The organism is Microbacterium sp. HM-570 (assembly GCF_054165885.1).
In genome coordinates this window covers 3,249,576-3,305,172 of sequence record NZ_CM135111.1, presented here as the reverse complement: position 1 = coordinate 3,305,172, position 55,597 = coordinate 3,249,576, and the positions used below count along the sequence as shown (strand labels likewise).

The following is a 55,597-nucleotide window of genomic DNA, read 5'->3' as shown; positions in this document are numbered from 1 at the left end:
ATCCGTCTATCGCCCGCTCGTTCCCGGTACCGGCGGTCAGCTCGGTTCGGGATACACCCCGCCACCCCTTGGCGTGTGGCGCTCCCCCGCAGACACGCGGCCGCTCGTACGCGGCATGGGCGATGCCATCCGCGTCGTCTTCACGCGCTATGCGATGTTCGAGGGCCGAGCCACGCGCGCCGAGTTCTGGTACTTCACCCTCTTCTCCGTGCTGATCACGATCGGCCTGATGTTCCTCAGCGTCGTGCCGATCCTCGGCTACCTCTCGGGTCTCGGGTTTCTCGCCTGGGGACTCGGCATCCTGATCCCGACCCTCGCGCTCTCGGTGCGGCGCCTCCGCGACGCCGGCTTGCACTGGGCGTGGATCCTTCTGTCCCTGGTGCCCTTCGGCGGCATCGCGCTCATCGTGCTGTGGTGCCAGCCCTCGAAGTACCCCTGAGCAAGCCGCGCCCTCCGACAAACCGTTCTGCCGAGCTCAGGTCCGCTCGGTATCCCGCGGCAGCGCCAAGGCGATCTGCTCGGGCAACGTGAGCGGCGCCTTCGTGACGATGTCGTGCACGAACGCGAGCTTGTGGCGCACGGGCCCGACCAGTTCGAACGGGTACAGGTCCGCCGAACCCATCGAGCGGTTGATGCGGTTGAACGCCTGACTCATCCAGTCCCAGTCGGTCAATAGGCGCTGGATCGGTTCGTCCCGGTAGCTTTCCAAGGGTTCGACATCGGTGTCGCGGTTCGTCACGCCCGCGTCGAGGTTGATGCCGATCGCCGCCGCCGTCTGCAAGGTGCCGGTGATGTGGAGGTAGTGGGCGAACGTCTCCGCGAAGTCCTCCCACGGATGCATCGTGGCGTACTCCGAGATGAACGACGCGCTCCACCCCTCGGGCGCGCCGCGCGAGTAGTGGCGAGCGATCGCGTCCTGGTAGCTGGCGCGCTCGTCTCCGAACAGTGCCCGGCATCGATCCCAGGCCGCGTCGTCCGACAACAGAACGTTCTGGAAGTAGTGGCCGACCTCGTGCCGCAGGTGACCGAGCATCGTGCGGTACGGCTCGCCGAGCCGCACGCGCAAGGCTTCGCGTCGGTCATCAAGGCTCTCGGCCAAGTCGATCGTGATGATGCCGTTGGCGTGTCCGATCACGACTCGCTCGCCGGACGACAGACTCGAGACGAGATCGAACCCGAGGCCGCCCTTATTCACATCCCACGGCACGATCGGCAGCCCGAGCTCACCCAGCTGCAGAATCAGGCGCCGCTTGGCCTCCTCGGTCTTCCCGAGCTTTTCGAGGGCGATGGTGTCGTTGCTGTCCGGCTGGCGACGGGTGAGGCGACACGAGAAGCACGTGCCCGCTGGAGCATCCTCTCGCACCAGCCAATTGCAGCCCCAGCCGCGATTCGAGCAGGTGTACCAGGTCACGCCCTCGATCACGGCGCGACCCTGACGGATGCCGTAGAACGAGCGGTCGAGCAAGTTGAAGCCCAGTTCACCCTCGCAGTTGGGGCACGTCAACGTGCCGAGAAAGACGAAGTGGCGACAGTGCGGACAGCGCGGGGCAGAGCTCACGTGTTCACCGTAGCGCCCGCGCCAGGCCGCGAAACGGCGATCGTTAAAACGACGAGCATTGAGGCGCCAAGCATTCAAACCCGAAGGTCGCGAACGCCACGATCAGGGCGCGTACCGGACGATCCCGCCGGGAACCTGTCCGTCGAAGAGCTTCGACAGGGTCACCAGGCTGAACCCGCGATCGAGCAGGCCATCGAGCACCCCGGGCATGACCCGGCTCGTCGCACCCTGAATATCGTGCATCAGCATGATCGTGCCGACGCGTGGAGCACTCACCGCGTACGAGAGCAGGTCGACATCGGATGGCCCGGCCCAATCCCGGGTGTCGACGCTCCACAGGATCGCTGGCATGCCCGCCACACCCAGCACGCGATCATTCAGCGCGCCGTACGGCGGGCGGAATGTCGAGACGGCCTGACCCGAAAGCGAGCGCAGCAGGTCGCCGGTGGACTGCAGCTCGGCCGCGATCCGCTCGTCCGCGAGAGTCGTCAGATCCGGATGATTCCAGGTGTGGTTACCGATCTCGTGCCCCTCGGCCGAAACCCGCCGCACGGTGTCGGGTCTGTTCTGGGCATTGCGTCCGAGCATGAAGAACGTCGCCGACGAGTGCCGATCACGGAGAGCGTCGAGGATGCCGTCGGTCAGCCCACTCGGACCGTCATCCAAGGTGAGGGCCATGCACGGGACGAGATCACAGGGCGTTCGGTCAAACGCCGCACCCGCCGTCGCCGGCCCGAAAAAAGGTCCCTGGGCGTCTGCGATGACGCGTCCGAAGTCTGTGAGCGCCGGATCGTAGGACTCCCGCGGCAGCGACACCCAGACCGGATGCTCCGCATCGGGCGTCTGCCAACCCGCGAGCCCCTCGAGTTCAGGCGCCGTGAAACCCACCGGCAGCGGCACGATCAGTTCGCCACCCACGAATGAGACGTCCTGCAGCGCACGCGCGAGCGATGCGCGTTGCTCCGCCGACGGCTGCCCGACAGCGATCAGGCTCAGTCCCCCCGCGGCGCGCCGAGCGACCGACACGACGTCCTCCCAGAGCACATCGGTCTCACCGATCAGCGCCGCTCCGTCGTCCACGGCGCCGGTCGCAACATCCGTGTACACCGTCGTGATCTGGTCCATCTCGAGGGCCGTGGCGGAGCCGCGCACGACTCGGAGGCGCTGGCCGAAGGTCGACCCGGCCGCGTGCACGATCTCGCACACCACGACCGTGTGCGAGTCGGTCGAGGCGCCGAGCAACTCGGCAGCGGGAAGCGCCGTGACACCGGCCACACACCCGCGCTCACGGAGCGCAGCCTCGACGCCGAACACCTGCGGTTCGTATGCGACACCGACCGCCGCGGACTGCTCGCCGATCGCGGTCCGCACCGCCGCTTCGATTCTCTCGTTCAACGGCTGCGCGCCGGGAAGGTACGCCCAACGCGCCTCCACCCGCACCGCGTCGTTACGGATCCGCTGCGACGCGAGCGCGATGCCCGCGGGATCCACCGGTGGCGGTGGAGCCGTCAGCATCCGTCCCACAATCGGCCACTGGGCGGGTGTCCACGACGGATCGGTGTCGGGTGCACACGCCGACAGGCCGATGACTCCCGCGGCGACGAGCACCGAGGTTAGGAGCTTCCGACGGGTCACCCCGTCACCCGCCGCTCCGCCACGTCGATCTCAGCGAGGAGTTCGGCGAGTTCGGCGTCATACCCTTGGCGCGGACCCGACACGAAAGTCAGCAGGGCGTCGCCCGACACCACGACGCCGACGATGAGCTCGCCGTCCGTTGTGTTCGCGTGCAGCAGTTCCCGGCCGGCGACCGTCCGCTCGCGGCTGAGGGTATCGAGCGGTCGTGGGGAGATGTCCCCGAGAGCCACCACGGGGTCGCCGTCATCACGGACCGCCAGATCGACCTGCATCCGACCGTCGGGGCTCGTGAGTGTCACCCGGGACTCATCGGCGAACGTGGGCCGCATCGCCCAGCCGGCGGGCACGGGCACGGATGCCTCGACGCTCTCACCCCGAATCGTCGTCGTGGTGTCTTCTCCCGCGACGAGCGTCGTGGCCGCGACCCAGATCGGCGGCAGAAGAGCAACGACGGCGACACCGAGCATCGCCGTAACGACAGCCGTCAACACGACGACGCCGAGCGCGCGTTGTACGGAGCCTGTCGCCACGTCGAAATCCTCTCGAACCGCCGGACCGTTGGCGGGTAAGCGCGCCGGACACGCGTCGAGAGTTCGGGTGTTGTGCCAAGCCGCCGCGCCTCCCCGTTTCCGGCGATTGTCCGACCTAGACTCCGGATCGGGGAGCATCAACCGGCGAAATCCGGTCGATCAGGGGCAAGAAAAGGTCACGAGGAGGGGAATCGTGTTCCAGCAGACGAAGGACAGGCGCCTAGCGCAGACGTCCCCGTCCACGCGCCCGCACGATCACGAAAACGGTCGTGAACGGCGCCGCGCACGGGGCCGTCGACTCGTCGCGCTGCTCACCGCCGTAGCCGTCGTGTGCACGCTCGTGGCGTTCGGGATCGGAGTGACGGCTCAGACGAGGGCGGAAGCACGTCTGATCGAGCTCGATGAGCGCATCACCCTGCTGCAGCTGCGCCTCCAAGATCACCTCGACCAGGTCGACAAACTCACCGCTCGCGCGGCCGATCGCCAGGCGCAGAACGACGACGCGCGGGCCGCACTGGGATCCACGGAAGGGTTCCTCGAGTGAGGGCATCGTCATGGACGCTGGTCGTGGTGTCAGGCATCGCGGTCTTCACCATCACGCTCGGCACGATCAAAGTCGCCGAGCTGAACGGCGTGGCCGATATTCGCGAGTCACGGATGCTCGCTCTCGAAACACAGATCACCGATGCCGCGGCGTCCCTGACCGCGCTCCGCACCACGATCGATGAAGAGAACACCGAAGCATCCGCCCTGTCCGAAGCGGCGGCCGCGCGGGTCGCCTTCGTCGACGCGATCGCCGCGCTGCGCACGGCCCTCGACACGGCCGCGAACAAGGTCGACGTCGAATCACAGCGCCAGGCCGCGCTCGATGCGCAGGCGACCGTGACTGCGGCGCCCGCCGAGGCCAGCACCTATGCAGAACCGACCGCGGCCGTCCAGCGCGCCACGAGCGAGGTGGACGCGAAGGTCAAGGCGTACGAGGCTGAGCAGCGCCGTAAGGCCGCGGAGGCGGCAGCGCGGTCGTATTCGGCTGCCGTGACGCGTGGCACGGGTTCGTCACCCTCGACGGGTGGTGGTAGCGCCGGATGGTTCGCCGAGATGCGCGCGATTCTGAACAACGTCGGCGGTGGTGGGTACGCGCTCGTCGAATACGACGGGAACTGCGGCGGGGTGACGGCTCCTGCGTGTGCCAGCAGCAGCGGCACGATCATGGTGTCGTCCGCGGTCGCGAACTGGCCCTACGTGACAAAGGTCTGGGGCATGACGCACGAACTCGCGCACCAGTACCAGTTCCGCGTGTGGAAGCAGATGACGGCGTCGCCGTCGTACCAGACCCTGTTCAACAAGAACCCCGAGTTGCTGGCGAACTGCATGGCCGCCGCCCGCGGGGCGACGCAGGCTTCGGGTGGGTGCGGACCGGCGCAGCTCGGCTGGGCCGCGGGTATCTGGCAGGGCATCGTCGCCGGTTGAGCCGGGTCGAACGAGCGCCGCAACGCAACGCCCGCCGCCGACCGTTGAGAAAGCGAGTCGAAACGCACCGAACGGACGCAACACGCCGCTCCACATACGGCCGGAACGGCGTGTCGCGTCCGCTCGTGAGCGCGGTCCTCAGAGTCAGCCCGCGGCGCCACCCTCGATGGCGACGATGCGGTGGTCGGCGTCGTGGGTCAGCTCAGTCCGCAAAAACAGGTCGTCGATGGGCAGATGCAGGTCGAGCCGCGCGAACGCCGCGATGCGCAACTCACCCGCACCGACCGTGACATCCAGCACATGACCGCCGTCCATCCGGTCCTCAGCCAAGAAGTGCAGGTGCAGACCCGCAACGGCGATGCCCTGGTAGATCCGCGGCGCCCAGAACCCGACCAGGGTCCCCGTCCGCTCGGCCAACACCGTCTCGACCTGCTCACGGGTGACCTCCGTCAGCGGCGGAAGCGGATGGTGCTGCCGCGGCGTCACCCGCACGCGCACCGAGGTCACGACGCCGTCGAACCGCACCGTGTGAAACAGGTTCCGACTCAGGAGCTTTCCCTCGACGTGCGAGGTCAACCCCGCAAGATCGAGATTGTCGATCTGCGTCGCAGCCACATCCGGAAACGGCGCGACATCGACGAACGGCAGGATGTCGGTCTCCGCCATCTGCGTCGGCGCACCATCCACGGTGCACTCGTACGCCCGCCCATCGACGATCACCACCTCGCCGCCGAGCCGGTCGCAGCATCCGATCCCGAAGTCACCCGCGCGTAGCGCATCGGCCACCGGCATCCCCGTCTCGTAGGCACCCGCCAACAGTGCGTCGAGTACGGCGAACTGCGTCACGGCATCGTGCGAGAGGAGGGTCACAGCACCGACGCTATCGCGGGCACCATCAGCAGACTCGCCCGCGCCACCCCACAGGGCGTCAGCTCTTCAGCTTCCGCAGAGCGGAGCGTTTGTGCGCGGCCTGTTTTCCGCTCTTCTCAGATTCGACGATGTACGCCGGCTCGTCGGATGTCGCAGTGAAATGTTGCCCGGCGAACTGGAAGTCGCTCGTCTTTGGTTCCACGACAGTTCCGCGGGTGCGTCCCTGCGGCGTGTCCCAGCTCACGCGGTCACCTACCGACAATTCCTCCGCCACGTTTGCCCCTCGCTCCCGGTCGCCTGTGCTTCATCGTCCCAAAGCGAAGCTGAACCAGGCCGGGGCCTGACGGGACATCCACACGTATGTCGGTGAAACAACAAACGCCCCGCGAAGGGGCGCTTGCCGAAATTCTGTGGACCTGAGGGGACTCGAACCCCTGACCCCCTGCATGCCATGCAGGTGCGCTACCAGCTGCGCCACAGGCCCAAACACTGCCCCGAACGAGCCGAGGCAACCCCGCCAGATTACTACATCCGCGGCGCCCACTCGAATCGAGACGGATGCCGCGAACGACCAGCGACCAAGAGGCCTATTCGGCCGCTGCGGCGGCCGGGGTGGGGAGCTCGATCGGAATGACCGGGCAGTCCTTCCACAGACGCTCGAGCCCGTAGTACACACGCTCCTGCTCGTGGAAGACGTGCACGACGAGGTCACCGAAGTCGAGCAGAACCCAGCGCCCCTCCTGGCGGCCCTCCCGACGCAGGCGCTTCACGCCCGCCTCATGAAGTGCGTCTTCGATCTCGTCGGCGATCGCGCCGACGTTCCGCTCGTTGCGCCCCGTGACGATCAGGAAGGCATCGACGAGCGGAAGCGGGCCCGAGACATCCAGAGCGACCAGATCCTCGCCACCCTTGGCATCGGCGACGGCCGACGCGATCTGCACGAGTTCACGTGCGCGGTCAGTTGCGGGCATTAGAGAGCACCATTCACGAAAGCGAGGATGAGGACGCCCACGAGTGCGAGCGCCAGAACGCCCGCCGTGATCGCCAGGGAGAAGAGGAGTCGGCCGCCCTTTTCGGGCGCCGGCGGACGGATGATCTCGCCCGTGCCGCGCACGGTACTGATCGCGGCGCTCGCGGCGATAGGGGTCGGCGATGACGAAGCGGGCAGCTCACCATCGATGAGAACCGAATCGATGTCCTTACCGTCCGTTGAACGCGGGTCGCCACCGGCGGACCCGAGCCCGTCGGGCAGATGGAACGTGCCCGTGATGAGCACCTCACCGGTCGCATTCACGGGGCCGGACAGCAGGGGCATGTTGGGCGTCTGCGACAGGATCAACGCGCTCGACGCACCGATTGCACCCGTCGACGACGAGTTCCGCACGATGAGCTCGTCGAACGAAGCAGGCAGCTTCGTCGAGATCTCCTCATCCTTCAGCAAGTGCGCACCGAACTGCGGGTCGACCGTCGCGGCGGGCGCGGCATCGATACCGCGAGCGTGGTCGCCGTCGCGCGAGGTGCCTTCGCGGGAAGAATCGGACGCCTCGGCATCCAGGGCCTTCGCCGCCTCCGCCTTCTTCGCGGCCGCTCTCTTGCCACCGGACTTCTTGTCATCCGACTTCTTGTCGTCGGCCTTGCCGCCCTGCACCGCGGGCTCGGCAACCACAGCTCCGGAGGCGACGGGTGCCGAGAACGGCGTGTACCGCGCCGCGGCGGGCTCGCCGAGCGCCGACACAGGCATCTGTGCGGCGATGACGTCGGGCGTGATGACCGGGACGGACGCCGTGCGGATGCGCTCCTGTTCGCGCGCCTGGCGGCGGGTCAGAGGCGAGACGCCCAGATCGACGTGGGCGTCGGGCATCGGCGCCGGCGGGGTGAAGGCGGGGGTTGCCGCACGCGCGAGCGGGGCGGCGGGTGGCGGAGTGGCCGCGACGTACGTGTCTTCTTCGATCTCTTCGTCCGCGCTCGACGCCTCGTTCTGAACGGGAAGTGACCCGGTCGCGTGCAGTTCGCGGAGCTTCTTCCGCGTCAGCGGCTGCTCGGGTGTGCTCATGCGTTGCTCCGATAGAGATGATGCTTGCTGATGTACTGGACGACCCCGTCAGGAACGAGATACCACACCGGGTCACCCCGGTGGACTCGCTCGCGACAGTCCGTCGACGAAATCGCGAGTGCCGGAATCTCGAGTTGACTCACGACCTCACTCGGAAGTCCCCCGGTGTCCAGGACGTGTCCGGGGCGACTCACGGCGACGAAGTGCGCGAGGTTCCACAGCTCATCATGGTCCCTCCAACTGAGAATCTGCGCTACCGCGTCCGCGCCTGAGATGAAAAAAAGGTCGGCATCGGGGCGCAGCTTCCGAAGATCCCGCAATGTGTCGATCGTGTAGGTCGGACCACCGCGATCGATATCGACGCGGCTGACCGTGAATCCCGGGTTCGAAGCCGTCGCGATAACGGTCATCAGGTAACGATGTTCGCTATCGCTGACCTTCTGCTTCTGCCAGGGCGTTCCCGTCGGCACGAAGATGACCTCGTCGAGGTCGAGGTGACTGGCGACCTCGCTGGCGGCGACCAGGTGACCGTGGTGGATGGGGTCGAACGTGCCGCCCATCACCCCGATCCGGGGCCGCTCCCCTGCGTCCGTCGTCATGCCCGACCTAGTGGCCGCTCGCCGTCCCGTGCTCGACTGCCGCGTTTTCCGTCGGCGTGCCGTGGCTCTGGGCGAACGCCTGGGCCTTGCCTGCGTGGCGGTTGGCCACGTCGCGATAAGAGAAGACCACGAGAGCGAGCGCTGCGAACACGACCAGCGCGATGACGAAGAAACCCACCGTCTCCAGCGCGACGTTGCCTTGTTGACCCTCTTCGGCCGCGGCCAAGATCGTCGTGACAAGCGTCATTCTCATGCTCCGTTCGGGTGTGGGCGTGAGTCCCCAGTCTAGAGAACTATCGGCGGGTCTGCCCGGCGCCGCGCGCGAGCCATTTGGTGCTGGTCAGCTCGGGCAGGCCCATCGGGCCCCGCGCGTGCAACTTCTGGGTCGAGATGCCGACCTCGGCACCGAACCCGAACTCCCCGCCGTCGGTGAAACGCGTGGATGCGTTGGCCATCACAACCGCAGCGTCCACCTCGGCCAGGAACCGCTCGGCGTGAGCCTCGTCGTCCGTGATGATCGACTCGGTGTGTCCGGTCGAGTGCTCACGGATGTGGGCGAGCGCGTCGTCCAGGTGGTCGACAACACGGATCGAGACATCGAGAGTGCCGTACTCGGTCGACCAGTCCTCGTCGGTCGCCGGGACGACATCCGAAATCAGGGAAGCAGTTCGCTCGTCGCCGTGCACCGTCACACCCTGCTCCTGGAGCGCCAGAGCCACGGTGGGCAACACGCGCTCAGCGGCCGACCCCACGACCAGCACGGTCTCGACGGCGTTGCAGACGCTCGGGCGCTGCACCTTGGCGTTCACGACGATGTCGCGGGCCCACTCGAGCCGTGCCGACTCGTCGAGCACGATGTGCACCACGCCGGCACCGGTCTCGATGACGGGAACGGATGACTCGGTCACCACGGTCTCGATCAGCTGGGCGCTGCCCCGAGGCACCAGGACATCCACGAGCCCGCGCGCCTGCATGAGCTCACGAGCACCCTCACGTCCGAAGTCGTCGACGGTCTGGATGGCTTCCGCATCGATGCCCCGGTCGGCGAGGGCCGTGCGCATGATGTCGACGAGCGCGGCGTTGGACTTCTCGGCAGCCGACCCGCCGCGCAGCACGACGGCGTTGCCGGAGCGGAGCGCCAGCGCCGCAATGTCGACCGTGACGTTGGGCCGAGCCTCGTAGATCGACCCGACGACACCGAACGGCACACTGACCTTCTGTAACACGACACCGTTCGGCAGCACCCGCTCATCGAGCAGGCGACCGACGGGGTCTGGCAGTTCGGCCACGGCGCGCACGGCCTCGGCGAGGGCGGCTACGCGCGGAGCATCCAATCGCAGTCGATCCTGCAGCGACTCCGACAGGCCCGTCGCGCGCCCGCGCGCCAGGTCCTCGTCGTTCGCAGCGATGATGCGATCGGATGCCTCGTCGATGGCGTGCGCGATCGCGCGAAGCATGCCCGCTTTGTCCCCATCGCCGAGGAGCCCAATACTGCGGGAGGCCGACTTCGCCAGACGCATCCGATCGCGGGCTGTCGTTTCGCCCCACGTATCCGCAGAAGACTCATCGCCAGGGATGCTCGACGTAGCGCTGGGGGCGGTGCTGGTCATCAGCCCAGTGTATCGGCGGGCTCGCCGCTGCCGGCGGGGGCATCAGCGGCCGCAGCGGGGAGGTTTGCGCTCGTCGACGCTGTGCGAACGGGCCCGGTCGGGGTGACGGGGGTCGCCCGCGGGTCGGGTTCGAACCAGGTTCCGATGGGGGCCCCGCCGAGCGCATCCGCGACGCGTGCGGCGCTCGTCACCAGCACCCCGACGCCGGCTGCTGTGGCGAGACGTGCCGCCGAGACCTTCGTGGCCGCTCCGCCGGTGCCGACACTGTTGACGACGACGGATCCGAACTCGTAGCCGCTCATGTCGTCGCCGAACGTCACGCGCTCGATCGGACGTGCGCCGGGTTGGCCGGGCGGCCGCGTGTAGAGGTTCTCGATATCGCTGAGCAGGACGAGCGCGTCAGCGCCGATCAGTTCGGCGACGAGGGCCGCGAGGCGGTCGTTGTCGCCGAATCGGATCTCGTGGGTGGCGACGGTGTCGTTCTCGTTCACGATCGGCAGGATGCGTAGGCCCAGGAGTCTCTCCATCGCCCGGCGCGCGTTCGAGCGCGGCGTGGAGTTTTCGAGGTCACCGGCGGTCAAGAGAACCTGGCCCGCCAGCACACCGAAGCGGTCGAGGCTCGTCTGGTAGCGCCACATGAGGACGTTCTGCCCGACGGCGGCCGCTGCCTGCTGCGTCGCGAGATCCGTGGGCCGGCCCTCGAGGTTCAAGAGCGGCAATGCGGTCGCGATGGCACCGGACGAGACCAGCACGACCTCGGTACCTCGAGCGTGAACATCGGCGAGGGCCGAGACGATGGCATCGATCGTCGCGGCCTGATCGCCGCTGATCGACGACGAACCGACCTTGACGACGATCCGCCTAGCGGCGGCGATATCGGCGCGGTGCAGGGTGCTCACGCGTCCCCCTCGACCTCGCCACGTTCCACGGCGGCGAGCCGCTGCACCTCGAACTCGGCACGGGCGTCTGCCTTGGCATCCATCCGCTCGTGGTAGCGCTCGCGGCGCTGCGACGTGGTGCGACGCGTGTTCATGTCGAGACGCGGGTCCATGCCGCGCGGGGCGGTCATGAGTTCGGCCGCGGAGCTCAGCGTCGGCTGCCAGTCGAAGACGACACCGTCACCCTCGCCGATGACGACGGTCGAGCCCGGCTCGGCCCCAGCACGGACAAGGCCGTCTTCGACGCCCAGCTTGGCCAAGCGATCGGCCAGGTAGCCCACGGCCTCTTCGTTCTGGAAGTCCGTCTGCTGAACCCAGCGCACGGGCTTATCGCCCAGCACGCGATAGAGGTTGCCGTAGGTGCCACCCTCGACACGGATCGTGTAGTCCTTCTCTTTGTCCGCGCGCGGCCGCAGGACGATGCGCTCGGGCGCCGGCTTCGCGGCCAGCTCGGCGCGATGTTCGGCGACGACCTCGCCCAGGGCGAAGGTCATTTCACGCAGACCCTCGTGCGCGACGGTGGAGATCTCGAACACGCGGTAGCCGCGCGACTCGAGCTCGGGCCGCACGAACTCGGCCAGCTCGCGACCCTCGGGCACGTCGATCTTGTTGAGCGCGATCAACTGCGGACGCTCGAGGAGGGGCAGCTGGTCTTCGGGCACGGGATACGCGCCCAGTTCCGCGAGAATCACGTCGAGGTCTGACAGCGGGTCGCGGCCCGGCTCGAGCGTCGCGCAGTCGAGCACGTGTACGAGCGCGGTGCAGCGCTCGACGTGACGGAGGAATTCGAGACCGAGACCGCGGCCTTCGCTGGCGCCTTCGATCAGACCGGGCACGTCGGCCACGGTGAAGCGCACCTCGCCCGCCTGAACGACACCGAGATTCGGATGCAGCGTCGTGAACGGGTAGTCGGCGATCTTGGGCCGTGCGGCAGAAATTGCGGCGATCAGGCTGGACTTGCCCGCCGACGGAAAACCGACGAGCGCCACGTCGGCGACGACCTTGAGCTCGAGAAGGACATCGCCCTCCCACCCGGGGGTGCCGAGCAGCGCAAAACCGGGCGCCTTGCGCTTGGGCGAGGCGAGGGCCGCGTTTCCGAGACCACCGATACCACCGGGCGCCACGACGAATCGCGTGCCGGGCTCGACCATGTCGATGAGGAGCTGGCCCGCGGCATCCTTCACCACGGTTCCGACGGGAACCGGAAGTTCGACGTCTTCGCCCGCGGCGCCCTGGCGCAGATCGCCGGCCCCGAACGCACCGTTGTTCGACGTGCGGTGCGGCGAGTGGTGGTACGACAGCAGCGTCGTGACCTGCGGGTCGGCGACGAGGACGATGTCGCCACCGTTGCCGCCGCTCGCGCCATCCGGTCCCGCGAGAGGCTTGAACTTCTCGCGACGAACCGAGACACAGCCGTTTCCGCCCTTGCCGGCACGCAGGTGGAGCGTCACCCGGTCAACGAATGAGACCATCGTGCACTCCTTTCACAAAATGGTCAGGGGGCGAGCCGAAGCCCGCCCCCTGACCGAAAACCACATTGCGGTTGTCGCGCTGTTACTCCGCTGCGACGACGATGTTGACGACCTTGCGGCCGCCCTTCTTGCCGAACTCGACCGAACCGGCCTGCAACGCGAACAGCGTGTCGTCGCCACCGCGACCCACGCCGGCGCCCGGGTGGAAGTGCGTTCCACGCTGGCGGACGATGATCTCGCCGGCGCTGACGACCTGGCCGCCGAAGCGCTTGACGCCCAGCCGCTGGGAGTTGGAGTCGCGACCGTTACGGGTGGAGCTTGCGCCCTTTTTGTGTGCCATCTCGAATCTCCCGCGCTTACTTGATGCCGGTTACCTTGACGCGCGTGAGGTCCTGACGGTGCCCCTGGCGCTTCTTGTAACCGGTCTTGTTCTTGAACTTCTGGATGATGATCTTGGGGCCGCGCAGCTCACCGAGAACCTCGGCGGTGACGGTCACCTGAGCCAGCTTGTCGGCGTCGGTGGTGACGTTGTCTCCGTCGACCAGGAGCACCGCGGGCAGCTCGATCTTGTCGCCGAGCTTGGCCTTCTGGCGATCGAGCACGACGATCGTGCCGACCTCGACCTTCTCCTGGCGGCCACCGGCGCGCACTACTGCGTAAACCACTTCACACCTGTTTCTCTGGGGAACCTTGTAGTTCCAAATGTCACGGAAGTCTTTGCTCCGCGGGGCACGGTATCCCGTGAGATTCCGTACTACCCGTGGTGCGGTGCGGAAGCTTCGCTCTGATCGTGCCGCGCGCAAAGCGGCAGCACGTGACGCACCAAGGGTCGAGTCTACCCGACGGAACCGGATGCGGCAAAAGCATCCACCCCGCGCGTCGCGGCATAAGATCTGCGAATGGCCATCCTGATCGACACGGCGCGATGGCCGGCCCACGGAAGACTGTGGGCGCACCTCATCAGCGACGACAACCTCGACGAGCTGCATGCCTTCGCCGCCGCCCAGAACATCCCCCGCCGCGGGTTCGATCTCGACCACTACGACGTTCCCGAAGAAGCTGTCGAACGACTCATCGCCGCCGGTGCACGCCAGGTAACGGCGCGCGAGCTCGTCTACGCGCTCCGTAACTCCGGGCTGCGCGTCACGGCGCGCGAGCGGCGCTCGCCCGGGCATTGAGCGAGCGGAAGCGGAACACGCTGAGGTGCGTTTCGTCTCGCTAGCGCTCGCTCAACGAACGGTGTCGGTCATTGAGCGAGCGGCAGCGAGTTCGGATGCCTACTCGTCAGCGCTCGGCATGGTGACGGGCGTGCCCGTCACGATCCCGGTCGACACACGACGACGCTGACGTCCCTGACCCGGAGCCTTCGGCTCGGGCAGAGCCTGCAGCACAGAGTCGAGCAGCTGGTCCTTCTCGGATTTCGGCGCGGCCGAACGCTGTTCGGACCGTTGGTCGCCTCGCTCGCCCCCGCGCTCAGCGCGGTCGCCGCGCTGTTCCGGACGCTTGCGGCGCTTCTTCCGCTCGCCGTCGCCGACCGGAGCGACAGGGCCCTCGGGCAGGACGATCTCGAGCGACTCGAGAGTCTCGATGGTCTCGCGCACTTCCTCGACCGTTGCGACGGCGGTGGCCGGCGCATCCGTCGACTCTGCTTCGGGTGCGGCGCCCAAGGTCGACGCGGCGATCTGGGCGAGGGCCGACTTGACGCCCTCGGTGATCACGTGGGTTCCACCGTTGCCGCCGTTGCCGTTGCCGCCGTTGTTGGACCCGTTGTTGCCACCGCGCGGACGACGGTTCGACCCGCCGTTGCTGGACGGCGCGGACGACGACGAGCGGTGCTTGACGACGGGGTCATGGTGCACGATCACACCGCGGCCCGCACAGACCTCGCAGTTCTCGCTGAACGTCTCGAGCAGGCCGAGCCCCAGCTTCTTACGGGTCATCTGCACGAGGCCGAGCGAGGTGACCTCGGCGACCTGGTGCTTCGTGCGGTCACGGCTCAGGCACTCCACGAGGCGTCGCAGCACGAGGTCGCGGTTGGACTCGAGCACCATGTCGATGAAGTCGACGACGATGATGCCGCCGATGTCGCGCAGCCGCAGCTGGCGAACGATCTCTTCGGCAGCCTCGAGGTTGTTCTTCGTGACGGTCTCTTCGAGGTTTCCCCCCGAGCCGACGAACTTGCCGGTGTTGACGTCGACGACCGTCATCGCTTCGGTGCGGTCGATCACGAGCGAACCGCCCGAGGGCAGCCAGACCTTGCGGTCCAGGGCCTTCTCGATCTGCTCCGTCACCCGGAACTCATCGAACGGATCGCGGTCGCCCTCGTACGGCTGAATGCGCTCCAGCAGGTCCGGGGCGACGGATTCGAGGTAACCCTCGATGGTCCGCTGCGCCTCTTCGCCCTGGATGAGCATCTTCGTGAAGTCTTCATTGAAGACATCCCGCACGATCTTGACCAAGAGGTCGGGCTCCGAGTGCAGCAGAGCAGGCGCCTGCACGTTCTCGAGCTGCGACGAGATGTGCTCCCACTGGCTCGTGAGGCGCTGCACGTCGCGCGTGAGCTGGTCTTCCGTCGCGCCCTCGGCCGCAGTGCGGACGATGACACCGGATGACTCGGGCAGGACTTCCTTGAGGATGCGCTTGAGGCGCGCCCGCTCGGTGTCGGGGAGCTTCCGCGAGATGCCGTTCATCGACCCCGCCGGCACGTACACGAGGTAGCGGCCCGGCAGCGAAATCTGGCTCGTCAGACGGGCGCCCTTGTGGCCGACCGGATCCTTCGTGACCTGGACGAGAACGCGATCGCCGGACTTCAGAGCGAGCTCGATACGACGCGGCTGGTTGCCCGTCTCGACGGCATCCCAGTCGACCTCGCCGGAGTACAGCACGGCGTTGCGTCCGCGACCGATGTCGACGAACGCGGCCTCCATGCTGGGCAGCACGTTCTGCACGCGACCGAGGTAGACGTTGCCGATAAGCGACGCGTCCTGGTTACGGGCGACGTAGTGCTCGACGAGAACCTTGTCCTCGAGCACGGCGATCTGGATGCGCCCGTTCTTGGAACGCACGATCATGTCTCGGTCGACGGCCTCACGGCGGGCGAGGAATTCGGCCTCGGTGACGACGGTACGACGCCGACCGGCCTCGCGGCCGTCGCGCCGACGCTGCTTCTTGGCCTCGAGGCGCGTCGAGCCTTTGATGCGCTGCGGCTCGGTGATGACCTCGACGGCGCGGGGCTGACGCACCCGGACGACCGTGGATGCATCCTGCGGCTCGTTGGTCTCTTCGCCCGCACGGCGGCGGTTGCGCCGACGCGACGAGCCCTGGGACTCGCGGGGGTTGCGCTCGTCAGGCTCGTCCCGCTCGGGGCGCTCGTCCCGCTCGGGGCGCTCGTCCCGACCTGTCGGGGCCGCGGGAAGCGGCACGATCTCGGGCGCATAGAACTTGAGCTGGGTCGAGACCTGCGACACGAAGACCTCGGGGAGCAGTCCCAGCGCTACCGCAGTGGGAATAGTCGGCTGGGGCGCGGACTCCGGCTCGGGCGCGGACTCAGGCTGCGCTCGAGCCTCGGATGCTTCCGCCGCGGGAGCTTCGGACTCAGGCGCCGACGCCTCGGGCTCTGCGGGCTCAGCCTCGGGCTCAGCGGGCTCAGCCTGGGGCGCCGCGGGCTCAGCCGCAGACGACTCTGGCTCGACAGAAGGCTCCTCGGTCTGCGGGGCGGCCTCTTCGGTCGCGGGCGCTGCTTCGTCGAGCGACGGAGCAGCCTCGGGCTCAGAAGAGGCACCCTCGGGCTCAGAAGAGGCACCCTCGGGCTCAGAAGAGGCACCTTCGGGCTCAGAAGGGGCACCCTCGCTCTGCGGGGCGTCCTCCACGCGCGTCAACGGCGGTTCGGCCGGTGACGCTTCCTGAAGGTCGTTGCGGTCATTGTCATTGTTGTCATCAGCCATCGCTGGCGCACTCCCTGCCGGGCGACATCCGCGCGTCACCTGGCGAAATCTCGTGCAGCACCGCACCTGCGGTGCCGCGAACTCACTCGGTCTGCAGCAGGCCCGTGGCTCGTGCTGCGAAGGGCGATCATCGCCCGAAGTCTTCGTCGATACCCGTCCGGCGCGGCCGGCGAGGCATCTAGATCTCATTATCGCATCATCCGGGGGCGAATGTCCGCCCCGCGCCGCGCGCGACGCCCTCGTGTCACGATTCACGCGTCCTTCTGTCCGGCTGTGCCCACGCCGTTCCCGCAGACTCCGGTGTCATAATCCGATGCATGGCAACGCCCTCCCAGACGCACACCCGACCCGTCGCCCTCGCGGTCTGGCTCATCATTGCGGGCGTAATCGGCTGGTGGGCCGCGTTTCAACTGACGCTCGAACGCATCCATCTGCTCGCCGACCCGAACGCGTCGCTGTCGTGCGACTTCAGCGTCCTCGTGCAGTGCCGCGCCAACCTCGAGTCATGGCAGGGCATGGTGTTTGGGTTCCCGAACCCGCTGATCGGACTCGGCGCATGGGTTGCGCCCATCGTCGTCGGCGTCGCCATCCTCGCCCGCGCACGCTTCGCGCGCTGGTTCTGGTGGTTGTTCGAGGTCGGGATGATTTTCGCGATCGGCTTCGTCATCTGGCTGATCGGCCAGAGCATCTACGTTCTCGGCACGCTCTGCCCGTGGTGCATGGTGACCTGGCTCGTGACGATCCCGACGTTCTTCGCCGTGACGCTGCACATCTTCCGGTCCGGGATCGTGCCCGTGCCGTCCGGGGTACGCAAGGCTGCCGACACGTTGATGGGATGGGTGCCGCTGATGGCAGTCGTCAGCTACGCGATCGTCGCGATCCTGGCGCAGCTGCGCCTCGACGTGCTGAACAACCTGTTCTGAGCGCAGTATCCGCGTTTCGACTCGCCGACGCTCGCTCAACAGCCGGACTCGGTCACTGAGCTTGTCGAAGTGACCCGCTGGGCCGGGTCACTGAGCTTGTCGAAGTGACCCGCTGGGCCGGGTCACTGAGCTTGTCGAAGTGACCCGCTGGACTCCTCGAAGTCAGTTCAGGCGAACCAGATACCGAGCTCGCGTGCGGCCGACTCGGGGCTGTCCGAGCCGTGCACGAGGTTCTGCTGTACGGCCAGGCCCCAGTCGCGGCCGAAGTCGCCGCGGATGGTTCCGGGCGCCGCGCCGGTGGGGTCGGTCGTGCCGGCGAGCGAGCGGAACCCCTCGATCACACGGTTGCCGGCGAGGCGGATCGCGACGGACGGGCCCGACATCATGAACTCGAGCAGCGGCTCGTAGAAGTGCTTGCCGGCGTGCTCGGCGTAGTGCGCCTCGAGCAGATCGCGGTCGGGCTCGACGAGCTTGATGTCGACGAGCGCATATCCCTTGCGTTCGATACGCGCCAGGATGTCTCCGGTCAGGCCTCGTGCGACACCGTCGGGCTTGACGAGAACGAGCGTCTCTTCCGTGATCATTGTGTTTCTCCTTCCGGCGCCGCAGCGCGCGTTCGTGCTTCGATTCTCGGTCCTTGGATGGTGGCGTACGCCCACATGCCACCGAAGATGAGGGCGATCAGTAGCATGGCGGGAACGAGGATCGCCGACAGCGCGACGATCACCTGCAGCACCCAGCCGGTGGCGATCCCGCGCGGTTTATCGACGAATCCGGTCGTCGCGATCATCACGACAGCGACGACGGCCCCCGCCACGATGCCGAACCAGTCGGGAATGCCTGCCGGAAGCACCTTGAGGCCGAAGATCACGAGCCCACCCAGAAAGACGATGATCGCCTCGAACCCCAGAACGACCGACGCGAGCTGAGCGGTCAGACTCCGCTTCGGGCGCGGGCGACGCTGTCGAGGTTGCCGGGCGGCGCTCACGACGCTGCCCCGCTCTTCCAGCCCTCGCTCGCAGCGAGCGACACGGCCTCACCCGCGAGCACGACCGATCCGGCGACGATCACGGCGCGACGAGCGGATTCTGCGGCCCAGGCACGCGCGGACTCCGCCGCGTCGTCGAGGTTCGGGTGCACGCTCGCGTGCAGCCCCGCGTCCTCGACGATGTCGGCGAGCGCGTCGGGGCTGTCGGCCCGGTCGGAATCGGGCGCGGTCACGAAGACCTCGGTCGCGATGGGCGTGAGAGCCGCGACGATGCCCGCGGCATCCTTGTCCCCGAGGACACCGAGGACGACGCCCCACTCGTCGAAGTCGAACGAGGCGCGCAGGGCCTCCGCCAGGGCGCGCGCACCGTGCGGGTTGTGCGCGGCGTCGACCAGCACGGTCGGGTTCGTGCCGACCAGTTGCAGGCGCCCGGGCGACGTCACGGCACCGAGGCCGTCCGCCAGGATGTCTCCCGCGATCGGCTGTGTCGCGCCCCCGATGAGGGACTCGACGGCCGCAATCGCGAGGGCCGCATTCGCGCCCTGGTGGGCGCCATAGAGGGGCAGATACTCATCGTCGTAGGTGCCGACGAGTCCGCGGACCGAGATCAGCTGCCCCCCGACCGCGAGGCGATCAGAGGTCAACGCGAAGTCTTCTCCCTCGAACGCGATCGTCGCGCCCCGGGCGGCGGCCGCTGCGCGCAGCACCGCGGCGGCCTCGGCCGGTTGGCGGGCCGAGACAACAGCCGCTCCGTCCTTGATGATTCCGGACTTGACCTCGGCGATCTTCGCGATCGTGTCGCCGAGTCGGTCGGCGTGGTCGAGGTCGATCGGGGCGAACACCGCGACATCCCCGTCCGCGGTGTTCGTCGAGTCCCACGACCCGCCCATGCCAACTTCGAGCACCAGGACGTCGATCGGAGCGTCCGCGAACGCGACGAAGGCCAGCGCGGTCAGCAGCTCGAAGAACGTCAGCGGCTCTTCGCCGGCCTCGACGAGCTCGGCGTCGACGAGTGCGACGAACGGCGTCATTTCGTCCCACGCGTCCGACACCGCGGCGTCGAGCACGGGGAACCCATCGATCATGATCCGCTCGGTGAACCGCTCGAGGTGCGGGCTCGTGAACAGTCCCGTCCGCAGCCCGTGGGCGCGCAGCAGGCTCTCGATAATGCGGCTCGTGCTCGTCTTGCCGTTCGTGCCGGTCACGTGCACGACGCGATACGTGCGCTGCGGATCGCCGAGGTAATCGAGCAGGCGCGCGGTGCGCTCCTTGCGCGGCTGTACCCACCGCTCCCCGGCGCGCGCGAGCAGCGCCGCGTAGACGGCATCCGCTCGAGCGGCGTCTTCCGGGGTGCTCTCTTCGGGCAGGTTGTCGGTCATGCGCGGCCTTCCGCTCGGGTCACGGCCACGGTGAATGCTCCGGTGTTCGCAAAGGCTCCCGCGGCGAAGGATGCCTGGTGCTCCGCTTTTGCTTTATCGCCCGCGAAGCTGCGCGACGACCCGCGCAGCGTGTCGTCCTTCGTTCCGAGCAGGTATTCAACCGCGAGGGTCTCGCCCGCGACATCCGCCAACTCGAAGCCCTCAGAAACGGCCTGTGCATCCGCATCGTTCTCGAACGTGATGCCGAGGTGGATGCGGTCGCTGACGTCGAATCCGGCCGCCTTTCGGGTGTCTTGCACCGCGCGGATCATGTCGCGCGCCAGGCCTTCGGCCTCGAGCTCGGGCGTCGTGGTCGTGTCGAGGACGACGAAACCATCGGTCGCGACGAGCAACCCGATGGCCTCTCCCTCGGGCCTTATCGAAGTGTCGCTGTCGAGCGACCCCTCGCCGTGCTGCAGCACGACGTCGCCGTCAGCGGTCTTCACGACGATTCCGCGATCGTCCTCGACCCAGGCCCCCGCCTTCGCGGCCTGGATGACTTGCTGCACGCGCTTGCCGAGCCTCGGCCCTGCGACCCGCGCGTTCACCACCAGTCGCAGGCCGAGTCCGTACTCGTCGTACGACTCCGGGCGCAGCTCCGCCAGCTGCACGGACTTCACATTGAGTTCTTCCAGCAAAATCGCTTCGAACTGCGCGAGAGATGCCGCGTCGGGCACGACAACGGTTAGTCGAGGGAGGGGCAGCCGTACGCGCCTGCCCTCCTTCTTGCGCAGGGCGTTCGCGACGCTCGAGACGTCACGGACGGCATCCATGGCCTTTCGGATGTCGGGGGCCGCGGGGAATGCGTCGGCATCCGGCCAATCCTGCAGATGGACGCTCCGCCCACCCGTCAGCCCCTGCCACACCCGCTCGCTGACGAGCGGGATGAGCGGAGCCGCAACGCGCGTGAGGGTCTCGAGCACCGTGTAGAGGGTGTCGAATGTCTCAGTCGTCGTCGGGTCGGACGGGTCGACACCCACCCAGAAACGGTCCCGCGAGCGGCGGATGTACCAGTTGGTCAGCACCTCGGCGAAGTCGCGCAGGCGAGCGGCCGCGGTCGTCGAATCGAGACCCTCGAGGTCGGCCGCAACATCTCGGACGAGTTCGCCGAGTAGCGCCAGGATGTATCGATCCAGCACATCGGTCGAGTCGGTGCGCCACGAGGCTTCGTAGCCTGCACTCGCGGTCCCTGAGCCTGTCGAAGGGCCACCAGCGAAGGCGGCGTTCGCATACGTCGAGAAGAAGTACCACGAGCTCCAGAGCGGCAGCAGGAACTCCCGCACGCCCGAGCGGATGCCCTCCTCCGTCACGACGAGGTTGCCACCCCGCAGCACCGAACTCGACATCAGGAACCAGCGCATGGCGTCGGATCCGTCGCGGTCGAGCACCTCCGAGACATCCGGATAGTTGCGCAGCGACTTCGACATCTTCTGTCCGTCGCTGCCCAGCACGATGCCGTGCGCCGACACCGCCTTGAACGCCGGGCGATCGAACAGCGCACCGGAGAGCACGTGCATGACGTAGAACCAGCCGCGCGTCTGCCCGATGTACTCGACGATGAAGTCGGCGGGGGCGTGCGTGTCGAACCAGTCGCGGTTCTCGAACGGGTAGTGCACCTGAGCGAACGGCATCGAGCCCGAGTCGAACCACACGTCGAGGACGTCCTCGATGCGGCGCATGGTGCTCTGGCCGGTCGGGTCGTCGGGGTTCGGGCGCGTGAGCTGGTCGATGTACGGGCGGTGCAGGTCGACCTCGCCCGCCTCGTTCCGCGGCAGTCTGCCGAAGTCGCGCTCGATGTCTTCGAGCGAACCGTACGCGTCGACGCGCGGGTGCTCGGGGTCGTCGCTCTTCCAGATCGGGATCGGCGAACCCCAGTAGCGGTTGCGGCTGATCGACCAGTCGCGCGCGCCCTCGACCCACTTGCCGAATTGGCCGTGCTTGACGTTTTCGGGCACCCAGGTGATGTCTTCGTTCAGCTCGACCAGCCGATCGCGGAAGTCCGTGACCCGCACGAACCAGCTCGACACGGCCTTGTAGATCAGGGGGTTCCGGCAGCGCCAGCAGTGCGGATACGAGTGCTCGTAGCTGGCCTCGCGAACGAGGCGCCCGGCCTGGCGCAGCACGCGGATGAGCGGCGTGTTGGCGTCCATCCACAGGTCGCCCGCGACATCCGTCACGGCGGGCAGGAACCGCCCGCCGTCGTCGAGACTCAGGATCGTCGGGATGCCGGCGGCCTCGCTCACCCGCTGGTCGTCCTCACCGTAGGCCGGCGCCTGGTGGACGATGCCCGTGCCGTCGGTCGTGGTGACGTAATCGTCGACGAGGATCCGCCACGCGTTGTCGGTGCCCCAGATCTCCGCATCCGCGTAGTAGTCGAAGAGCCGGTCGTAGGAGACATCCGCGAGCTCCGCGCCCATGATCTCGCGCTCGACGGCCTCGGCAGCGGCGGCGGCGTTCTCGTAGCCGAGATCCTTCGCGTAGCCCGCGAGCAGGTCGGCCGCCAGCAGGTAGCGGTGCGCGGATGCCTCGATCGGGTCATCCGCTTCGCCATCCGGCGTGCGGTGCACATCGGCGGCTCCCGCGGGGCCCGCAGGCAGGACGACGTACCGGATGTCCGGACCCACGGCGAGCGCCATGTTCGTCGGCAGCGTCCACGGCGTCGTCGTCCAGGCGAGTGCTCGCACGCCGGTCAGACCGAGCGCCTCGGCCTTCAACCCGACGAGGGGGAACGTGACGGTGACGGACGGGTCCTGACGCATCCGATAGACGTCGTCGTCCATGCGCAGCTCGTGGGTCGACAGCGGCGTCTCGTCGCGCCAGCAGTACGGCAGCACGCGGTAGCCCTCGTACGCGAGGCCCTTGTCGTACAGGGTCTTGAAGGCCCAGAGCACGCTCTCCATATACGAGGTGTCGAGGGTCTTGTAGCCGTTGCCGAAGTCGACCCAGCGCGCCTGGCGGGTGACGTAGTCCTGCCACTCGTGGGTGTAGGCCAGCACGGACTCACGCGCCTTGGCGTTGAAGGTGTCGATGCCCATGGCCTCGATCTGCGCCTTCTCGGTGATGCCGAGCTGCTTCATCGCCTCGAGCTCGGCGGGCAGTCCGTGCGTGTCCCACCCGAAGACACGGTCGACCTTCTTGCCGCGCATGGTCTGGAAGCGCGGGAAGAGGTCCTTGGCGTACCCGGTGAGCAGGTGCCCGTAATGGGGCAGGCCGTTGGCGAACGGCGGGCCGTCGTAGAAGACCCACTCTTCGCTGCCGTCACGCTGCGCGATGCTCGCGCGGAATGTGTCATCGTCGCGCCAGAAGTCGAGCACCTCGCGCTCGATCTCGGGAAAGCGGGGGCTCGCGGGGATCGCATCGGCGGCGGGTCCGAACGCTGAGGGCTGGGGGTATGTCATGGCTTCTCGCAGGTGCTGTCGTGTGCTTCCTGCCGGGACGACCCGTCGGATCCGATCCCTTTCGGGAGTCTTCGCCGCTCGAACCGCGGTACCACCCTGCTTGCCGCTATGCGCAGCCACTTTCACAGCGGCTGTGACGGGCCTGCCCCGCTCGGTTCTACTGAGGACCCCATCGTGACGGCGGGGTCCTGTTCTTCCGAGAGCTCCCCGGTGATGGCCGGATCAATGCTCGTGCCGCCAGTCTACCCGGAGCAAGCGGCGACCGTGCGGGCGCCCGGTGAACATCTGAGAGGAGTCTTGGGGCGCCATACCCCGGATGTGTCCGGTGGGCCAGCGTTGGCTGCGATTGAACCTCTCGGATGTACGGGGGCGGGACGTCCCACCCGCGTCTCGCGATAGCGTCGACGGATGGCCCGACGCGAAGAACATCCGTTCGCACCGAGGGTTTCGCCGCCCGATCTCCCCCGCGAGTTGACTGTCGCGCCCGGCCTGCGTCGGGGCGCCGAACACTTCCAGCAGTCGTTCACGGCGCTGGAGGAGACAACGGATGCCTCGCACTCCGAGATCTCCGAGTGCCGCTTCTTCAGGGCATCCGTCGATGCGCTCACCCTGACAGGGGCGAGCGTTGTGGATGTCGACATCGACCAGTTGCGTGCCACGACGATCTCTGCGCGCGGGGCGCGGCTCCGCCGAGTGCGGGTTGTAGGCGGGCGTATCGGCACCCTGGATCTCGCCACCGCCGACCTCGACGAGGTCGAGCTTCGCGGCATCCGCATCGACTATCTCTCACTCGGCGGCGCACGGATAGAAGACCTGCTCGTCGCCAACTGCGTGATCGGCAGCCTCGATCTGCCGCAGGCGACAGCGACCCGCGTGCGGTTCGACGACACCCGCGGCGATGAGGTGGATGTGCGCGGGCTCCGCGCTACGGACGTCGACCTTCGCGGGCTCGAGATGCTGTCACTCACCGACGCAACGGCTCTTCGCGGGACGACCCTCGATTCCACGCAGGTCGAAAGCATGGCCGCGGCGTTCGCCGCAGCCCTCGGCATTCAGGTCAAGGACTGACACCCGTGCTGCTCGAGACCCCGTGGCTGCTTCTCCGCGATCTTGCAGAGACGGATGCCTCAGCCCTGCACCGCGCGCTCGGCGACCCGATTGCAATGGCGGCCTACGAGCACGGGTTCGATCTCGACGAGACGCACGTCTGGATCCAGCGCCAGAGGGAGCGGTACGTCACGGACGGCTTCGGTCTCTGGGCCGTGGTGCTGCAGGCGACCGGCGAGGTGATCGGCGACTGCGGCATCACGACACAGAAGATCGAGGATGACGCGGTGATCGAGGTTGGCTACCACCTCGCCCGAGACCACTGGCACCAAGGCTATGCAACCGAGGCGGCGCGAGCGAGCATCGACTGGGCTTTCGCGACGCTGGATGTCGACGCTGTGTACGCGAAGGTGCGCGACACGAATCTCGCGTCCATGAACGTCGCGATCCGGCTCGGCATGACCGTGCGCCGCCGCTTCATCACGCGCTATCGGGATATCGACATGCCGCACCTCGCGTTTGCCGTGTCGCGTGATCGATGGGCGGGGCTCTCGAGCTCGTAGCCGTCACACCACGTGTAGTCGCTGGGCCACGGCGCGCATGAGCATCTCCTGCACCTCCGCCCATCCATTCAGGACCTGCCAGTAGCCGACGCGGATCACGTGGTAGCCGAGCAGCCGCAACGCCGCATCGTGCGCGATGTCTTGTTCGCGCTGCGGGCCCACGTGGTGCCCGCCGTCGATCTGCAGCACGAGTCGGTCCCCGATGAGCAGATCAACCCGGTGTCCCGCGATCCAGGTCTGACGTCGCAGCGGCAACCTCAGCCACCGCAGCCGCGGCACGACGAATGTCTCGATCCCCGAGTCCGACCAGGGGCTCGCGTGTTCGAGAAGTTTGCGAGCGGCGGCGGGCAGAGGCATCCGTCTGAGCGCATCCGGCTCGACCAGCTGCTTGTTCAGTGCCGACTCCCAGATGGCAAGCGCCGACTCATACGGCTGGCACGCGGCAACGAGCGCGAGCACGTTCTCAATCGGATCCTCGAGCGCATCCGGATGCCTCGGCACGACCGGCTTGTGCCAGTGCATCGTTGCCGCGGGCACCCTCACATTGCCCGCGTGCCGTGGCGCACCGACATGTGGCCGGTCATTCTCGAGCACCCATAGACCGAGTCGCCGTGCCTGCGTGATGCAGGTCAGTACGACACCGTTTCGGGCGGCGGCGATCAGGTCGGCATCCGCTCCCGGAGCGGCGAGCCACCCGCGGCGCGGCCTCAAGAGTCGCCCATCGGCCACGGCGGTCGTCAGCTGACGACTGGTGGCTCCTGCACGGCGAAGCACCTCGGAGCGAACCACGCCACCCCGCGCCCGCACGAACGACACCACATCCATCAACCCATTCGACATCTCAGCGCGCTGGCGCCGAGGCATCCTCTCCTGAATCGTGGACTACGCGCCGCTCCTGACCCTGTGGAGGACTCCCCGCACCGGAGCCGCCGTTCGTTCGGGAGGATCTGGTTATTCAGGAGGACGGATGCGCGCATATCGATCCTCCCGAGCGACCAGATCCTCCCGAGTGAACGCGCAGCGCGCCCAGCCCGCGCGATAAACTGAGCGAACATCCCCACACTCAGGCACGCACACACCGTGCCGCACATATCGAGGAGACACCCATGGCCGAAGTACCCGACAAGCCGGCTCTCGAGGGCCTCGAAAACAAGTGGGATGCGAAGTGGGATGCCTCGGGCACCTATCTCTTCGATCGTGCAGCGGCCCAGGCATCCAGCCGTCAGGGCGTCTACAGCGTCGACACTCCCCCGCCGACGGCGTCCGGGAGCCTGCACATCGGCCACGTGTTCAGCTACACGCACACCGACGTCACGGTGCGGTTCGAGCGGATGCGCGGCAAGACCGTGTTCTACCCCATGGGTTGGGACGACAACGGCCTGCCGACCGAGCGCCGCGTGCAGAACTATTACGGCGTGCGCTGCGACCCCACGCTCCCCTACGACGCCGACTTCACGCCCCCGTTCGAGGGCGGCGACAACAAGTCGAGCAAGGCCGCCGACCAGGTCCCGATCAGCCGCCGCAACTTCATCGAGCTGTGCGAGCGCCTCACCGTCGAGGACGAGAAGACCTTCGAGGCGCTCTGGCGAAATCTCGGACTGAGCGTCGACTGGACCCAGACGTACCGCACGATCTCGGACGACACGATCCGCACGAGCCAGCTCGCGTTTCTCAAGAACCTCGAGCGCGGCGAGGCCTACCGCGCCCTCGCGCCAACGCTGTGGGACGTCGACTTCCGCTCGGCGATCGCCCAGGCCGAGCTCGAAGACCGTGACCAGCCCGCCGCGTACCACCGCCTCGCCTTTCACAAGGCGGACGGCACGGGGGACGTCTTCATCGAGACCACGCGCCCCGAACTGCTGGCCGCGTGCGTTGCGCTCGTGGCGCACCCGGATGACGAGCGGTACCAGCCGCTGTTCGGCACGACCGTGACGAGCCCGCTGTTCGGTGTCGAGGTGCCGGTGCTCGCGCATCCGCTCGCCCAGAAAGACAAGGGCTCGGGCATCGCCATGATCTGTACGTTCGGCGATGTGACCGACATCATCTGGTGGCGTGAGCTCGACCTGCCCAACCGCACGATCATCGGCCGCGACGGCCGCATCATCGCCGAGGCCCCCGAGGCGCTCCAGAAGGATGCCGCGAAGGCGGCGTATGCGGAACTCGCGGGCAAGACCGTGTTCAGCGCCAAGAAGCGCATCGTCGAGCTGCTCGCCGAGTCCGGCGAGATGATCGGCGACCCGCGGCCCTTCACGCACGCCGTGAAGTTCTTCGAGAAGGGCGATCGGCCCCTCGAGATCGTCTCGACACGCCAGTGGTATCTGCGCAACGGCGCCCGTGACGCCGAGCTGCGCGAGAAGCTTCTCGCCCTGGGCAAGGAGATCTCGTGGCACCCCGACTTCATGCGGGTGCGGTACGAGAACTGGGTGAATGGCCTCACGGGCGACTGGCTCGTGTCGCGCCAGCGCTTCTTCGGCGTGCCGATCCCCGTCTGGTACCCCCTCGACGAGAACGGTGAGCGCGACGACGACCGCGTGCTGACCCCCGACGCCAGCCAGCTGCCGGTCGACCCTTCGACCGATGTGCCACCGGGCTACACCGCCGACCAGCGCGACGTGCCGGGTGGCTTCACCCCCGAGCTCGACATCTTCGACACCTGGGCTACCTCATCGCTGACTCCACAGCTCGCGGGCGGCTGGGAGCGCGATCCCGAACTCTGGAACCTCGTGGCGCCGTTCGATCTGCGCCCCCAGGGCCAGGACATCATCCGCACCTGGCTCTTCTCGACTCTGCTCCGCAGCGCGCTTGAGGACGGCCGCGCGCCCTGGACGGATGCCGCGATCTCGGGCTTCATCGTCGACCCCGACCGCAAGAAGATGTCGAAGTCGAAGGGCAACGTCGTCACGCCCGCCGACATCCTCGACCAGCACGGTTCGGATGCGGTCCGGTACTGGGCGGCATCCAGCCGGCTCGGCACCGACGCCGCCTTCGACCCGCAGAACCCGACGCAGATCAAGATCGGGCGACGCCTCGCGATCAAGGTGCTGAACGCGGCGAAGTTCGTGCTGTCGTTCCCGGTTCCCGAGGGCGCCGAGGTGACGCACGCACTGGATGCCTCGATGCTGGCCACCCTCGACGGCGTCGTCCGCGACGCCACGAAGGCGCTGGAGAACTACGACCACGCCCGCGCGCTGGAAGTGACAGAGTCGTTCTTCTGGACGTTCTGCGACGATTACCTCGAGCTCGTCAAGGAGCGCGCATACGACCGCACGAACGAGGGTCAGGCGTCGGCGGCTCTCGCGCTGCGCATCGCTCTCGAGACGCTGCTCGCGCTTTTCTCACCCGTGCTCGTGTTCGCGGCGGAAGAGGCGTGGTCGTGGTTCCACGACGAGTCGGTGCACACCAGCCCGTGGCCGAGCGCGATGGATCGCCCCGGCGACCCCGCGGTACTTGTCGCCGCGAGCGAGGCCCTGACGGGCATCCGTCGCGCCAAGACCGAGGCGAAGGCCTCGCAGAAGACCCCTGTTGCGCAGGCGACGATCGAGGGCACGGATGCGACCATCGCCGCGCTGCGCCTGGCCGAGGGTGATCTGCGTGCCGTCGGCCGCATCGAGAACATCGAATTCATCGCGGGCGAGACCACTCGGGTCTCGTCCATCGAACTGGCACCGGAGGTCTGACATGCAACTCGGAACCCGATGGACGGCGGGAGACGAGCCGCCCGCTGCCGTACCCGCAGCTCTTCGCGACGCGATCACTCAGGTCGAAGAGGCCACCGGCCCCGCTCAGGCCGGAGCGCCGAAGTCGCGCTGGACTCTGACGTGGCTCGAGGGACGCCCGATCGCGGAGATGGACTCGGGTGTCATCGTCGAGCTGAACGCCGACGGTGAGGCCGTCGTGCGTCACGACCCGGACGACGAATTCGGCTGATCCGGATCGCCGCGCACAGCGAGTCGCTTCGACGGGCTCAGCGACCGTGAGGAGACGTTGGCGACCGTGGTCGATCCCGTGAGCGCACCGACGACCCCAAAGCCTGTCGAAGGGTCCGACGGATGCCGGGATACGCTGGATCAATGGCCTCTGATGTCTCGAATCCCCTGCTCTCCCCCAGCCTCCTCCCGTACGAATTGCCCGATTACGCGGCCATCCTGCCCGAGCACTATCTGCCCGCCTTCGAGCAGGGTTTCGCCGCCCAGCGCGCCGAGATCGACGCCATCACGGCGGACGCCGAAACGCCCAGTTTCGAGAACACGCTGATCGCGCTGGAGCAGAGCGGAGAGCTGCTCGGCCGCGTCGCCCACACGTTCTACACGGTGTCATCGGCGGATGCCACGCCCGAGATTCAAGAGATCGAAGAGACGCTCGCACCTCTCATGGCGGCGCATCAGGACGCGATTCAGCTCGACGGCGCACTCTTCGATCGCATCTCGGCGATCCTCGAACAGATCGATGACCTCGACCTGAATGCCGAGCAGAAGTTCCTCGTCGAGCGCCACCACCGTGAGATGAACCACGCCGGTGCGGGACTGGATGCCGGGGCCAAGGCACGACTGACGACGCTCAACCAGCGGCTCTCGGTGCTCACCACAACCTTCGAGAAGAATCTGCTCGCCGACACGAACGACCTCGCCGTCATCTTCGAGGACCCGACGGAGCTCGATGGCCTCAGCGAGGGCGAGATCTCGGCCGCGGCGCAGGCGGCAGCCGACCGCGGGCGGGAGGGCGCGTACGCGATCACGTTGACGCTGTTCACGGGGCATCCGTACCTCTCGGTCCTGACGAACCGCGAGAGCCGTCGCCGGATCACGGATGCATCCCGCTCGCGCGGAAACCGCGGAAACGCGAACGACAACGGTGCCGTCCTCACCGAGATCGTGCGTCTTCGCGCCGAACGGGCCGCGTTGCTCGGCTACGAATCGCACGCCGCCTACATCACCGCCGACGAAACGGCCGGGTCGCCCGAAGCCGTGCACGAGCTGCTGCGCCGCCTCGCCGTCCCGGCCGCGCGAAATGCCGAACGCGAGCGCGCAGAACTGCAGGTACTCGCGGATGCCGAGCCCGAGCCGTTCGCGATCGAAGCGCATGACTGGGCGTTCTATACCGAGAAGGTGCGCACGGCGCACTACGACATCGACACGGCGGCGCTCCGCCCCTGGTTCGAGGCCGAGCGCGTGCTGCAGGATGGCGTTTTCTACGCGGCCGAGCAGCTCTACGGGGTGCGGTTTATCGAGCGGGCCGACCTGCGGGCGTACCACCCCGAAGCGCGGGTGTTCGAAGTCCTCAACGAGGACAGCTCCCCCGTCGGGCTCTTCGTCCTCGACCTGTACACGCGCGATTCCAAGCGCGGTGGCGCATGGATGAACTCGATCGTGTCGCAGTCCGCCCTCCGCGGCACGCGCGCAGTCGTTGTCAACAACCTCAACGTGTCCAAGCCCGGTGCGGGCCTGCCGACGCTCCTCACGCTCGACGAGGTCACGACGCTCTTCCACGAATTCGGGCACGCGCTGCACGGCCTGTTCGCCACCGTTACCTATCCGCATTTCGCGGGGACGAACGTGCATCGCGACTTCGTGGAGTTCCCGAGCCAGGTCAATGAGATGTGGATTCTGTGGCCCGAGGTTCTCCGTAACTACGCTCGGCACGTCGAGACGGGCGAGCCCCTGCCGGAAGACATCGTCGACCGGCTCCGCTCGACCGAGACCTTCAACCAGGGCTTTGCGACGAGCGAATACCTCGCCGCGACCTGGCTCGATCAGGCCTGGCACTCCCTCTCCGAGAGCGCGGCCGAATCCGTCACCTCTGTGGCCGACTTCGAGAGCGCGACGCTGGCCAACATCGGGCTCGATCTGCCGGCCGTACCGCCGCGCTACGCCTCGACCTACTTCGCCCACGTCTTCTCGGGCGGCTACAGCGCCGGGTACTACTCCTACATCTGGAGCGAGGTACTCGACGCCGACACCGTGCAGTGGTTCCGCACGCACGGGGGTCTGCGCCGCGACAACGGCGACCGATTCCGCCAGCGTCTGCTGGGTGTGGGCGGCTCCCAGGACCCACTCGAGGCCTACCGCGACTTCCGGGGCCGGGATGCCGACATCCAGCCCCTGCTCTCGCGTCGGGGCCTCGACGCCTGAGTCGTCATTTCGTCTCGGCCCTGCGGGCTCGCTCAATGACCGGCACCCGGTCGTTGAGCGAGCCGCAGGCGAGACGAAACGCCGGAAGGGCTAGGCGCTCTTCTTCGCGCGGTTCATGATCAGGGTCGGCTCGGCACCCTCGTCGACCGCGGCGCGGGTGACGATGACCTTCGCGACGTTCTCGGATGACGGGATGTCGAACATGATCGGCCCGAGAACGTCCTCGAGGATCGCTCGTAGACCTCGGGCACCGGTCTTGCGGCCGACCGCGAGCTCGGCGATGGCGTCCAGCGCGTCGCGTTCGAACTCCAGTTCGACGCCGTCGAGCTCGAACATGCGCTGGTACTGCTTCACGAGAGCGTTGCGCGGGCCGGTGAGGATCTCGATGAGCGCCTCACGGTCGAGCTGGGACACGGATGCCACGACGGGCAGACGGCCGATGAATTCGGGGATGAGGCCGAACTTGTGCAGGTCTTCCGGCAGGACCTCACTGAAGAGGTTCTGGTCGTCGTCCTTTTCGTGCAGACGGGCACCGAAGCCCACACCGTGCCGACCGACGCGTGACGAGATGATTTCTTCGAGCCCCGCGAACGCGCCAGCGACGATGAACAGAACATTCGTCGTGTCGATCTGGATGAACTCCTGGTGCGGGTGCTTGCGTCCGCCCTGCGGCGGAACCGAGGCGACGGTGCCCTCGAGAATCTTCAGGAGAGCCTGCTGCACACCCTCGCCCGAGACATCCCGCGTGATCGAGGGGTTCTCAGCCTTGCGGGCGATCTTGTCGACCTCGTCGATGTAGATGATGCCCGTCTCGGCGCGCTTGGTGTCGAAGTCCGCGGCCTGGAGGAGCTTCAGCAGGATGTTCTCGACGTCTTCGCCGACGTATCCGGCCTCCGTTAGAGCGGTCGCGTCTGCGACCGCGAAGGGAACGTTCAGGCGCTTCGCGAGCGTCTGAGCGAGGTACGTCTTGCCGCAACCCGTGGGGCCGAGGAGCAGGATGTTGCTCTTCGCGATCTCAACCTCTTCGGCACGCTGCTCGGCCGACTGGATCGTGCCGTGCGCACGCACGCGCTTGTAGTGGTTGTAGACGGCGACGGACAGGGCGCGCTTGGCATCCTGCTGCCCGACGACGTACTCCTCGAGGAACGAGAAGATCTCACGCGGCTTGGGAAGTTCGAAGTCCGAGACGACACCAGTGCCAGCCTCGGCCATCCGCTCTTCGATGATTTCGTTGCAGAGCTCGACGCACTCGTCGCAGATGTAGACGCCGGGACCGGCGATCAACTGCACGACCTGCTTCTGGCTCTTGCCACAGAAGGAGCACTTGAACAGGTCTGCGCTTTCGCCGATGCGGGCCATCGGGCTCCTCCTCATGCATGCCCGGACAACCGGGCGGGACAATAGTGCGAGCCTAACAACTCGCCCCGACATCCGGTCGTATTGACCCGATGCCGGGGCGAGCCGGCCCTGGACTACTTGGTGAGTGCCGCGGGAACGCGCTTGCGTGTCGTCAGAACCTGGTCGACGAGGCCGTACGCGACGGCGTCGACACCGCTCAGGATCTTGTCGCGATCGATGTCGCGGTTGACCTCTTCGCGCGTCTTGTTGCTGTGCTTGGCCAGGGTGTCCTCGAGCCAGGTGCGCATGCGCAGGATCTCGGCAGCCTGAATCTCGATGTCGGACGCCTGCCCGTGCCCCGCCTCGCCCATGGCGGGCTGGTGGATCAGGATGCGCGCGTTCGGCAGCGCGAGACGCTTGCCGGGGGCACCGGCCGCGAGCAGCACGGCGGCGGCCGAGGCCGCCTGACCGAGCACGACGGTCTGGATCTGCGGCGACACGTACTGCATGGTGTCGTAGATCGCCGTCATCGCGGTGAACGAACCACCGGGCGAGTTGATGTACATGATGATGTCGCGGTCGGGATCCTGGCTCTCGAGCACCAGAAGCTGGGCCATGACGTCATCCGCCGAGGCGTCGTCGACCTGAACACCCAGGAAGATGACGCGGTCCTCGAACAGCTTGTTGTACGGGTCCTGACGCTTGTAGCCGTAGGCCGTGCGCTCCTCGAACTGGGGCAGGATGTAGCGCGATCCGGGAGCCTGGAGTCCGCGATGCGCGAGACCCTCTGCCGCGGCCGAGCCGAAGGTGGGGATGTCCATATTCATGCTTCCTTGTCTGTCCTTCGGATGCCTCAGCTAGCCGTCCCGCCGCCACCAGTGACGTCGGAAAGGTGCGCGCGGATGTGATCGACGAAGCCGTACTCGAGGGCCTCATCGGCGGTGAACCAGCGGTCGCGGTCACCGTCTTCGTTGATCTGCTCGACGGACTTACCCGTCTGCGCTGCCGTGATCTCGGCCAGGCGGTTCTTCATCGAGACGATGAGCTGGGCCTGCGTCTGAATGTCGCTCGACGTACCGCCGAACCCACCGTGGGGCTGGTGCAGGAGCACACGCGCGTTGGGCGTGATGTAGCGCTTGCCCTTCGTGCCGCTCGTGAGCAGCAACTGTCCCATCGAGGCGGCCATGCCGATGCCGACCGTGACGATGTCGTTCGGCACGAACTGCATCGTGTCGTAGATCGCCATACCGGCGGTGATCGAGCCACCGGGTGAGTTCACGTAGAGAAAGATGTCCTTCTCGGGGTCTTCCGCGGCGAGCAGCAGGATCTTGGCGCAGATCTCGTTGGCGTTCTCGTCACGCACCTCGGATCCCAGCCAGATGATGCGGTCCTTCAGCAGCCTGTCGAAGACACTCGTTGCCATCAATGGTTCGGCCATCGTTGCTCCCATTCGTTGTACGTCTGCGACGAATCTACCGGCGCGGATCGGCGGCTTCGCCCGTGTTCGCCCTGGGCAGAGCGGGTGTCGCGGCGGGCCCGCGCCTCGCGCTCCCCCTCTCGACTTGGGGCGTCGCAATTCTCAACTTGGGGCGTTGAGGTCCCGTTGGGGCGCGGGGCCCCGCGCCCCAACGGGATTCTGACGCCCCAGGCCGGTCGGTGTGCGCGTGGGGACAGGAAGAGGGGGGCGGATGCCTCGGCATCCACCCCCCTCTTGTCGCTCGGGCGACTACGCCTTGTCGGCGGCCTTCTTCGCGGGAGCCTTCTTCGCAGGCGCCTTCTTCTTCGGCTTCTCTTCGGCCTCGATCACGGCGTCGGCCTCGGCCGCAGCGTCCGCGATCTCTTCGGCCTCTTCGACGACCTCTTCTTCGGCGTCGAGGAAGTCCTCGTCCAGCTCCTCGTCATCCACGGCGATGAAACCGGACAAATCGACGGGCTTGCCGTTGGTGTCGACGACGGTGACCTTGCCGAGCGCAACGGCGAGGGCCTTGTTGCGGGCGACCTCACCGACGAGCGCGGGCAGCTGGTTGCCCTGCTGCAACGCCTGCATGAACTCCTGGGGGGCCATGCCGTACTGGGCCGCGGACTGGATGATGTACTGGCTCAGCTCTTCTTGCGAGACCTGCACGTCGGCGTCCTCGGCGAGCTTGTCGAGCACGACCTGCGTGCGGAACTGCTTCTCGCTCGCCTCGGTGACCTCGGCGCGGTGCACGTCGTCTTCGAGGCGGCCTTCGCCCTCGAGGTGCGTGTGCACCTCGTCCTCGACGAGCTGAGCGGGAACCGGGATGTCGAGCTGCTCCAGGAGCGTCTCGATCAGCTTGTCGCGCGCGGCCGAGCCCTGCGTGAAGGCCGACTGCTGGCCGACCCGCTCGCTGAGGCTCTCGCGCAGCTCGGCGATGGTGTCGAACTCGCTCGCGATCTGAGCGAAGTCGTCGTCAGCCTCGGGCAGCTCGCGCTCCTTGACGGCGGTGACGGACACGACGACCTCGGCCTCTTCGCCGGCGTGGTCGCCGCCAACGAGCGTCGAACGGAAGGTGGTCTCTTCGCCCGCGGTGAGCGAGTCGATGGCCTCGTCGATGCCCTCGAGCAGTTCGCCCGAGCCGACCTCGTACGAAACGCCACCGGCGCGGTCGATCTCGGCGCCGTCGATCGTGGCTACCATGTCGAGCTCGACGAAGTCACCGGTCTTGGCGGGACGGTCGACCGTGATGAGCGTGCCGAAACGGCCGCGCAGGCGATCGAGCTCTTCGTCGATAGCCGACTCGTCGACCTCGACGGCGTCGACCGTCAGCGTGATGCCCTCGAGCGGGGGCAGGGTGACCTCGGGGCGAACATCAACCTCGACCTCGACCTTGAGGTCGCCGGAGAAGTCCTTGTCGCTCGGCCATTCGACGATGTCGGCGGAGGGCTTCCCGACAACGCGAACGTTGTTCTCGTTAACGGCCTCGCGGAAGAAGCGGTCGAGTGCCTCGTTCACGGCGTGCTCGATGACGGCGCCGCGACCGACGCGCTGGTCGATGATCGGCGCGGGCACCTTGCCCTTGCGGAAGCCGGGCACCTGGATGTCCTGGGCGATGTGCTCGTAGGCGTGCGAGATGCTGGGCTTCAGCTCTTCGGGCGTGACCGAAATGTGCAGCTTGACGCGCGTGGGGCTGAGCTGCTCGACGGTGCTATTCACCATGCTGGTTGTTCTCCTCGTGATTGATCGCACGCGCGATTGCGCTGCGGGTCAGGGTCTGTGTGGATCGTCCGTCGGGGCGACAGGATTTGAACCTGCGGCCTCCCGCTCCCAAAGCGGGCGCTCTACCAAGCTGAGCTACGCCCCGGGGTGGCCCCGCGGGTCAACGCGGGTAAGAAACGACCCCCAAGAGTCTAGCCGAGTCCCTCACCGCGCCGTCGCGGCCCGGATCGCGCTGCTCCCGCACGGTCAATGAGCAGCGCCTTCGGCCACTGAGCCAACCCCCGGTCGCTGAGCTTGTCGAAGTGACCCCTGCCTCCGCGACCCGGACAGCACCGCGTCTGCGTTCCGGTAGACTTTCGGATGCCGCGCCTCGTCGCGGCGGATCGACCAAAACTGAATCACCCATTTTCGGCATAATTGCGCTGAATTCGGGGCTGTAGCTTAGTGGTAAAGCCTCTGTCTTCCAAACAGATGATGCGAGTTCGATTCTCGTCAGCCCCTCTCTCGCCCTGACGTTCGGCCGTAGGCCGAGCGGCGGGGCGATCGTGCTGTGTGGAAGCGCATCCGAGCGGGCGACAGCCTGCGCGTCGCTTCGACGGGCTCAGCGACCGTACGGGTGCGAATCAGGCCGGCGCGGCGTCCGCGTGCTCGGCGGACAGCACCACGTACACCTCGGCGTTCCGCAGCAGACCGGCGCGCTCCTCGTCGGTGAGCGCCCGCCGAACCTTGGCCGGCACGCCCGCGACGAGCGAGCCATCCGGAATCTCCATGTCCTCGAGAACGACCGCGCCACCAGCCACGAGGCATCCGGCACCGATCACGGCACCCGACAGCACCACGCTGCCCATGCCGATGAGCGACCCGTCGCCGATCGTGCACCCGTGCACGACGGCGTTGTGACCGACCGAGACATCACGGCCGATCACCACCGGGTGGCCGCTGTCGACGTGTACCGAGACGTTGTCCTGAATGTTGCTGCCCGCGCCGATCGAGATCGAGTCGCGGTCGGCGCGCAGGATCGCGTTGTACCAGACGCTCGCCCCCGCGTCGAGACGCACGGCGCCGGCGAGTCGCGCTCCGGCCGCGACGAACGCGGTCTCATCGAGCGATGGGATGCGTCCGGCGACGGACAGAACGGATGCATCGGTTGAAACGGTCATGGATCCGACCTTACGACCCGCGCACCGGCCCGCGCGCCCTACTCCCCTGGGACACCCGCCGAGATCGCATCCCGCAGCGCAGCGGTGTACTGCGGCGCGAGCGAATCGACGAACGACACTGTCAGGTGATTCTCGTCTCGGTACACGTTCGCCCCGCCGACGACCGGGAAGCACGTCGTGTCGTCGCAGAACACATCGGTGAAGTCGAGCAGCGTGACACCAGCGGTGCCTTCCGCCGCATCCTTCAGCGGATCCTGGTCGGTCAGCAGGTCGTCACGGGCACCATCGCAATTGCCCACCCCTTGGGTGCGCAGGCACTTGTTCGGGTCGTTCTCCCAGACCGGATTGTCGACGACGGTGACGACGGGGATGCCGCGATCGAGCATCCCGCTCCATGCTTCGCGGTAGCCCGCCACGGCGGCGTCGTGCACGCTGTCGTACCCCGCAGACGAGAACGGTGTGGCCGAGAGCCCCGCCGTGAAGACGACATCGAAGTCGCCGCCGTCGAGCACCTCGACCGCGTTCTCGCGCCAGTCGGCGCAGGCGGCCCCGAAGGCGCCGGGCGTCGACAGCGGTGTCGTGCTCCACGGGCATGCGCCCTTGAAGAGCGTCGTGAGGTGCCATCCGTTCTCGGCTGCGATGCGCTCGAACGTCGACAGCAGCTGGAACGCGTGGCTGTCGCCGATGAGCGCGACACGCGGAGCATCCGCTGCATCCGATCCGAACTCGCACGTGACGGCACGGGAGTCGTTGAGCTGCACGAAGCACTGTTCGTCGGCGGGCATATCCGCGGCAGCGAAACCGGGCGCGGGCAGCACCTGGTCGCCGAAGTCGACGTCGGCACAGGCCGAATCGAGCACGCTCGCCGCCCCGAAGCACTCGGGCGGGTCGGAACGGAGTTGTTCGATCGCTGCAACGCCCTCGCGATAAGCGGGTGCGTTGATCGCCCAGGCGCCGGCCGCGGTCGCCCCCACGAGGATCATCGCGACCAGCGACGCCCAGAGAGTCACGCGCGGCGGGCGCTTCGTCAGGACCTTCCAGGCTCGCGCCGGATCCTCCACGAACTTCTTCGTGAGCCAGGCGAGCACGAAGCACAGGGCAAGCAGTGTCACACGGTGGTAGATCGTCAAACCCCAGAACGGGACGGATGGCGCGATCACGATCAGCGGCCAGTGCCACAGGTAGAGGCTGTACGAGATGTCCCCGACGAACTGTGCGGGACGGATCGACAGGATGCGGGTCGGGTACCACCACCGCGCGGTGTTCGACGCGGCGATCACGGCCGCCGCTCCGAGCGTCGGCACGAGAGCCATGTACCCGGGGTACGGTGTCTGTCCATCGAACTGGAAGGCGGCGTACAGCAGCGCGACGATGCCCGCCCAGCCGAGCACGAAGCTGCCGATCGCGTTGCGGATCCGCAACATCGGGACCAGGGCGATGAGCGCTCCGACCCCGAACTGCCACATGCGGGTAAAGGTCACGAAGTAGGCGGGAGCCGGGTTCGTGATCGTGAAGACGACGCAGAAGACGAAGGATGCGAGGGTCACAACGCCGAGCGTCGTGATGATCGCGCGGCGTCGGGCGCCGCGGAAGAACTTCACGCCGATCCATGCCGCGAGCAGCATGACCAACGGCCAGAGCACGTAGAACTGCTCCTCGAGCGACAGCGACCAGTAGTGCTGCACCGTGGTCGGCTCCCCCGTGAGCGCGAGGTAGTCGGTGGAAGCGAATGCCAGATACCAGTTCTCGACGTAGAACGCCGAGGCGATGATCTCGCGGATCTCGTTGGGGAGCGCCGACAGCGGGAAGAGGTACGGCGATGCGACGACGATGGCGGAGAACAACAGGACCAAAAGCGACGCGGGCAGGAGCCGCCGCGCACGACGGGCCCAGAACTGCGCGAGTCGCACGCCACCCGTCGCCTCGAGCTCGCGCATGAGGTGACCGGTGATCAGGAACCCGGAGATGACGAAGAACACGTCGACACCGACATATCCGCCCGAGAGACGACCCGGCCAGAAGTGATAGAGCACCACGAACAGGACGGCGATCGCACGCAATCCCTGTACGTGCGGGATGAAACGCGACGGCTCTGCGTGTTCGGGAGAACGATTTCGTCGTTCGCGTCGGAGCATCTGCGACGGGGCGCCCAGATTCTGCGGGCCGAGTTCATGGTCTGCGGAGGGCACCAGACGACGCTACCCGGTCGTTCACGGGATGCCCGCATCGTCGTGTGATTTGCCGCGTGTTTCCGGCACTAAGCCGAGCCTCAGCTTGCTTGCGGAATGTCTGAGGCTGAGTAGCGTTTACCCCAGAGTCGCCGCGAACATCGCGGCCGGAGGGACCAAAATGACGAAGATTCAGACCGTTTCCACAACCGTCAGCGACCCTGATGTGTCGGCTGCGGCCGCCCAGTTCCTCTCCCCCGTCGTCCTCGGCCTGCAGGCCCTGACGATCAACGGCAAGCAGGCGCACTGGCACGTGCGCGGCGCCAACTTCATCGGCGTTCACGAGCTGCTCGACACCGTCGTGGCGAACGCGGGCGGCTGGGCTGACCTCGCCGCCGAGCGGATCGTCGCCCTCGGCCTGCCGATCGACGCCCGTGTGTCAGCCGTTGCGGCCAAGGCCGGAGCGACCGGCGTTCCCGCCGGCTTCGCTAAGTCGGATGTCGAGATCCCGGCGATCATCGCCGACATGGACGCCATCCTGATCGACCTGCAGGCCGCGATCGACGGCCTCGACGAGGTCGACCTGACCAGCCAGGACGTTGCGGTCGAGATCAAGCGCGGCCTCGAGAAGGACCGCTGGTTCCTGTTCGCTCACGTCAGCGAGTAAAGACCCCGCGCCTCAGGCGCTGTAAAAGGGCCTCCGGATCATCCGGGGGCCCTTCTGCGTTGCTGCCGACAACAGGAAGTTCGCTGAGAACAGGACGGTATCGCGCGCATTCTCCTGTTCTCGGCAGATCTCCTGTTCTCGGCAGATCTCCTGTTTCCCCGGACAGGTTCTCGTGAGGAGAGCGGATGCCTCAGGCCCGGTGCGTGAGCCGGCCAGCGATCATCGTCGCGGCGACGCGCATTCCGCGTAGCCCCGCGGCGTCCGCGACACGGGGGTCGGCCTCGCACAGGGCGAGGTCAGCGACCGCACCGGGTTCAATGCCCACGGCATCCGATCCCGATCCGCGCTCGGTCGACGCCGCGCGCGCCAGCTCGAATGGCACGGACTGTTCGGGGTGCCAGGCCGGCCGGTCGTCGTTCGTCCGGTAGACGGCCGCCGCGATCGCGGTCCAGGGGTCGAGAGCCGAGACCGGGGCATCCGATCCGAACCGCAGCTCGGCGCCCGCATCCGCGAGAGCGCGGAGCGGGTAGGCGAGCGCGGTCTGCGCCGCCCATTCATGGTCGGCGATGTCGCGGTCATCGACCGCGTGCGCGGGCTGCACGCTCGCGGCGACCCCGAGGCGCGCGAAGCGGTGCAGGTCTGCGTGGGCCACGAGCTGCGCGTGCTCGATCGTGCCGACCGCGCCCGTCCGCGCGAATGCGTCCAGGGCGTGCGAGTTGGCGACATCGCCGATCGCATGCACCGCGGACTCCAGGCCCCCGGCCGTTGCGACGGTCATGAGTTCCAGCAGTTCCTCGGGCGGGACGGTCATCACGCCGTGGTCGCCGTGGGTGCCGGGGTACGGGTGCGAGCAGGCCGCGGTCCGTGTGCCGAGCGACCCGTCTGTGATGACCTTGAAGGGCCCGACGCGCACCAGATCGGATGCCGCGCCGCGAACGGCATCGCCGGTACGTAGTCCCTCGGCCACGGCGCGCGGAAGATCTGCCGGGTAGATCCCGAACCGGATCCGGAGCGCATCGAAACCGGCCGCCAGACGGCGCACCCAGGCATCCTCGTTCCATGCCATGTCGAGGTCGACGACACCGACGATCCCCCGCATCGCGGCCCCGCGCGCCGCAGCATCGACGAGAACATCGCCGCGGGCCGGATCGATCGCGTTGAGTCGCCGCGAGATCTCGAAGGCCGGCAGCTCTCGCAAGACGCCCGAGCCGAGGGGATCGTGTCCCTCGCGACGAAGCGCGGCCGTGTTGAGCCATACCGAGTGAACGTCGGCGTTGATCAGGTACGTCGGGACATCGCCCGTCGCTGCATCGAGCAGCAGGCGTTCGGGCTCGTCCGCCCACAGCGCGTCGCGATATCCCGTGCCGATGCGGCGTCCATCCGCGAGCACCGGCGCCGCAGCCATGATTCGCGTCGCCTCGGCGGCGGAGGACGCGTGATCGAGCGGCTCGCGGGCCGCCCGCAGCGCCCACTGTGTGAGGTGCACGTGGTGATCCCACAACCCGGGCATGAGCCATCCGCCGTCCGCGTCGAGCACAGCCGCGGATGCCGGATGCTTCAGCGCGCCAGCCGGGGCGATGTCGACGATTCGCCCGCCCGCGAGCACGACGTCATGCGGGTCGTCGCCCAGGGGCAGGGGCATCGCGGCGCCGACGATGCGTGCGTTCGCGATCATCCCGACGGTTTCACCGACGTTCACGACGGGAAGCCCCCGGTTCGCTCAGTGGCTGCGGGCGTGGTCCCGCCGGGTTTCGCGGCCGCAATCTGCGCGTCGCGCGCCCGACGCATCTCGGCGGCGAGCGGTGGATTCGGGTGCGCCCCGCCCTCCGCCAGCTCGGCGATGATCGTCTCGACGACGTCGCCCGGCCGGTTCTGGCTGAGCTTGCGTTTCGCGACGACCCGCGACGGCGTCAAACGAAAGCCGACGGTGCCCCGCTCGAGGCGTTCGATGAACGTGGCGTCGTTCGGCGCCTGCCACATGCCCCGGGGCTCTGGCATCCGTGACTCGAACCGGTCGACGAGCGCGTCGAGCACCCGCAGGTTCTCATCCGTGTCGAGGAGTTCTGGCACGCCCGTCAGATGAGCCGAGACGAAGTTCCACGTCGGGACGCTCGCGACAGGTCCGGAGAAGACGCTGCCGTACCAGGACGGCGAGATGTATCCGTGCGGGCCCTGAACGACGACGAGCAGCTCACGCTCACCCAGACCGTGGATCAGGTCGTCGGGCTTGCCGACGTGCCCCACGATCGTGAGGTCATCACGTGCCGGGTCCAGCATCACGGCGTAGTGCGAGGCGACCAGTCCGTCGGGGGTGTCGCTGACGAGCGTGACCCACGGGTGCTGATTCACGAGCCGTCGTAGCTCGCCGACGTCGGTCATCGCAAAGGAGGGGTTCTGGCGCACCCGCCCAGCCTAGATCGGCCGACGTGCCAGGCGTTGCGCTGTCGCAGAACGATGTCGGAAGCGCGCGCGAGGGTCGATGTGTGACCACGGAGCGGGACCGAGGGGGGTCAGCGCTGGTCCTGCGGGCACCAATAGAGCTTTCGTCCCCCGACCTCTTCCAGCACGATCTCGGTGCCGCAGATGCGGCAGGGCAGGCCCGCCCGGTGGTACACCCAGTGCCGATCGTCGCGGCGCGCCATGGCGCGGCGGTACCAATCCGGATCGAGATCGTCCATCGTCATCATCTGGCCGGTCTCGACACCGATGGCGAGCAGATGCGTCCAGTCGCGCCACAGCTCCCGCACGACTTCTTCCGGCACGTCACGCCCCGGCGTGTGCGGATTCAGGCGCGCGCGGAAGAGCATTTCTGCCCGATAGACATTGCCGATACCGCTGACGATCGACTGATCCATCAACAACAGCCCGATCGGTGTCGGCTTCTTGCGCACCGCGGCGACGAAGCGTTCCTCGCCCTCTGCCAGGTCATCCACGAGCGGGTCGGGGCCGAGCTTGGCGATCGTCGCCGCCACCTCATCGGGCGTCTGCAGGGCGCACGCAGTCGGGCCACGCAGGTCCGCGCTGGTCACCTCGGTCATCAGGCGCAGGCGCACCTGCCCCACGATCGGCGGCGGCCACTCCGAACCCTCGTCCGCGAGGCCCGTTGTCTGCTCGGACATACGAACGTGCACCCGAGCACGACGCGGCGCGCCGATCGAGGTCAGCGAGTTCTCACCCGCTGAATCGAACACCGGGGCATCGAAGACCGGGGCATCCAACTCCGTCCCCCGCTGATTCGTCTGCCCCATGCGTCCGTTTGCCGCCGCGATCGTCGGATCCACCACGATCTCGCCCGCGAAGTCCCATGCGCCGTACATCCCGAGGTGCACGCGCAACCACAGGTCCTCCTCGAACGCGAGGAACATCTGCTTGCCGACAGCTCGCACATCCGTCGCCGTACGTCCATCGAGCAGTGCGGCGCCCTCGACGAAACGTCCCTGCGGGCTCGACGCGAAGACGCGCTGACCGACGAAGTTTCGCTCGAACTGACGCGCGATGCGATGGACGGAGTGGCCTTCGGGCATCAGCCGACCTCGGGATCGAAGGCGTCGATGTCTTCTCCCCCGCGACTCGGTGCCGCACCGCCGTTCTCGACCGGCGTCGCGCGCGGATCGGGCAGGAGCGAACCGTCCGCCTCGTACGCCGCGATCTGGCCGATCCGGCGCACGTGCCGTTCTTCGAACGTGAAGGGCGTGGCGATGAAGATGTCGATGAACTTCGCTGCCTCGTCGAACGTGTGCTGGCGCGCACCGATCGCGATGACGTTCGCGTCGTTGTGCTCGCGCGCAAGTTCCGCGGTCGCAACGTTCCAGACCAGCGCGGCGCGAATGCCCTGCACCTTGTTCGCCGCGACCTGCTCACCGTTGCCCGATCCACCGAAGACGATGCCGAGCGTCTCGATGCCGGCGGCCTGGTCGCGAACGACCGCCTGAGCGGCACGGATGCAGAACGCCGGGTAATCGTCGAGGGCGTCGTACTCGAGCGGGCCGTGGTCCACGACGTCGTGGCCCTGGTCGCTCAGGTGGTGCTGCAGGCGAGTGGAGAATTCCAGCCCCGCGTGATCGGTGGCGATATGGATGCGCATGGGCTCAATCCTAGGGACGGGCCGAATGGCGAACGGTCAGGGCGCGATACCGGATGCCGCGGGTTTGAATCCCGCGCGGACGTTCTCGCAGCACCCCGGCCGACACACGTCGAACCAGGGCCCGAGCTTCGTGACGTGCGGGCGTTCGGCCGTCGGGGTGCCCTTCAGGCGCTCCTCGATGAGGTCGACCAGGCCCGCAACGTACGCCGGGTCGACACCGGGGGTCGGGGTTCGAACGGCGGCGAGACCCGCCTCCGCCGCGGCCTCCATCGCCTCGGTGTCGAGATCCCAGAGCACCTCCATGTGGTCGCTGACGAAGCCGAGGGGAACGATCGCGACGGCTCGCGCGCCTTCTGCGGGCAGCCCCTCGATCACGTCGCACACATCCGGCTCGAGCCACGGCTGCGAGGGCGGACCCGACCGCGACTGGTAGACCAGCTGCCACGGAACATCCGCAGCATCCGGGATCTCTTCCGCGATCTGCGCCATCACGTACGCGGCGACCGCGAGGTGCTGCGTCTCGTAGGCGCCGCCTTCACCCCACTCCCGGTCGCGCGGGCCGGATCGCCGCGCGTCGTCCATCGGCACGCTGTGCGTGGAGAAGAGCACCCGGATCTCGCCCGGCGCGATGCCATCCGAGAGGAACCCGGCGACGGCTTCGCGCACTCCGGCGACGAACGGGGCGATGAAACCGGGGTGGTCGAAGAACTGGCGGATCTTGTCAATCGTCACCGTCCCGCCCAGACCGGTCTCGTCGAGCACGCGAGCGAAGTCCTCGCGGTACTGGCGGCAGCTCGAGAACGAGCTGTAGGCGCTCGTGGCGAGGGCGAGGAGTCTGCGGTGCCCCGCGGCATCCGCGGCCGTGACGGCCTCATCGAGGTACGGCGCCCAGTTGCGGTTGCCCCAGTAGATGGGCAGATCGATGCCTCGGCGGGCGAGTTCGGCCTCGAGCTTCACCTTCAGCTCACGGTTCTGAGCGTTGATCGGGCTGATCCCACCGAAGTGCCGGTAGTGATGGGCGACCTCTTCGAGTCGCTCGTCGGGGATGCCACGACCGCGCGTCACGTTTCGCAAGAACGGGATCACGTCGTCCTGGCCCTCGGGTCCGCCGAAGCTCGCCAGCAGGAGCGCGTCGTAGGCGACGGGCACTTCGACGTGTTCCGGCCCACCGGCGGCGGCCGGGGATGCGTAGAGGACGACGGGGTTCACATCTGCGGGAGTTGCGCTCACACCCTCCATCCTCCCACCGCCCCGGGCCCAGGGTGCCCGTTCGCCCGACCCTGCTCGCGTAACATCCCGGAAAACCTCGACGCCTACACTTACGGCGAGGAGGCACGATGACGTCTGTCTCGGAGTTGGATTCCGCGACGACCGCGCTGATAGACCGCGCGGTCGCCACGTTGAGAGGACGCCGGGTCGCCGTACTCACCGGCGCCGGAGTCTCGACGGACTCCGGAATCCCGGACTATCGCGGCAACGGCGCCCCCGTTCGCTCGCCCATGACGGCCCAGCAGTTCATGGCAGACGAGTCCTCGCGACGCCGCTACTGGCTCGGCGGTCACCTCGGCTGGCACGCGTTCTCGGGCGCTCAACCGAATGCCGGCCACGAAGCGATCGCCCGGCTCGAGGCAGACGAATTCGCCACGGGTGTCGTGACACAGAACGTCGACGGGCTGCACGTGCGAGCGGGCAGCGGCCGAGTCGTCGAGCTGCACGGCACAATGCGTCGCGTGTTCTGCACTCACTGCGGCCAGGTCTTCGACCGGCGCGACATCTCCGAACGCATCGAGATCGACAATCCCTGGGTCACGATGCCCGAGAACATCCCGCTCGGCCCCGACGGCGATGTCCTTCCCTCGTCGACGGATGGGTTCGTCGTTCCGGACTGCTCGGTGTGCGGCGGGCTCCTCAAGCCCGACGTGGTGTTCTTCGGCGAGTTCATCCCCGCCGAGAAGTTTCGCGAGGCCGAGCAACTGCTGAAGACCAGCCAGGCCCTGCTGATCGCGGGCTCATCGCTCGTCGTGAATTCGGGCATCCGTCTGGTGGAACGGGCGCGCAGGCGCAAACTTCCGGTGATCATCGTGAACCGCGGAGTCACCCGCGCCGACAACCGCGCGACCATCAAGATCGACGCCGGAACCAGCGAAGTCCTCGGCGCACTCGCCGCTGGACTCGCGGCAACCCGCTGACTCCTGCCCGTAGGCTCGGAGACGTGACCGATCTGATCCTCCTGCGCCATGGCGAGACGGACTGGAACCGCGAACGGCGCATCCAGGGTCTGAGCGACATCCCGCTGAACGAAACCGGCCGCGTGCAGGCTCGCGCGGCGGGAGAACTGCTCCGCATAGAACTCGCGGACGCCGGCCCCGTGGCGATCGTCTCGAGCGACCTGTCCCGGGCGATCGAGACGGCCGCGATCATCGCCGAAGCCCTCGGAGTGCCCGGTCCACGGGAGTATCCGGGGCTGCGTGAGCGGGGCTACGGTGAGGCCGAGGGTGCCCTTGTCGCCGAAGTGCCGACACTCTTCGGCTCCGCCGAGCGCGATCTGATTCCGGGAGCGGAATCCGCGGCCGATCTGCGCGCGCGAGCACTGCGAGCACTGGATGAGATCTCGACGGATGTCGAACGCGAGATGCCCGGGGCATCCATCATCGCGGTCGCGCATGGCGCACTCATCGCCGAGGTCGTGCGGGTGGCAAGCGACGGCGCGCTCCCGCGGCCGGGTGAACGCATCGCCAACGGTTACCCGTTCCGGTTCCAGCTCGAGGTCGGCGGCAGTCTCGGCAGCACGGGTATCCGCCTCGCGACGGATGACGCCGGCGCCTCACGCGACGGTTTCCCCAGCACGACCCGGGCCTGAGCTCGGATTGCCGCGAGCGCCGCTAGCCTGAACGCGGAGGACGCAGTGAGTGATTCTGTTGACCCGCGAGACGCTGCGGAAAACGCGACACCCCCAGGTGACGCGCCGAGCGAGCGTGGCCGTAGCCGTAGCCGCCGCGATTTTCTGCGAGCCGGCGGTATCGCCGCTGCCGGTTTGCTCGTGGGTGGCGCGGTCGGGGGCGCCGCCGGCGCCGCAATCGGCAGTTCGATGGCAAATCAAGACGAGTTCGGGGCGCTGGCGCCCCGAGAGGTCCCGGGTTTCGATCACGTCGTCGTCCTGATGGGCGAGAACCGTTCCTTCGATAACCTCCTGGGCTGGCTGTACACGCCCGACAACCTTCCGCCCGGCGAAACCTTCGAGGGCCTCGCGTTCGGCAACTATTCGAACCCCGACCCCGACGGGAATCGCGTCTCCGCGCACGTCTATGCCGGCCCGACGGACGTGATCATGGGCCAGCCGAATCCTGACCCGGGCGAGGCCTATCCGCACGTCAACACGCAACTCTTCGGCACCGTTGATCCCGCGAGTAATGCTGAACTCTGGCGGAACGAGATGGGCGCCCCCTTCAATGCGCCGAAAGACGGTGCGAAGCCCACCATGGACGGCTTCCTGAAGGACTATCACGTCAACTACGAAGAGCTTCACAAGGGCAAGAAGGCGACGCCGGACGAGGCCAATCAGATCATGGGCGGCTTCTCGCCCGAGATGCTGCCCGTCCTGTCGACGCTCGCGCGCGAGTTCGCCGTGTTCGACCACTGGTTCGCGGCCGTGCCCAGCCAGACCTACTGCAACCGCTCTTTCTTCCACGCTTCCACGTCCCACGGCTTTGTCACGAACCGCGGCGGGGGTGGCTACGAGAAGTGGCTGGATGCGGCGCCCCGAGACACGATCTTCAATCATCTCGATCGCGCGGGGATCAGCTGGAAGATCTACTTCGATGAGATGCAGCTCGTCTCGCTGACGGGCGTCATGCACGCGCCAGTGCTCGAGACGCACTGGCGTACCGAGCACTTCGCACATATGTCGGACTTCTATCAGGACGCGAAGAACGGCACCCTTCCGGCTTACGCGTTCATCGAGCCGCGCATGATCTATAACCACAACGACTTCCACCCGCCGTTCGGTGCACTCCGCAGTGGCGAGGTCGAGGGCACCGAGGTCGTCGATTCCGCGGTCTCGGATGTCCGCGCGGGTGAGGCTCTCGTCGCCAACGTGTACGACGCGATCAAGAAGAGCGCGACGCCGCAAGGCTCGAACGCCCTCAACACGCTTCTGCTCATCACGTTCGATGAGCACGGGGGCACCTACGATCACGTCTCGCCACCCGCGGCCACTCCCCCCGACGCGGACGCGCCGGAGGGCGAGATGGGATTTCGGTTCGATCGCCTCGGCGCGCGTGTGCCGGCGATCGCCGTGTCGGCTTACACCCGCTCGGGAACGATCGTCCATGACGAGATGCATCACGGGTCGGTGATTGCGACCCTCTGCCGATTGCACGGTCTCGAGCCTTTGACGCGTCGCGACGCGGGTGCCAATACCCTGTTCCCCGTCGTGAACCTCGAGGTGCCGCGCGATCCGAAGACCTGGCCCACCGTGCACCCCATGTACCTACCCCGGCAGATCGACGAAGAAGAGATCGAAGACCTCGCACACGGATCGCAGAGGGACAAACCGCTGAGCCCTCCCGGTAAGGGACTTCTCGGACTCCTGCTCGCCAAGTACGGCGACGGGTCGGAGCCGGAACCGCAGACATACGCCGACGCCTATCGGGTGGGTACGAAGCACGGCCTCGGACTCTTCTACCCGAAGATCACGTCCGGCGCGTAGGTCCGTACTGGCGCCCGTCTCATCAGCTCGCTCAGTGCCTCTCTGAGCCGCTGAGCAGGATGCGTAAAGTGGAGCGTCGGATTCGGGTAAAGTCACCGACTATGGGCAAGCTCGATCACGCCGACCTCGCGCTCCTCAGCGCGCTTGCAGACGACCCCCGGGCCACCGTGGTCGCATTGGCCGAGCGTCTGAGTCTGTCGCGCAATACCGTTCAGGCCCGGATGGCGAAGCTCGAGAAAGCGGGCGTGTTCCTCTCCTACGAGCGGACCATCGCCGCGCACACGATCGGGTACCCGCTGCAGGCGGCGATCTCGGTCATGCTGCGGCAGAAAGAGCTGCCCGAAATCGCACCGCAGCTCGTCGACATCCCCGAGATCATCCAGGCCTACGGGCTGAGCGGTCAGGTCGATCTGCTCGTGCACGTCGCGTGTCGCGACGCCCGTCACCTGTTCGAGGTGGATGCCCGCATCCTCGCCATCTCGGGTGTAGAGCGCACCGAGACGTCCCTGGTCATGGGTGAAGTCATCCCCTATCGGCTGCGCCCGCTCATGGACTTGGCACGACAGGAACGTTAGGCACCGGCACGATCGTCGACGGCGTTCCCAGCCGGACGAAGACCACACCCGCGACGATCAGCGCGCCGCCGATCACCTGGACGAATGTCGGCTGCTCGCCGAGCACGAGCCACGCGATGAGGATCGCGAAGAGCACCTCGGACAGGCCGACGAACGACGCGACGCGCGAGCCGATCTGCGTGACGGCAAGCACTCCCAGGCCGTACGCGAGCGTCGTGGCGATCAGGATGACCCACACCAGCGGCACATACCAGGGCACCGTCGCCCCACCCAGGACGACCTCGACGGGCGGCGCGGCGAACGGCAGCACGCCAACCAGCAAGAGTGCCCCCGACAGGAGAGAACCGACGACGAGTCCTGCCGCGGCGAGAACCAGCGGGGGCAGGCTGTCACCCGCACGCTCGCTGAGCAGGAAGTAGCCGCCGAGCGACACTGCCGCGCCCAGGGCGAAGAGAACACCGAGGGCGTCGAACGTCGCTCCCCCGATGTCGATCACGAAGACGAGTCCGACGATACTCACGGCCGAGCCCAGCAGCACGAGGCGGCCGGGCGCACGACGCGTTCGGATCCATGCGAGCCCGACCAGCAGAACCGGCGCCAGGTATTGCACGAGAAGTGCCACACCGACCGGCATCCTCTGGATGGCGGCGAGATAGAAAAGCTGGCACCCGGCGACACCGGTCGCCCCGAATCCCACGATGATGACCGCGTTGCGGCGCAGGATGCCCGGGTCACGACGAAGCGCCAGGATCAGGATCGGCAGCATCACCAGCGCTGCCCCACTCATCCGGACCGACGCCGCAGCTCCCGTCGACCACCCTGCCTCGATGAGCGGCTTGAGAAGTGGCCCGCTCGACGCGAACGCGAGGGCGGATGCGAGCCCGGTCACGATGCCGATGGCGCGGTGGTCCGAGCGCATCGTGGGGAGGGGGGCCGTCAGGCTCTGGACCATGTGCGTCCGTTCACACGAAAGGATGTCAGGAGTAAACCTGCCATACACTAATGACGAGGTTGACTGATGTTCTCAGACAATACCGTCAGGAGTCAACATGGTTTTTATCCATGACACGCGATCCGCTCTGCTTGCCACCGTGGACCTGGTGAACACGCACCCGAGCACCTCCAGCGAGGGCGAGGACGCTTTGACGACGGTTGCCGATCTCGACGAATTCTTGAGCGTCCACCCGTACACCGGAAGCATCCGGCACGACGAGGACGAGCTCGCCGAGATGCGCGAGATCCGTGGTCGGCTGCGCGCCCTCTGGGAGGTCGACCGTGAGGGTGCTGTACCCCTCGTCAACGCCATGCTGCACGATGGCGGCGCACTCCCCCGCCTGGTGATCCATAACGACTACGACTGGCACGTTCACGCCACGTCCGATGACGTTCCCCTCGCTACACGGATCCTGGTGGAAGCCGCGATGGCGTTCGTCGATGTCATCCGCTCAGACGAGTACGCGCGCGTTCGTGTGTGCGACGCGGATGACTGCGAGTCGGTCTACGTCGACATGTCCCGCAACGGCTCGAAGCGCTACTGCGACACCGGCAATTGCGGCAATCGCATGAACGTCATCGCGTACCGGAAGCGTCAGGCCGACCGAGAAAGCGCCTGATCGCTTGGGCCGCCACGGCCGGGGTCTCGTAGTGGATCAGGTGCCCGACATCAGGGATCTCGACGAGTTCAGCATCGGCGAAGAGCTTCACGAGGTGACGCTCGGCTTCGATCGGCGTGATGTCGTCGCGCTCGGCCGCGATCAGCAACGTCGGTTGCACGATGCGGGCGGCGAACTCCGACACGTCGTGCGACACCGAGGTCACGAACGCTTCGCGCAGCATGTCGCGATCGGCGAACCGCGAGAAGTACGTGTCGTGCTGGTCATGGATGAACGCGCGCAGCTCGGGGTCCTTCGTCTTCGCCATCGAGACGCTCATGACGCGCACGATGACCTTGTTGCGCAGGAGGGCGTCACCCAAACGCGCGGGAAGGCGCGCACCGGCCCAGTAATAGAAGATCGCAAGCCGCGTCAGAACGCCGCGCGGACCCTCGAGCGCCGGGGCACCGATGGGGTTCACCAGGATGACGCGAGGGGCAGGCATCCCCTCGGCAACAGCCGCCGACACGACGATCGAGCCGAACGAATGGCCGAGAATGACCGCGCCGGGTGCGACCGCAGCGACGAACTCGCGCAGCCACCCGACGTAGGCGGCGAGATCGTGCGTCACTCCCGGGAGGGGCGGCGTCTCGCCGAAGCCCGGCAGGTCGGGCGAGATCACGCGAACCCCCGGCAGGTGCGCGACGACGGGCTCGAGGCCGTGGTGTTCGCCGCGAAAGCCGTGCACCGCGATCAGGGTGGTGTCGGCATCCGTCGGACCGTATTCCCAGTAGGCCGTGACGCCGCCACCCGCTTCCACCTCGCGCCGGACGACGGGAGTTGCGGCCAGAAGTTCGGCATAGGACTGGGGAGCGCTCACCCTGCGAGTCTACGGATGCCTCGCGTCACTACCGGCGTGCTGTCCGGTCCGCCGCGGTGAGCCTGGCGCGCGATGTCGGTGCGGGGCCATAACGTGTTGACATGTCGCAGGTCCTTCCCGAGCCGCTCTTCGGCGACGACTTCTTCGCACCCGCTGCGCCGCGCTGGTCGACCATCCTGGGCGTGTTCGATCTCGAGACGACGGGCGTGGATGTCGAGACCGACCGCATCGTCACCGCCCACGTCGGCGTTCTGGATGCCAGTGGCACAGTGACGCGCCAGCGATCGTGGATGGCCGACCCGGGCATCGAGATTCCCGAGGGCGCGACGGCCGTGCACGGCATAACGACCGCTTTCGCCCGGGCGAACGGGCTTCCCGCGCCGCAGGTCGTCGCCGAGATCGTGACCGAGCTGCGGGCGATCTTCGCCGCCGGCATCCCGGTTGTGGCCTACAACGCGCCCTACGACTTCTCTCTTCTGAAGTACGAGGCCCTCCGCAACGGCATCGAACCGATCCTCGCGCCATCCCCCGTGATCGACCCCCTCGTCGTCGACAAGACGTTCGACCGGTACCGGCGCGGCAAGCGCACCCTCGACGCGGTCGCCGCCCACTACGACGTGCTGCTCGAGGCGGCGCACACGGCTGCTGATGACGCGGTCGCCGCCGGCCGTGTGGCGCAGGCCATCGCCGCCCGCTACGCCGACCGACTCCCCCTCAGCGAACACGAGATGCACACGCGCCAGATCTCATGGGCACGCGCTCAGGCCGAGAGCCTGACCGAGTACTTCATCAAGGTCGGTCGTCTCGAGCCGAGCGAGGCCCTCGACGGCGCGTGGCCGATCCGCTGACTCAGGCCACCCGGCAGATGATCTCGCCGTGCAGTACGGAAAACCATCCGTCATCGCTCGCCGCCCATTCCCGCCAGGCGGCGCTGATCTCGGCGAGTTCTCGTTCGGTCGCGAGAGACAAACCGACAAGCTGCTCGGAGATCGCCGAATCGACGATTCGATCCGCCCACATGTGTCCCCACCAGACGCGCTCCTCCGGGTTCGAGTAGCACCATGTGCTGGAGGTCGCGACGACATCGGTCAAGCCACTTGAATGCGCCCACGAGAGAAGACGACGCCCGGCATCGGGTTCGCCACCGTTATGCGCGGCCACGGATCGGTAGAGGTCCAGCCACTTGTCGAGCTGCGGATTTTCCGGCCACCACCGGAATCCCCCATAGTCGCTGTCTCGAAGGGCAACAATCCCGCCGGGCCGCGTCACGCGCGCCATCTCGCGCAGCGCCTGAACCGGGTCGTCAACGTGCTGCAGCACCTGGTGGGCGTGCGCCACATCGAACGTATCGTCGCCGAACGGGAGCGCATGAACGTCTCCGACCCGGAAGTCGATGTTCGTCGCGCCACGCTCGGCCGCCGTCGCGCACGTGAGCTCCAGTGCCTCCGGCCCGATCTCCGTCGCGGTGACACTCGCAACAATGTTCGCGAAATCGACCGTGATGGTTCCCGCGCCCGCTCCGACATCGAGCAGCCGATCGCCGGCGCCCAACAGGGGAAGCAGATGTGCGGCGGAGTTCTCGGCGGTGCGCGAACGGTGTGATCGCAAAACAGCTTCGTGGTATCCGTGCGTGTATTTTGCCACGGTGCCTCCTTCGATCGACGGGCTCCTGCTAAGAGCGTGTGCGATGCTTCCTCACCGCGGAAGTCCGTAGTCTTCCTAGGAGCCCCGCACCCACCCGCGGGCGAGTACCCAGGAGATCTACATGCCCCACCCGCTCGGCGAATTTCTTCGCGCACGTAGAGCGGATGTCCGCCTGGGAGCCCAGCCCAGCGACGGCAACGCCAGACGCCGCGTCAGCGGACTCCGCCGCGAAGAGGTCTCGGTAGCAGCCGGGATCAGCGTGGACTACTACACGCGGCTGGAGCAGGGTCGGGAAGCGCATCCCAGCGACGCAGTTTTGAACGCGCTCGCGCGGGCACTCCACCTGACGCCCGACGCCACGCTGCACCTCTTTCGCCTCCGTGAGACCAGTCCTACCGAGCATCCCCGCGCGGTTCGTGACGAAAACCTGCTCATCGCGCGCATGACTGCCCTCGTCGATGCGGTGAGGCCCAACCCCGCATACGTGTTGGACCGGCTGAGCAATATGGTGGCGGCGAACGAGGACGGACTCGCACTCTTCGAGGGATTCGCCGACCTCACCCCATACGAACGAAACACCTGTCGATATCTGCTCCTCGACAGCAGAGCACGGAAGATCTTCGTCGAGTGGGAAGAGATCGCCCGCGGCTCCGTAGCCCACCTGCGTGCGGCAAACGCGGACAACTTAGACGATCCCTCGCTACGCGAACTCGTCTTCGAGCTGCGCGGACGGAGTGCGCAGTTCGAAGAATGGTGGAGCGGGCACATCGTGGAGCAGCGGCGCACGGCCGTCAGGAACATTCGTGTCGGAAACGCCGATATCGTTGCTCGGCGCTACGAAATTCTCCACCTTCCCGAAGACGGACTGCGGATGACGCTATGGCTACCCGCCGCCGAAGTTGGGGACGATGGTTGACGTGGCGCCTCATGCCCTCGTCCATGCCGGTCGCGGGCAACGCGAAAGGCCCCGCCGAAGCGAGGCCTTCCGTGAACGTCTGAAGGACGTCGAAGTTACTTGGAGCCGAAGCCCTTGAAGCGCTGGTTGAACTTCTCGACACGGCCGGCCGAGTCCATGATGCGCTGCTTGCCCGTGTAGAACGGGTGCGAAGCCGACGAGATCTCGACGTCGATGACCGGGTACTCGACACCGTCGAGCTCGATCGTCTTGGCGCTCGACACCGTCGAGCGGGTCAGGAAGGTCTCGCCCGAGGCGAGGTCGCGGAAGACGACGGCCTGATAGTCGGGGTGGATTGCAGTCTTCATGGGGTGTTCCTTGCGGCGATTGCGGAAGAAGAAGTCTCTGGTGCGCCGATCCTGCGCTGGCACCGAGCACCGATCTTATCAGAGATGGGTGGACCGAGCGGCCTCAGCCCGTGGCGCGGGCCGTGTAGCGACCCTCGTCGAAGCGCAGGGCGATAGACAGACCGAACGCTTCGGTCAGATTCTCGGCGGTGAGTGCTTCCTCAAGTGGGCCCGACGCGACCGCCGATCCATCCCTCATCAGCAACACATGGGTGAACCCGACCGGGATCTCTTCGACGTGGTGCGTCACCATGACCATGGCGGGCGTCGTCGGCGCCTGGGCATAACCGCCGAGCAGGGTCAGAAGCTCCTCACGAGCGCCGAGGTCGAGGCTTGCGGTCGGCTCATCCAGCAGCAGCAACTCGGGGTCGGTCATGACGGCCCGTGCGATCTGCACCCGCTTCTGCTCGCCGTCCGAGAGCGTGCCGAACGTGCGGTCCGCGAGGTGATCGAGGTTCCACTCGGCGAGCACGCGCAGGGCACGACGCTCGTCGATGTCTTCGTAGTCCTCACGCCACCGGCCGAGGACGGCGAAAGCAGCGGTCATGACGGCATCGAGCACACGCTCGTCCGCGGGCATCCGACGCGCCATCGCCGACGACGCGAAACCGATGCGCGGGCGCAGCTCGAAGACATCCGTCCGCCCGAGGCGTTCGCCCAAAACGTGGACCTCACCGCTCGTGGGGTACATGACGGTGTCGGCGAGCTGGAGCAGCGTCGTCTTGCCTGCACCGTTAGGACCGAGGATCACCCACCGCTGGTCGTCTTCGACGCTCCAGTTCAGGTGATCGACAATGTCGCGACCGTCTCGGCGTACGACCACATCATGGAACTGCAGGACCCCGGCCATTGCCCCAGCCTATCGGGCCATCCGCCCGCTAACGGGCAGCGACCTACCCCGCCACCACGCGCGCATAGAGGTCGTGGGTCTCGGCCGCGATGCGGTCCCAGCTGAACGATGCGGCGGCTCGTTCGCGTCCCGCGCGCCCGTACTCGGCGGCTCGGGCCGGATCGCTGACGACCTCGGTCAGCACATTCGCGAGATCGCGCACGTACCGGTCGGGGTCAACCGGTGTACCCGAACCATCCTGCAGTTGTTCGATCGGGACGAGTCGACCCGTGACCCCGTCGTCGACGACCTCGGGGATGCCGCCCGT

At 67.2% G+C, this 55,597-nt stretch carries 55 protein-coding genes and 3 tRNA genes (2 of these 58 only partly in view); 19 read left to right on the top strand and 39 right to left on the bottom strand.

Translation table 11 applies throughout. The annotated features are described in order from the left end of the window. On the top strand, window positions 1–439 hold the 3' portion of the coding sequence (locus ACT9TC_RS15795; protein ID WP_458042959.1) for a DUF805 domain-containing protein. Its footprint begins 38 nt before the window's first position; only the last 439 of its 477 coding nucleotides appear in the window; its start codon lies beyond the left edge, outside the window; the stop codon is at window positions 437–439. A 36-nt stretch (window positions 440–475) separates the two neighbouring features. On the opposite strand, the gene ACT9TC_RS15790 is transcribed toward ACT9TC_RS15795, so the two are convergent. The 3 genes from ACT9TC_RS15790 to ACT9TC_RS15780 form a co-directional block, all read right to left on the bottom strand. Then, window positions 476–1,558, bottom strand: a complete 1,083-nt coding sequence (locus ACT9TC_RS15790; protein ID WP_458041389.1) for a zinc-binding metallopeptidase family protein — start codon at window positions 1,556–1,558, stop codon at window positions 476–478. A 102-nt stretch (window positions 1,559–1,660) separates the two neighbouring features. Continuing rightward, window positions 1,661–3,193 carry a polysaccharide deacetylase family protein gene (locus tag ACT9TC_RS15785; RefSeq protein ID WP_458041388.1) on the bottom strand — a complete coding sequence of 511 codons (1,533 nt, stop codon included), beginning with the start codon at window positions 3,191–3,193 and terminating at the stop codon, window positions 1,661–1,663. Next, window positions 3,190–3,723 (bottom strand): hypothetical protein, encoded by a 534-nt coding sequence (locus tag ACT9TC_RS15780; protein WP_458041387.1) that lies wholly within the window; start codon window positions 3,721–3,723, stop codon window positions 3,190–3,192. The genes ACT9TC_RS15785 and ACT9TC_RS15780 overlap by 4 nt, the downstream gene beginning before the upstream one ends. Before the next feature lie 193 nt (window positions 3,724–3,916). On the opposite strand from ACT9TC_RS15780, the gene ACT9TC_RS15775 reads away from it, so the two are divergent. Beyond that, complete coding sequence (locus ACT9TC_RS15775; protein WP_458041386.1) at window positions 3,917–4,267, top strand: hypothetical protein; 351 nt, start codon at window positions 3,917–3,919, stop codon at window positions 4,265–4,267. Beyond that, window positions 4,264–5,193, top strand: coding sequence for a hypothetical protein (locus tag ACT9TC_RS15770; protein ID WP_458041385.1), 930 nt, complete (start codon window positions 4,264–4,266; stop codon window positions 5,191–5,193). The genes ACT9TC_RS15775 and ACT9TC_RS15770 overlap by 4 nt, the downstream gene beginning before the upstream one ends. Before the next feature lie 144 nt (window positions 5,194–5,337). On the opposite strand, the gene budA is transcribed toward ACT9TC_RS15770, so the two are convergent. The 12 genes from budA to rplU form a co-directional block, all read right to left on the bottom strand. Continuing rightward, window positions 5,338–6,063 (bottom strand): acetolactate decarboxylase, encoded by a 726-nt coding sequence (gene budA, locus ACT9TC_RS15765; RefSeq protein ID WP_458041384.1) that lies wholly within the window; start codon window positions 6,061–6,063, stop codon window positions 5,338–5,340. 58 nt (window positions 6,064–6,121) lie between these two features. Beyond that, on the bottom strand, window positions 6,122–6,307 hold the full coding sequence (locus ACT9TC_RS15760; protein WP_458041383.1) for a DUF2945 domain-containing protein: 186 nt from the start codon (window positions 6,305–6,307) through the stop codon (window positions 6,122–6,124). Window positions 6,308–6,474: 167 nt separating this feature from the next. Further along, window positions 6,475–6,547 (bottom strand) — tRNA-Ala (locus tag ACT9TC_RS15755). 103 nt (window positions 6,548–6,650) lie between these two features. Then, complete coding sequence (gene rsfS / locus ACT9TC_RS15750; RefSeq protein ID WP_458041382.1) at window positions 6,651–7,034, bottom strand: ribosome silencing factor; 384 nt, start codon at window positions 7,032–7,034, stop codon at window positions 6,651–6,653. Next, the gene (locus tag ACT9TC_RS15745; RefSeq protein ID WP_458041381.1) at window positions 7,034–8,116 is read right to left on the bottom strand and encodes a hypothetical protein; all 1,083 of its coding nucleotides are present in this window, start codon (window positions 8,114–8,116) and stop codon (window positions 7,034–7,036) included. The genes rsfS and ACT9TC_RS15745 overlap by 1 nt, the downstream gene beginning before the upstream one ends. Continuing rightward, on the bottom strand, window positions 8,113–8,715 hold the full coding sequence (gene nadD / locus ACT9TC_RS15740; protein WP_458041380.1) for a nicotinate-nucleotide adenylyltransferase: 603 nt from the start codon (window positions 8,713–8,715) through the stop codon (window positions 8,113–8,115). Before nadD ends, ACT9TC_RS15745 begins: the two co-directional genes overlap by 4 nt. Window positions 8,716–8,722: 7 nt before the next feature. Then, window positions 8,723–8,962 carry a hypothetical protein gene (locus ACT9TC_RS15735; protein ID WP_458041379.1) on the bottom strand — a complete coding sequence of 80 codons (240 nt, stop codon included), beginning with the start codon at window positions 8,960–8,962 and terminating at the stop codon, window positions 8,723–8,725. A gap of 46 nt (window positions 8,963–9,008) precedes the next feature. Then, window positions 9,009–10,235, bottom strand: coding sequence for a glutamate-5-semialdehyde dehydrogenase (locus ACT9TC_RS15730; protein ID WP_458042958.1), 1,227 nt, complete (start codon window positions 10,233–10,235; stop codon window positions 9,009–9,011). Window positions 10,236–10,324: 89 nt separating this feature from the next. Next, window positions 10,325–11,224, bottom strand: coding sequence for a glutamate 5-kinase (gene proB / locus ACT9TC_RS15725; RefSeq protein ID WP_458041378.1), 900 nt, complete (start codon window positions 11,222–11,224; stop codon window positions 10,325–10,327). Then, a complete protein-coding gene (gene obgE, locus ACT9TC_RS15720) occupies window positions 11,221–12,735 on the bottom strand; it encodes a GTPase ObgE (protein WP_458041377.1) in 1,515 nt (504 codons plus the stop codon). The genes proB and obgE overlap by 4 nt, the downstream gene beginning before the upstream one ends. Before the next feature lie 82 nt (window positions 12,736–12,817). After that, a complete protein-coding gene (rpmA, locus tag ACT9TC_RS15715) occupies window positions 12,818–13,075 on the bottom strand; it encodes a 50S ribosomal protein L27 (RefSeq protein ID WP_304689720.1) in 258 nt (85 codons plus the stop codon). Window positions 13,076–13,091: 16 nt separating this feature from the next. Beyond that, window positions 13,092–13,400 carry a 50S ribosomal protein L21 gene (gene rplU / locus ACT9TC_RS15710; RefSeq protein WP_198517648.1) on the bottom strand — a complete coding sequence of 103 codons (309 nt, stop codon included), beginning with the start codon at window positions 13,398–13,400 and terminating at the stop codon, window positions 13,092–13,094. A 234-nt stretch (window positions 13,401–13,634) separates the two neighbouring features. Between rplU and ACT9TC_RS15705 the strand changes: the two genes are divergently transcribed. After that, window positions 13,635–13,913 carry a DUF4031 domain-containing protein gene (locus ACT9TC_RS15705; protein ID WP_458041376.1) on the top strand — a complete coding sequence of 93 codons (279 nt, stop codon included), beginning with the start codon at window positions 13,635–13,637 and terminating at the stop codon, window positions 13,911–13,913. 99 nt (window positions 13,914–14,012) lie between these two features. Here ACT9TC_RS15705 and ACT9TC_RS15700 read toward each other — a convergent pair whose 3' ends face one another. Beyond that, window positions 14,013–16,679, bottom strand: coding sequence for an Rne/Rng family ribonuclease (locus ACT9TC_RS15700; protein WP_458041375.1), 2,667 nt, complete (start codon window positions 16,677–16,679; stop codon window positions 14,013–14,015). Between the two features lie 317 nt (window positions 16,680–16,996). Between ACT9TC_RS15700 and ACT9TC_RS15695 the strand changes: the two genes are divergently transcribed. After that, the gene (locus tag ACT9TC_RS15695) at window positions 16,997–17,602 is read left to right on the top strand and encodes a vitamin K epoxide reductase family protein (protein ID WP_458041374.1); all 606 of its coding nucleotides are present in this window, start codon (window positions 16,997–16,999) and stop codon (window positions 17,600–17,602) included. 167 nt (window positions 17,603–17,769) lie between these two features. On the opposite strand, the gene ndk is transcribed toward ACT9TC_RS15695, so the two are convergent. The 4 genes from ndk to ileS are packed head-to-tail and all read right to left on the bottom strand — an operon-like array spanning window position 17,770 to window position 23,406. Further along, on the bottom strand, window positions 17,770–18,186 hold the full coding sequence (gene ndk / locus ACT9TC_RS15690) for a nucleoside-diphosphate kinase (protein ID WP_458041373.1): 417 nt from the start codon (window positions 18,184–18,186) through the stop codon (window positions 17,770–17,772). Then, complete coding sequence (locus ACT9TC_RS15685) at window positions 18,183–18,590, bottom strand: DUF4233 domain-containing protein (RefSeq protein WP_458041372.1); 408 nt, start codon at window positions 18,588–18,590, stop codon at window positions 18,183–18,185. Before ACT9TC_RS15685 ends, ndk begins: the two co-directional genes overlap by 4 nt. Next, window positions 18,587–19,969, bottom strand: a complete 1,383-nt coding sequence (locus ACT9TC_RS15680; RefSeq protein WP_458041371.1) for a bifunctional folylpolyglutamate synthase/dihydrofolate synthase — start codon at window positions 19,967–19,969, stop codon at window positions 18,587–18,589. Before ACT9TC_RS15680 ends, ACT9TC_RS15685 begins: the two co-directional genes overlap by 4 nt. After that, window positions 19,966–23,406, bottom strand: coding sequence for an isoleucine--tRNA ligase (gene ileS / locus ACT9TC_RS15675; protein ID WP_458041370.1), 3,441 nt, complete (start codon window positions 23,404–23,406; stop codon window positions 19,966–19,968). Before ileS ends, ACT9TC_RS15680 begins: the two co-directional genes overlap by 4 nt. 408 nt (window positions 23,407–23,814) lie before the next feature. Here ileS and ACT9TC_RS15670 point away from each other — a divergent pair, with 408 nt between their 5' ends. After that, window positions 23,815–24,474, top strand: a complete 660-nt coding sequence (locus ACT9TC_RS15670) for a pentapeptide repeat-containing protein (protein ID WP_458041369.1) — start codon at window positions 23,815–23,817, stop codon at window positions 24,472–24,474. A gap of 5 nt (window positions 24,475–24,479) precedes the next feature. After that, window positions 24,480–25,016, top strand: coding sequence for a GNAT family N-acetyltransferase (locus tag ACT9TC_RS15665; protein WP_458041368.1), 537 nt, complete (start codon window positions 24,480–24,482; stop codon window positions 25,014–25,016). 3 nt (window positions 25,017–25,019) lie between these two features. Here the strand turns inward: ACT9TC_RS15665 and ACT9TC_RS15660 are convergent, their stop codons facing one another. Then, window positions 25,020–25,841, bottom strand: coding sequence for a DUF559 domain-containing protein (locus ACT9TC_RS15660; RefSeq protein WP_458041367.1), 822 nt, complete (start codon window positions 25,839–25,841; stop codon window positions 25,020–25,022). Between the two features lie 281 nt (window positions 25,842–26,122). Between ACT9TC_RS15660 and valS the strand changes: the two genes are divergently transcribed. The 3 genes from valS to ACT9TC_RS15645 all read left to right on the top strand — a co-directional run bounded on the left by valS (window position 26,123) and on the right by ACT9TC_RS15645 (window position 31,144). Next, window positions 26,123–28,693 (top strand): valine--tRNA ligase, encoded by a 2,571-nt coding sequence (gene valS / locus ACT9TC_RS15655; protein ID WP_458041366.1) that lies wholly within the window; start codon window positions 26,123–26,125, stop codon window positions 28,691–28,693. 1 nt (window position 28,694) lies between these two features. Continuing rightward, a complete protein-coding gene (locus ACT9TC_RS15650) occupies window positions 28,695–28,943 on the top strand; it encodes a hypothetical protein (RefSeq protein WP_458041365.1) in 249 nt (82 codons plus the stop codon). 143 nt (window positions 28,944–29,086) lie between these two features. Then, complete coding sequence (locus tag ACT9TC_RS15645; protein WP_458041364.1) at window positions 29,087–31,144, top strand: M3 family metallopeptidase; 2,058 nt, start codon at window positions 29,087–29,089, stop codon at window positions 31,142–31,144. Between the two features lie 90 nt (window positions 31,145–31,234). Here ACT9TC_RS15645 and clpX read toward each other — a convergent pair whose 3' ends face one another. From clpX to ACT9TC_RS15620, 5 genes are all read right to left on the bottom strand, one after another. Continuing rightward, window positions 31,235–32,503 (bottom strand): ATP-dependent Clp protease ATP-binding subunit ClpX, encoded by a 1,269-nt coding sequence (gene clpX, locus ACT9TC_RS15640; RefSeq protein WP_458041363.1) that lies wholly within the window; start codon window positions 32,501–32,503, stop codon window positions 31,235–31,237. Window positions 32,504–32,616: 113 nt separating this feature from the next. Next, window positions 32,617–33,303: an ATP-dependent Clp protease proteolytic subunit gene (locus ACT9TC_RS15635; RefSeq protein WP_036295075.1), complete on the bottom strand. Its 687-nt coding sequence runs from the start codon at window positions 33,301–33,303 to the stop codon at window positions 32,617–32,619. Window positions 33,304–33,335: 32 nt separating this feature from the next. Beyond that, window positions 33,336–33,920 (bottom strand): ATP-dependent Clp protease proteolytic subunit, encoded by a 585-nt coding sequence (locus tag ACT9TC_RS15630; protein ID WP_458041362.1) that lies wholly within the window; start codon window positions 33,918–33,920, stop codon window positions 33,336–33,338. A gap of 288 nt (window positions 33,921–34,208) precedes the next feature. Continuing rightward, window positions 34,209–35,660 (bottom strand): trigger factor, encoded by a 1,452-nt coding sequence (tig, locus tag ACT9TC_RS15625; RefSeq protein WP_458041361.1) that lies wholly within the window; start codon window positions 35,658–35,660, stop codon window positions 34,209–34,211. A gap of 71 nt (window positions 35,661–35,731) precedes the next feature. Next, window positions 35,732–35,805: transfer RNA gene (locus ACT9TC_RS15620), tRNA-Pro, on the bottom strand. Between the two features lie 285 nt (window positions 35,806–36,090). Between ACT9TC_RS15620 and ACT9TC_RS15615 the strand changes: the two genes are divergently transcribed. Next, window positions 36,091–36,161, top strand: a tRNA-Gly gene (locus ACT9TC_RS15615). A gap of 122 nt (window positions 36,162–36,283) precedes the next feature. Here ACT9TC_RS15615 and ACT9TC_RS15610 read toward each other — a convergent pair. Then, window positions 36,284–36,820, bottom strand: coding sequence for a gamma carbonic anhydrase family protein (locus ACT9TC_RS15610; protein ID WP_458041360.1), 537 nt, complete (start codon window positions 36,818–36,820; stop codon window positions 36,284–36,286). A 38-nt stretch (window positions 36,821–36,858) separates the two neighbouring features. Further along, window positions 36,859–39,009: an acyltransferase family protein gene (locus ACT9TC_RS15605; protein ID WP_458041359.1), complete on the bottom strand. Its 2,151-nt coding sequence runs from the start codon at window positions 39,007–39,009 to the stop codon at window positions 36,859–36,861. 160 nt (window positions 39,010–39,169) lie between these two features. On the opposite strand from ACT9TC_RS15605, the gene ACT9TC_RS15600 reads away from it, so the two are divergent. Continuing rightward, complete coding sequence (locus ACT9TC_RS15600) at window positions 39,170–39,655, top strand: Dps family protein (protein WP_458041358.1); 486 nt, start codon at window positions 39,170–39,172, stop codon at window positions 39,653–39,655. Window positions 39,656–39,845: 190 nt separating this feature from the next. On the opposite strand, the gene ACT9TC_RS15595 is transcribed toward ACT9TC_RS15600, so the two are convergent. From ACT9TC_RS15595 to ACT9TC_RS15575, 5 genes are all read right to left on the bottom strand, one after another. Further along, window positions 39,846–41,330 carry an amidohydrolase gene (locus tag ACT9TC_RS15595; protein WP_458042957.1) on the bottom strand — a complete coding sequence of 495 codons (1,485 nt, stop codon included), beginning with the start codon at window positions 41,328–41,330 and terminating at the stop codon, window positions 39,846–39,848. Between the two features lie 20 nt (window positions 41,331–41,350). After that, window positions 41,351–42,058, bottom strand: coding sequence for an FMN-binding negative transcriptional regulator (locus tag ACT9TC_RS15590; RefSeq protein WP_458041357.1), 708 nt, complete (start codon window positions 42,056–42,058; stop codon window positions 41,351–41,353). A gap of 107 nt (window positions 42,059–42,165) precedes the next feature. Next, entirely contained in the window at window positions 42,166–43,179 is a 1,014-nt protein-coding gene (locus ACT9TC_RS15585) for an Fpg/Nei family DNA glycosylase (RefSeq protein ID WP_458041356.1), read from the bottom strand. Then, window positions 43,179–43,739, bottom strand: coding sequence for a ribose-5-phosphate isomerase (locus ACT9TC_RS15580; RefSeq protein ID WP_458041355.1), 561 nt, complete (start codon window positions 43,737–43,739; stop codon window positions 43,179–43,181). Before ACT9TC_RS15580 ends, ACT9TC_RS15585 begins: the two co-directional genes overlap by 1 nt. 36 nt (window positions 43,740–43,775) lie before the next feature. Continuing rightward, on the bottom strand, window positions 43,776–44,978 hold the full coding sequence (locus ACT9TC_RS15575) for a ferrochelatase (protein ID WP_458041354.1): 1,203 nt from the start codon (window positions 44,976–44,978) through the stop codon (window positions 43,776–43,778). Between the two features lie 98 nt (window positions 44,979–45,076). Here ACT9TC_RS15575 and ACT9TC_RS15570 point away from each other — a divergent pair, with 98 nt between their 5' ends. From ACT9TC_RS15570 to ACT9TC_RS15555, 4 genes are all read left to right on the top strand, one after another. Continuing rightward, window positions 45,077–45,928, top strand: a complete 852-nt coding sequence (locus tag ACT9TC_RS15570) for a Sir2 family NAD-dependent protein deacetylase (protein WP_458041353.1) — start codon at window positions 45,077–45,079, stop codon at window positions 45,926–45,928. Between the two features lie 23 nt (window positions 45,929–45,951). Further along, window positions 45,952–46,599 (top strand): histidine phosphatase family protein, encoded by a 648-nt coding sequence (locus ACT9TC_RS15565; RefSeq protein ID WP_458041352.1) that lies wholly within the window; start codon window positions 45,952–45,954, stop codon window positions 46,597–46,599. 228 nt (window positions 46,600–46,827) lie between these two features. Then, complete coding sequence (locus ACT9TC_RS15560; RefSeq protein ID WP_458041351.1) at window positions 46,828–48,447, top strand: alkaline phosphatase family protein; 1,620 nt, start codon at window positions 46,828–46,830, stop codon at window positions 48,445–48,447. Window positions 48,448–48,548: 101 nt separating this feature from the next. Then, window positions 48,549–49,022 (top strand): Lrp/AsnC family transcriptional regulator, encoded by a 474-nt coding sequence (locus ACT9TC_RS15555; RefSeq protein WP_458041350.1) that lies wholly within the window; start codon window positions 48,549–48,551, stop codon window positions 49,020–49,022. Here the strand turns inward: ACT9TC_RS15555 and ACT9TC_RS15550 are convergent. Next, entirely contained in the window at window positions 48,994–49,974 is a 981-nt protein-coding gene (locus ACT9TC_RS15550) for an EamA family transporter (RefSeq protein ID WP_458041349.1), read from the bottom strand. The two genes, ACT9TC_RS15555 and ACT9TC_RS15550, sit on opposite strands and share 29 nt — an antisense overlap. Window positions 49,975–50,071: 97 nt before the next feature. On the opposite strand from ACT9TC_RS15550, the gene ACT9TC_RS15545 reads away from it, so the two are divergent. Next, on the top strand, window positions 50,072–50,635 hold the full coding sequence (locus tag ACT9TC_RS15545) for a CGNR zinc finger domain-containing protein (protein ID WP_458041348.1): 564 nt from the start codon (window positions 50,072–50,074) through the stop codon (window positions 50,633–50,635). Here the strand turns inward: ACT9TC_RS15545 and ACT9TC_RS15540 are convergent. Then, window positions 50,592–51,494 (bottom strand): alpha/beta fold hydrolase, encoded by a 903-nt coding sequence (locus ACT9TC_RS15540; protein ID WP_458041347.1) that lies wholly within the window; start codon window positions 51,492–51,494, stop codon window positions 50,592–50,594. The two genes, ACT9TC_RS15545 and ACT9TC_RS15540, sit on opposite strands and share 44 nt — an antisense overlap. A 101-nt stretch (window positions 51,495–51,595) precedes the next feature. Between ACT9TC_RS15540 and ACT9TC_RS15535 the strand changes: the two genes are divergently transcribed. Continuing rightward, on the top strand, window positions 51,596–52,342 hold the full coding sequence (locus ACT9TC_RS15535; protein ID WP_458041346.1) for an exonuclease domain-containing protein: 747 nt from the start codon (window positions 51,596–51,598) through the stop codon (window positions 52,340–52,342). 1 nt (window position 52,343) lies between these two features. On the opposite strand, the gene ACT9TC_RS15530 is transcribed toward ACT9TC_RS15535, so the two are convergent. Continuing rightward, window positions 52,344–53,138 carry a class I SAM-dependent methyltransferase gene (locus ACT9TC_RS15530; protein WP_458041345.1) on the bottom strand — a complete coding sequence of 265 codons (795 nt, stop codon included), beginning with the start codon at window positions 53,136–53,138 and terminating at the stop codon, window positions 52,344–52,346. A 121-nt stretch (window positions 53,139–53,259) separates the two neighbouring features. Here ACT9TC_RS15530 and ACT9TC_RS15525 point away from each other — a divergent pair, with 121 nt between their 5' ends. Then, window positions 53,260–54,054, top strand: coding sequence for a helix-turn-helix domain-containing protein (locus ACT9TC_RS15525; RefSeq protein WP_458041344.1), 795 nt, complete (start codon window positions 53,260–53,262; stop codon window positions 54,052–54,054). Between the two features lie 95 nt (window positions 54,055–54,149). Here ACT9TC_RS15525 and ACT9TC_RS15520 read toward each other — a convergent pair whose 3' ends face one another. The 3 genes from ACT9TC_RS15520 to glgA form a co-directional block, all read right to left on the bottom strand. Next, window positions 54,150–54,401 (bottom strand): type B 50S ribosomal protein L31, encoded by a 252-nt coding sequence (locus tag ACT9TC_RS15520; protein WP_458041343.1) that lies wholly within the window; start codon window positions 54,399–54,401, stop codon window positions 54,150–54,152. A 103-nt stretch (window positions 54,402–54,504) separates the two neighbouring features. Next, window positions 54,505–55,290: an ABC transporter ATP-binding protein gene (locus ACT9TC_RS15515; RefSeq protein ID WP_458041342.1), complete on the bottom strand. Its 786-nt coding sequence runs from the start codon at window positions 55,288–55,290 to the stop codon at window positions 54,505–54,507. A gap of 43 nt (window positions 55,291–55,333) precedes the next feature. Further along, window positions 55,334–55,597 carry the 3' end of a glycogen synthase gene (gene glgA, locus ACT9TC_RS15510; RefSeq protein WP_458041341.1) on the bottom strand. Its footprint extends 924 nt past the window's final position, so only the last 264 of its 1,188 coding nucleotides appear in the window; the start codon falls outside the window, past its right edge; the stop codon is at window positions 55,334–55,336.

Excerpts from the sequence above, each read along its gene's own strand:
- ndk (WP_458041373.1), bottom strand. The coding sequence starts at position 18,186 with ATGATCACGGAAGAGACGCTCGTTCTCGTCAAGCCCGACGGTGTCGCA.
- ACT9TC_RS15635 (WP_036295075.1), bottom strand. The coding sequence starts at position 33,303 with ATGGACATCCCCACCTTCGGCTCGGCCGCGGCAGAGGGTCTCGCGCAT.
- tig (WP_458041361.1), bottom strand. The coding sequence starts at position 35,660 with ATGGTGAATAGCACCGTCGAGCAGCTCAGCCCCACGCGCGTCAAGCTG.
- ACT9TC_RS15730 (WP_458042958.1), bottom strand. The coding sequence starts at position 10,235 with ATGCGTCTGGCGAAGTCGGCCTCCCGCAGTATTGGGCTCCTCGGCGAT.
- ACT9TC_RS15610 (WP_458041360.1), bottom strand. The coding sequence starts at position 36,820 with ATGACCGTTTCAACCGATGCATCCGTTCTGTCCGTCGCCGGACGCATC.
- ACT9TC_RS15745 (WP_458041381.1), bottom strand. The coding sequence starts at position 8,116 with ATGAGCACACCCGAGCAGCCGCTGACGCGGAAGAAGCTCCGCGAACTG.
- ACT9TC_RS15580 (WP_458041355.1), bottom strand. The coding sequence starts at position 43,739 with ATGCGCATCCATATCGCCACCGATCACGCGGGGCTGGAATTCTCCACT.
- ACT9TC_RS15555 (WP_458041350.1), top strand. The coding sequence starts at position 48,549 with ATGGGCAAGCTCGATCACGCCGACCTCGCGCTCCTCAGCGCGCTTGCA.
- ACT9TC_RS15585 (WP_458041356.1), bottom strand. The coding sequence starts at position 43,179 with ATGCCCGAAGGCCACTCCGTCCATCGCATCGCGCGTCAGTTCGAGCGA.
- rpmA (WP_304689720.1), bottom strand. The coding sequence starts at position 13,075 with ATGGCACACAAAAAGGGCGCAAGCTCCACCCGTAACGGTCGCGACTCC.
- ACT9TC_RS15700 (WP_458041375.1), bottom strand. The coding sequence starts at position 16,679 with ATGGCTGATGACAACAATGACAATGACCGCAACGACCTTCAGGAAGCG.
- ACT9TC_RS15570 (WP_458041353.1), top strand. The coding sequence starts at position 45,077 with ATGACGTCTGTCTCGGAGTTGGATTCCGCGACGACCGCGCTGATAGAC.
- ACT9TC_RS15630 (WP_458041362.1), bottom strand. The coding sequence starts at position 33,920 with ATGGCCGAACCATTGATGGCAACGAGTGTCTTCGACAGGCTGCTGAAG.
- ACT9TC_RS15680 (WP_458041371.1), bottom strand. The coding sequence starts at position 19,969 with ATGACCGACAACCTGCCCGAAGAGAGCACCCCGGAAGACGCCGCTCGA.
- ACT9TC_RS15650 (WP_458041365.1), top strand. The coding sequence starts at position 28,695 with ATGCAACTCGGAACCCGATGGACGGCGGGAGACGAGCCGCCCGCTGCC.
- ileS (WP_458041370.1), bottom strand. The coding sequence starts at position 23,406 with ATGACATACCCCCAGCCCTCAGCGTTCGGACCCGCCGCCGATGCGATC.
- rsfS (WP_458041382.1), bottom strand. The coding sequence starts at position 7,034 with ATGCCCGCAACTGACCGCGCACGTGAACTCGTGCAGATCGCGTCGGCC.
- ACT9TC_RS15705 (WP_458041376.1), top strand. The coding sequence starts at position 13,635 with ATGGCCATCCTGATCGACACGGCGCGATGGCCGGCCCACGGAAGACTG.
- ACT9TC_RS15535 (WP_458041346.1), top strand. The coding sequence starts at position 51,596 with ATGTCGCAGGTCCTTCCCGAGCCGCTCTTCGGCGACGACTTCTTCGCA.
- clpX (WP_458041363.1), bottom strand. The coding sequence starts at position 32,503 with ATGGCCCGCATCGGCGAAAGCGCAGACCTGTTCAAGTGCTCCTTCTGT.
- ACT9TC_RS15560 (WP_458041351.1), top strand. The coding sequence starts at position 46,828 with ATGGCAAATCAAGACGAGTTCGGGGCGCTGGCGCCCCGAGAGGTCCCG.
- valS (WP_458041366.1), top strand. The coding sequence starts at position 26,123 with ATGGCCGAAGTACCCGACAAGCCGGCTCTCGAGGGCCTCGAAAACAAG.
- ACT9TC_RS15525 (WP_458041344.1), top strand. The coding sequence starts at position 53,260 with ATGCCCCACCCGCTCGGCGAATTTCTTCGCGCACGTAGAGCGGATGTC.
- ACT9TC_RS15735 (WP_458041379.1), bottom strand. The coding sequence starts at position 8,962 with ATGACGCTTGTCACGACGATCTTGGCCGCGGCCGAAGAGGGTCAACAA.
- ACT9TC_RS15520 (WP_458041343.1), bottom strand. The coding sequence starts at position 54,401 with ATGAAGACTGCAATCCACCCCGACTATCAGGCCGTCGTCTTCCGCGAC.
- ACT9TC_RS15515 (WP_458041342.1), bottom strand. The coding sequence starts at position 55,290 with ATGGCCGGGGTCCTGCAGTTCCATGATGTGGTCGTACGCCGAGACGGT.
- ACT9TC_RS15695 (WP_458041374.1), top strand. The coding sequence starts at position 16,997 with ATGGCAACGCCCTCCCAGACGCACACCCGACCCGTCGCCCTCGCGGTC.
- ACT9TC_RS15600 (WP_458041358.1), top strand. The coding sequence starts at position 39,170 with ATGACGAAGATTCAGACCGTTTCCACAACCGTCAGCGACCCTGATGTG.
- ACT9TC_RS15595 (WP_458042957.1), bottom strand. The coding sequence starts at position 41,330 with ATGATCGCGAACGCACGCATCGTCGGCGCCGCGATGCCCCTGCCCCTG.
- nadD (WP_458041380.1), bottom strand. The coding sequence starts at position 8,715 with ATGACGACGGACGCAGGGGAGCGGCCCCGGATCGGGGTGATGGGCGGC.
- ACT9TC_RS15645 (WP_458041364.1), top strand. The coding sequence starts at position 29,087 with ATGGCCTCTGATGTCTCGAATCCCCTGCTCTCCCCCAGCCTCCTCCCG.
- ACT9TC_RS15575 (WP_458041354.1), bottom strand. The coding sequence starts at position 44,978 with ATGGAGGGTGTGAGCGCAACTCCCGCAGATGTGAACCCCGTCGTCCTC.
- ACT9TC_RS15670 (WP_458041369.1), top strand. The coding sequence starts at position 23,815 with ATGGCCCGACGCGAAGAACATCCGTTCGCACCGAGGGTTTCGCCGCCC.
- obgE (WP_458041377.1), bottom strand. The coding sequence starts at position 12,735 with ATGGTCTCATTCGTTGACCGGGTGACGCTCCACCTGCGTGCCGGCAAG.
- ACT9TC_RS15660 (WP_458041367.1), bottom strand. The coding sequence starts at position 25,841 with ATGGATGTGGTGTCGTTCGTGCGGGCGCGGGGTGGCGTGGTTCGCTCC.
- ACT9TC_RS15550 (WP_458041349.1), bottom strand. The coding sequence starts at position 49,974 with ATGGTCCAGAGCCTGACGGCCCCCCTCCCCACGATGCGCTCGGACCAC.
- ACT9TC_RS15545 (WP_458041348.1), top strand. The coding sequence starts at position 50,072 with ATGGTTTTTATCCATGACACGCGATCCGCTCTGCTTGCCACCGTGGAC.